Genomic DNA, 46,928 nt, shown 5'->3' with positions numbered 1-46,928 from the left:
CTTCTTTAAGATGGTGCTTACATTTAATTTCGGAGCATATTCAATATGCATGTGGACATGATCAGAACTAACGACTCCTTTTAATATTTCTATTCCCTCTGCTTCACAGATTTGGATTAAAACATCTCGACAACGCACTTGTATATCACCCCGAAGAACTTTGTATCGATATTTGGTCACCCAAACAACATGACAAGTCAAATGACTAACAGTATGAGAGCCTTTTCGCTGATAACTCATAGTCCGAAAATATGGATTTTTTCGCAATACTAAAGTTCTGCAATAAAATTGCAGGGTTTAAATCCCTATTTTGAGACCAATAAAACGTATCTCTAACTGGAATATTTATATTACGGTAATTCTAATGTTCTTCGTCTTTTTTCAGGCAGATATCCCGAATGTTTTGTCCCGTTTTTTTGAATCCCTTTATAGCTACATTATAGATTTTGTTCCGCTTAGTTTAGCACTGGGGAAATACAATCCCGGAAAAGAATTTCTAACAGACTGGACGTATTATTAGTGGGCATTTTGGTTAGCCTGGGCACCATTTACCGGAATTTTTATCGCCAGGATTTCTAAAGGAAGAAGTATCAGAGAAATGATTTTGGGCGTCCTGGTTATTCCTTCACTAGGCAGTTTCTTTTGGTTTAGCGTATTTGGCTCTGCTTCCTTCGATTTAATAGGAAACATGGAGAGCTACAGCGGAGAATTTGATAATGTTTTCACTTCATTATTTCGCTTTTTCGAAGCTTTTCCGTTTGCAAATTTCACCAATATTGTCACTATACTATTACTAATTAGTTTCCTGGTCACTTCGGTAGATTCGGCAATTTATGTGCTGAGTATGTTTAGCGATAAAGGAAAGGAACATCCCAGGAAAAAATTCAGGTTAATTTGGGCAATTTTAATCCTTATTTTTTCAGAAGCAATTATAATTCTTGGAAATATAAAACCAGATAGCAATGTGCTTACCGCTATGCAGAAATTCTTAATTATAAGCTCCCTGCCTTTTGCGATTTTTACGGCAGGAATTATGATCTTGTTTTTAAGAGAGTTGTTTAAGAAACACTAATTTCCCCTATCGTCATCCTGAACTTGTTTCAGAGCCTGCTCCGAAATTTATTCGGAGATCTAAGTTGTTTATACTCTCCATCAAGTTAGAAGCTGAAATAAATTCAGCTTGACGAAAATCTTTAATTATTTTGTCTGAAAAATATGTGAAACTAAGCTTTTGGTAAGAAAACTTCAGCCATCATACAGCGGGCACTACCCCCGCCACAGGTTTCTATTACATGAAGGTCACTGCTTAAAATTTCACAATGCTTTTCTATTTTAGAAATTTGAACCTGATTTAAACTACTGTGAGCGCGAGCACTCATTACAAGAAATTTATTATCTTTTCCCTGTACCTGTAGCATATTTCCGGCAAATTCATGCATTTGTTCCTCAGAGATCGCAATAACTTCTTTCCCATCTTCTTTTAAATGCTTCAATACATTTTTACGCTCTTTAGAATCATCTATGGTATCAAGACAAATTACAGCAAAATTTTCTGCCAGGCACATCATTACATTGGTATGATAAATGGCTTTTCTTTTCCCACCTACACTTTGGTTGGCATTAAAAATTACTGGTGTAAATTCAAAATCTTCACAAAATTCTATCAATAAATCTTCATCTGCGCGAGCTGACAGGGCGCAGTAAGCTTTACGGTTTACCCTATCCAGCAATAAGCTTCCGGTTCCCTCCAGAAAAACATCATGTTCTTCAGCTTCGGTATAATCTACAATGTTTTTTATTTTAAAACCTTCTTCTTCAAGTTTGGCAAAATATTCGAGTCGGCGTTCTTTTCTTCGATTTTCAGCAAACATAGGATAGAGCCCAATATCTCCATTTTCGTGAAAAGAAACCCAGTTATTAGGAAAAATAGAATCTGGCGAATCGTCTTCTAACTTATCATTTACCACAATAACGTTTACCCCAACTTTTTTAAGCTTTGCCGTAAATTCATCAAACTCTGCCTGAGCGCGTTCATTTACATTATCGGCGGTAAGGTCTTTTTGAAAATAGTTATTTACCGCAGTTTGCTCGTTCATTCTAAACGCGACCGGGCGCACCATTAAAATTGTATCTGTAATCTGTCTCATAATTCTACTCTCTTATTAAAGGTAAGGTTGAACAACGCAAAAGCCCTTCTTGCTTGGAAATTTCAGCATAAGGCACTTCCTCAACAGTAATGCCCTGTTCCCTTAACCATGTATTTAATCTCGTGAAATTCTTTTCTGAAATCACTACATCTTCATCAATAGAAAAAATATTAGAATTCATATAATACATCTCATCACGAGAAATTTCAAAAACATTCTCTTTTCCGAAAAGATTTACCAACCAGTTGTATTCTTCTTCTTCTAAAAAACCGTTTCTATGAATAATTGCTTTGCCTTTACCCACGGGTTGAAAGCAACAATCTAAATGCAAAGCATTATCCCGAGGCTCCCTATTTGACTTTCTTAAATTGAAAGAAACCACTTTTTTATTCGGGAATAATTCCTGCAAGGCTTTTACAGCCTCCACGTTGGTACGTGCGGTGATATAATCTTTATAATCGGCACCGCGATAAGTTCCTACAAGAATATAATCTCCAAGTGGCATTACATCGCCACCTTCTATATGAGCTTCTTCGGGTAACTGTAATACTTTTGCAGGATCTATTTGCTCAATAACGTGATTAATGGCCTCAATTTCCTGTTCCCGATCTGGTAGAATATTCGATTTAATAAATTTATCCTCTATCACAAAAGCGATATCGCGAGTAAAAATCTGGTTATAATCTTTTATGACTTTTGGTCTAAAAACCTGTACATTATATTTTTCCAGCACTTTAGCCACAGCTTCCATTTCCTCTACCATATCTCCCTCCTGAGGATAGGACCCCATTCTGATAAATTCGGCTGATTTAGGATCATAAGTCTCCTCTAAAGAAGGTTCCGGACCATTGTTTTTTGCTATACCTAAAACCACCGCTTTAAGACGTGAAGTTTCATTTTTTATATTCAATTCCACAAGTAAATTTTTCACCAAATATAGAAAAAGCTCCATACGATGATGAAGCTTTTTCCAAATTTATTAATAAGTTAATAATATTCTTATCTCTTTTCAACCTCCTTAAACTCACGTAGGTTTTCACCGGTGTAAATTTGTCGTGGACGCCCAATTGGTTCTTTCATCAATCTCATTTCTCTCCACTGTGCAATCCATCCTGGAAGTCTACCAAGAGCAAACATTACGGTAAACATTTCTACCGGAATACCCAATGCTCGGTAAATAATTCCTGAATAGAAATCTACGTTTGGATAAAGCTTTCTATCTACGAAATATTGATCTTCTAAAGCTTCTTTCTCAAGACCTTTTGCGATATCCAGTACAGGATCGTCTACACCAAGTTGCCCAAGAACTTCATCTGCAGATTTCTTGATAATCTTAGCTCGTGGATCAAAGTTTTTATAAACGCGGTGTCCAAAGCCCATTAGACGGAAAGGATCATCTTTATCTTTGGCTTTTGCCATAAACTTCTTGGTATCACCACCATCTTCTTTTATTCTTTCCAGCATTTCTATCACCGCCTGGTTAGCACCACCATGAAGCGGCCCCCAAAGTGCAGAAATTCCAGCTGAAATTGAAGCAAACAGTCCTGCGTGAGAAGAACCTACCATTCTTACCGTTGAGGTAGAACAGTTTTGCTCATGATCTGCGTGAAGAATTAATAATTTATCTAAGGCTTCTATAACTTCTTTATCTACCTTATAGCTTTTACCCGGTTTTTCGAACATCATTTTATGAAGATTCTCTACATAACCAAGTGAATCATCTCCATAGTTTAACGGAAGACTGTTTTTCTTTCTAAGTGTCCAGGCTGCAAGAACCGGAAATTTACCCAGAATTTTAACTATAGCCTTATACATTTCCTCTTCAGATTCTACATTTACTGAAGAAGGATTAAAGGCGATAAGCGCACTGGTTAAAGAAGAAAGCACTCCCATTGGGTGAGCAGATTTCGGAAAACCATCAAGGATTTTTTTCATCTCCTCATCTACCGCAGATTCTTCTTTAATATCTGCATAAAATTTATCTAATTGAGTCTTAGTTGGTAATTCCCCAAAAATAAGCAAATAGGCTACTTCAAGAAAATCAGCTTTTTCTGCAAGAGATTCAATTGAATAACCCCGGTAACGAAGTACACCCTCTTCCCCATTAAGAAAAGTAATAGCACTCTCACAACTGCCTGTATTTTTATACCCACGATCCAGGGTGATAACACCTGCTTCAGCTCGCAGTTTCTTTATATCAATTCCCTGTTCATTTTCGGTTCCTTCTACAATAGGGAATTCGTATTTTTTCCCATTTATTTCAATCGTCGCTTTTGACATATCTTAATTTTATATACTTTAATTCAACTAATTTTCAAGAGTTGCTAATTTAAGAAATATACTGTTAATTTACCGTTAAGCATTAATAAGATTTTTACTGAAACAAAGGATTTTGAGCGGTTTATTGCTGATTTAACTTCAAAAAAAATCCCTTTTGATATTTCTTCAAAAGGGATCTTGTATTTAATGAAAATCAATAATTAGATTTTAAAGGCTTTACGCTTTGGGAAATAAGCAACTTCCCCTAATTCTTCTTCAATTCTAATTAACTGATTGTATTTTGCCATACGGTCACTTCTTGAAGCTGAACCGGTTTTAATTTGCCCGGTATTTAAAGCCACAGCAAGATCAGCAATAGTATTATCTTCTGTCTCTCCAGAACGGTGAGACATTACTGAAGTAAATCCTGCATTATGCGCCATGTTTACAGCTGCAATAGTTTCTGTAAGCGTACCAATTTGGTTCACTTTAATAAGGATAGAGTTAGCGATGCCTTCTTCAATTCCTCTAGAAAGTCTTTCAACATTAGTTACAAAAAGGTCATCCCCAACTAATTGAACTTTATCTCCAATTTTATCGGTTAAGGCTTTCCAACCATCCCAGTCATTCTCATCCATACCATCTTCAATAGAAATAATAGGATATTTAGCAGAAAGTTCGGCTAGATATTCAGCCTGTTCTTCACTAGATCTTATTTTACCGCCTTCACCTTCAAATTTCTTATAATCGTATTTTCCATTTTCATAGAATTCGGCTGCAGCACAGTCTAGAGCGATCATTACTTCGTCTCCACCTTTGTAACCTGCATTTTCAATAGCTTTTAGAATAGTATCTAAAGCATCTTCGGTACCATCTAAAGTTGGCGCAAAACCACCTTCGTCTCCAACTGCAGTACTTAAACCACGGTCGTGCAATACTTTTTTAAGGTGATGGAAAATTTCAGTTCCCATTTTTAATGCGTGAGAAAAGCTCTCAGCCTTCACCGGCATAATCATAAACTCCTGAAATGCAATTGGGGCATCACTGTGTGAACCACCATTAATAATATTCATCATTGGTACGGGAAGCGTATTAGCGCTTACTCCTCCAATATAACGATACAATGGCAAGCCAAGTTCGTTGGCAGCAGCTTTAGCAACAGCAAGAGAAACACCTAAAATAGCGTTTGCTCCAAGCTTAGCTTTATTTGGAGTACCATCTATCTCTATCATTGCTTTGTCTATAAGGTTTTGTTCAAATACAGAGTAACCCAATAATTCTTCAGCAATTACATCATTTACATTTTCTACAGCTTTAGTAACGCCTTTCCCCATATAATTATCTCCACCATCACGAAGTTCTACAGCTTCGTGCTCACCGGTAGAAGCTCCAGAAGGCACTCCTGCTCTTCCTAAAATTCCATTTTCGGTTAAAACATCTACTTCTACGGTTGGATTTCCTCTTGAATCGAAAATCTGACGGGCGTGAATATTTATTATTACACTCATAATCTTCTTTAATTAGTTAATTGATTTAAATGCAAGATACAAATTGAAGCCCAAAATAGCGAGTGAAACAGGTAGTTTTAAAGCATTTATAACATTATGGAAACACGAAATGGTTTTCTAAAAGAAAGTGTTTAAAAGAATCTTAGAAAATGGTTTTATTTGTTACGGATTTATAAAAAACCAAAGCAATAACGCATTTCTAGAATTTAGCAGGTTATTTTATGAATAACTATGTTGGGAAATCTAATTGTTTTAATCGTTTTTGGAAGCAAAAGGGTTATAATAAAAGCGAAAACCCAAACCTATTGTAGGAGTTGAAGCTGACTGCATAAAGGCATCCTCTGTTGAAAACTCCATGGTATCCCAAACCTCGTTAGCATCTACCAATGTATACTGAATGGAAAGAGCAAACCAATACCTAGGAGAAATCTGAATACCTTCAAAGCCAATAGCAAAACTCCAAAAAGAAGTTTTGATTTTAGACTCCTCGCTTTCCTTCACACCTATGTAGCGCTTATTATCACCACTATACACTAAATAAGCAGCTTCGCCTATTAACTTGCCTATATGATATTTTGGAGAAAAGGTAATATAGGCATCTTCTTCACCAAATTTAAGTTTCGGGTTTAAAGTGAATACTGAAAATTTAAACCGTTGCTTCAAAAGCCCTTTTCTTGGATCTTGAATAGTAAAATCTTCACCAAAAACAGTTCTTTCTGGGAGCGTGCCTCCCCCATAATCGAAACCAATTTCGGGAGCAAAAAACTTAATTTGATAGATTTGAGATCCTACTGAAAACTTCCCGAAGCTATTATCTTCAAAATCGGTATGCCTGTAGCCTTCAAAACCCGCATAGAAAACAGGATGTTTTTGTGCATGAACCTTAGAAATACAGAGAAATAAAAAACCGATAAAAATTAGTTTGAAAGGCGCCATCCTGATCTAATCAGCATAATTGGAAATAAAAAAAGACAAAAGCTGAAAAATTAATAGTTTTTTCATTGAGGATTTTTGATGATTGATGGGGAAATTTAGAATAAAATCAGTTTTTTAATAAAAGAAAAGCCCAAAATATTTAAATTTTGGGCTTTATAATCAATTATTATTAAAAATATTTTAAGCTTTAGCTCCTTTTATTCTATCCATAAATTCATCAAATAAATAACTGGCATCGTGTGGACCAGGGCTTGCTTCTGGGTGGTATTGAACTGAAAAACAGTTTTTATTCTTCATCGCAATCCCGCCAACTGTATCATCATTTAAGCAAATATGAGTGATTTCTACTTCACTATTAGCCTCTGTGTCGGCTCTATCTACCGAGAAACCATGGTTTTGAGAGGTAATTTCACCTTTTCCGGTCTTAAGATTCTTAACAGGGTGATTTATGCCGCGGTGACCGTGATGCATTTTATAGGTTTTTATTCCATTGGCAATTGCAATAATCTGGTGCCCTAAACAAATACCAAATAACGGATGATCATTTTCTAATATAGTTTTAGTCAGATTAATCGCGCTTTCCAATGGTTGTGGATCTCCAGGGCCGTTTGAAAGAAAATAACCGTCTGGATTCCATTCCCTCATCTCTTCGTAAGTTGCATTATATGGAAAAACTTTTACATATACATCGCGCTTCTCAAAGTTGCGAAGAATGTTCTTTTTAATCCCTACATCCAGTGCTGCAATTTTATAAGTTGCATTTTCGTTTCCAAAATAATAAGGTTCTTTAGTAGAAACTTTAGAGGCAAGCTCCAAACCATTCATATTCGGTACTTGAGCCAGCTCTTTTTTAAGCTCCTCCACATTATCTACATCTGTAGAGATAATAGCGTTCATGGCTCCATTTTCTCTAATGTATGTTACTAAAGCACGAGTATCTACATCAGAAATCGCAAAAAGTTTGCTGTCTTCAAGAAACTCCATAAGGGAAGAATCTGCAGCAGGACGAGAATGTGTGTAACTAAAGTTTTTACAAATAAGCCCGGCTATCTTAGTTTTATCGGCTTCACTTTCTTCGGCTAAGGTTCCATAGTTACCAATGTGTGCATTAGTGGTCACCATAAGTTGACCATAATAGGATGGATCTGTAAAGATTTCCTGGTAACCGGTCATCCCTGTATTAAAACAAACTTCTCCAACGGCTTTACCGTCTTTGTCTCCTACAGCCTTACCGTGAAAGATAGTACCGTCTTCCAGTAAGATAATCGCTTTTTTTCGAGTTTGATATTTCATAGTTATAATCCTAGATGTATTTGCTTTATATTATTTTCCGTTTTCCCGTAAGTGAGTATTTCGTTAGATTATATAAAAAAAGGATAAACCCAGAGAGTTTATCCTTTTTAAAAATTAGATGATTAAAAGATTCATTTTTATTCCTCTTTTTTGTCTTCTTTATTTTCTGAAGATTTCTCTTCTGTTTTTCCTTCTGCTTTTGGAGCAGTAGTTTCAGTAGCCTTCTTTTTACCAGCTCTACGAGTAGATTTCTTCTTCTCTGGCTTGCTAAGGTTATAAGTTTCGTTGTAATCAACTAATTCGATAAGGGCCATATCGGCATTATCACCAAGACGGTTACCTAATTTAATTACCCTTGTGTATCCACCAGGGCGGTCACCAACCTTAGGAGCTACCTCACGAAACAATTCGGCTACAGCTTCCTTTTGACGAAGTTTACTAAATACCAATCTACGATTGTGAGTAGTATCTTCTTTAGACTTAGTTACCAAAGGCTCTACAAAAACTTTTAATGCTTTTGCTTTAGCTACGGTAGTATTGATTCTCTTGTGCTCTATAAGAGAGCAGGCCATATTGGCTAGCATAGACTTCCTGTGAGCGGTCTTTCTACCTAAATGGTTTGTTTTCTTTCCGTGTCTCATTGTTTTGTTCTTAATTCATTCTCCCAAAGCACGATCTTTTGCCGGCTTTTATGGAAAACTACTTTTCAATTAGTATTCCGTATTTAGTAATGAGTATATAGTAAGGTGAAAAACTGAATTCTCTATACTAATATCTCAAGACTATTTTTAGTCCTTATCTAATTTGTATTTTGAAAGGTCCATACCAAAGTTAAGTCCTTTGTTGCTTACCAATTCTTCAAGCTCTGTTAAAGATTTCTTTCCGAAGTTTCTAAACTTCATCAAATCATTTTTATTGTAAGATACAAGGTCTCCTAAGGTATCAACTTCAGCCGCTTTTAAGCAATTTAAAGCTCTTACTGAAAGATCCATATCCACCAACTTGGTTTTTAACAACTGTCTCATGTGAAGAGATTCTTCATCATAAGTTTCAGTTTGTGCTATTTCATCTGCCTCAAGCGTGATACGCTCGTCAGAGAATAACATAAAGTGATGGATAAGTGTTTTAGCAGCTTCAGTAAGTGCATCTTTTGGATGAATAGAACCATCGCTTACAATTTCAAAAACCAATTTCTCATAATCGGTTTTCTGCTCTACACGATAGTTTTCAATGCTATATTTTACATTCTTTATTGGTGTATAAATAGAATCTGTAAATATAGTTCCAAGAGGTGCGTTGGCTTTTTTGTTTTCTTCGGCCGGAACATAACCTCTACCTTTTTCTATGGTCATTTCCATATTCAGGTTTACTTTCTTGTCTGCAGTACAGATCACCTGATCTGGATTTAGCACTTGAAAGCCTGAAATAAATTTTTGAAAGTGACCGGCAGTAATTTGTTCTTCTCCAGATATAGAAATGGTAACGGCTTCGTTATCTATTTCATCAATTTGCCTTTTGAACCTTACTTGTTTCAGGTTCAGGATAATTTCTGTTACGTCTTCCACAACTCCAGGAATAGCGGAGAATTCATGATCTACGCCTTCTATACGAATGGAAGTGATTGCATAACCTTCTAATGAAGATAAAAGCACTCTTCTTAAAGCGTTACCAACGGTTAATCCATAGCCGGGTTCCAAAGGGCGAAATTCAAATTTCCCTTCGAAATCGGTTGAATCAATCATTATAACTTTATCGGGCTTCTGAAAATTTAGTATTGCCATATTACGACTTCTGTGAATTATTATTTCGAATATAATTCGACGATGAATTGTTCATTTATGTTTTCCGGAATCTGAATACGTCCGGGTACTGAAACAAAAGTTCCTTGTTTTGTTTCGTTATTCCAGGTAATCCATTCATAAACATTACTAGAATTAGCAAGTGAATCCTGGATAGCCTGTAAAGATTTAGATTTTTCACGAACACCAACAACATCTCCAGCTTTCAATTGGTAGGAAGGTATATTAACCAACTCGCCATTTACCGTAATGTGTCTGTGAGATACAAATTGTCTAGCTGCACTTCTAGTTGGGGCAATACCCATTCTAAACACAACATTATCAAGACGTGATTCGCAAAGCTGAAGTAAAACCTCACCAGTAATTCCTTGCGCTCTTGTAGCTTTTTTAAACATATTACTAAACTGACGCTCAAGAATACCGTAAGTATACTTTGCTTTTTGCTTTTCCATTAACTGGATAGCATATTCAGATTTTTTACCGCGACGACGGTTGTTACCGTGTTGTCCCGGAGGATAGTTTCTTTTTTCAAAAGACTTATCGTCTCCAAAAATAGCTTCACCGAATTTTCGGGCTATTTTAGTCTTTGGACCAGTATATCTTGCCATTAACTTTGAATTTAGAAGAAAGGGATTATGAATTAAGGTCTCTGTCCTTCGATAATCTTAACTCCTTTCTTATTGTTTATACTTAATATTAAACTCTACGTCTTTTAGGAGGACGACATCCGTTGTGTGGTAATGGAGTAACATCAACAATTTCAGTTACCTCAATCCCATTGTTATGAAGCGAACGAATAGCAGATTCTCTACCATTCCCCGGCCCTTTAACGTAAACTTTAACTTTGCGCAAACCAGCTTCGTGAGCTACTTTAGACGCGTCTTCTGCAGCTAATTGGGCAGCATAAGGAGTATTCTTCTTAGAACCTCTAAAACCCATTTTTCCTGCAGATGACCAAGCAATAACATCTCCCTTTTTATTAGTAAGGGAAACAATAATGTTATTGAAAGAAGCCGTAACGTGCGCTTGCCCAACGGCTTCAACGGTTACCTTACGCTTTTTTTGAACTGTCTTCTTTGCCATATTAATTACTATTTAGTTGCTTTTTTCTTGTTAGCAACTGTTTTTCTTCTACCTTTTCTGGTTCTTGAGTTATTTTTGGTTCTCTGCCCTCTAAGTGGCAAACCACTTCTGTGACGAATACCTCTATAACATCCAATATCCATTAGACGTTTAATACTCAATTGAACTTCCGTACGTAATTCTCCTTCGATTGTAAATTCTCCAACAGCTTCACGGATACGACCAATTTCTTCATCGTCCCAATCTGAAACTTTTTTGCTTTCATCTACTTTGGCCTGGCTAAGGATCTTTTGAGCCCTGCTTCTACCAATTCCGAAGATATAGGTCAATGCTATAACTCCTCGCTTTTGTTTAGGTATATCTACCCCTGCAATTCTTGCCATAATTAGCCTTGTCTTTGTTTAAATCTAGGATTCTTTTTGTTAATTACGTAAAGGCGCCCTTTTCTGCGAACTATCTTACAGTCGGCACTTCTTTTCTTTACTGATGCTCTAACTTTCATCTGTTTAGTTTTTTACAATTCACTGATTTTAAAATATGCTTAAAACCAGGATTTCAGCATTCATAAATTTTTCAGGTTGCAAAAGTACTGAAAATTTTACAAATAGCTCAAATTACTTTTAGTATCTGTATGTTATACGAGCCTTAGTTAAATCATAAGGACTCATTTCCAGTTTTACTTTATCTCCAGGTAACAATTTAATGTAGTGCATACGCATCTTTCCAGAGATATGAGCTGTCACAACGTGACCATTTTCCAATTCTACACGAAACATTGCATTAGATAATGCTTCTATAATTGTTCCGTCTTGTTCTATTGCCGGTTGTTTTGCCATAATTAAGCTACTGCTTTTCTGTTTTTACCTGTTTTCATTAATCCGTCGTAATGTCTATTTAGCAAGTAAGAATTTACTTGTTGCATAGTATCTATTGCAACTCCAACCATAATTAAAAGCGAGGTTCCTCCAAAAAACAATGCCCATCCTTGTTGCACACCTAAGAGTTGCACCACAATCGCTGGGAACACAGCAATAAGCGCAAGGAAAATAGATCCTGGCAAGGTAATTTGAGACATAATTCTATCTAAGAACTCAGCGGTTTCTGTTCCGGGACGAATGCCTGGAATAAATCCTCCGCTACGTTTTAGATCATCAGCCATTTTATTGGTAGGTACAGTAATCGCGGTATAGAAGTAAGTAAATACAATAATTAATAGTGCAAATACTACATTATACCAAAATCCAAATATATCGCTAAACGCGGCGGTAACCCCTTGCGCAGCATCAGAATCTGACAATCCTGCCACAGCAGCCGGGATAAACATAATAGCTTGAGCAAATATAATTGGCATTACCCCAGAAGCATTAAGCTTAAGCGGAATGTACTGTCTAGACCCAAATACGTTTTTCTCGTACCCCCCAGAGGCGGTTCTTCTGGCATATTGCACCGGGATTTGACGCACAGCCATCACCAACATTACTGAGGCAAGAATAATAGCAAACCAAATTACCAATTCTATAAGAATCATAATAAGACCTCCATTAGATTCAAATACCCTGGAAGCGAATTCCTGGATAAATGCCTGTGGTAAGGTTGCAATAATACCAACCATAATCAATAGCGAAATACCATTACCAATACCTTTATCGGTTATCTTTTCACCAAGCCACATTGCAAAAATGGTTCCTGTTGTAAGTATCACCACTGCTGAAGCTACAAATGTAACAGTGTCACCCAATAAAAAGGCTTGCTGCGGAAGTGTAGCAAAAAGGTTATAAATATAACCTGGCCCTTGCACCAAAGTAATTGCAATAGTTAACCACCGAGTGATTTGATTAATCTTACGTCTACCACTTTCTCCTTCCTTTTGAAGCTTCTGCAGGTAAGGTATCGCAATACCCATAAGCTGCACTACAATAGAGGCCGAGATATATGGCATAATCCCCAAAGCAAAAACAGAAGCATTAGAAAACGCTCCTCCAGTAAATGCATTTAGTAGACCCAAAAGACCACCATCGGTTTGTGTAGCAAGGTTAGTTAATTGCGAGGCATCTATTCCGGGAAGCACTACTTGTGCCCCAAAACGATAAACCAACAATAGACCGAGGGTAACTAAAATTCTATTTTTTAGTTCCTCGATCTTCCAAATATTTTTAATAGTATTGATGAATTTCATTTGGCTATCTATTATAAAGTAACAACTTCACCTCCAGCAGCTTCAATAGCTTCTTTCGCTGAGGCCGTAAATTTATGAACAGATATTTTCAACTTTGCCTTTAATTCACCTCTACCTAATATCTTAACTGGTTCGTTTTTACTTACAAGACCGTTGTCGATCAAAGTATTAACATCTACAGTATCTTTAATTTTACCTTCATCAACCAAACGTTGTAAAGTATCAAGGTTTACGCCTTGATAAGCCACGCGGTTTATGTTAGTAAAACCAAATTTTGGAACACGACGTTGAAGTGGCATCTGCCCACCTTCAAAACCAATCTTCTTGGAGTAACCAGAACGAGACTTAGCCCCTTTGTGACCACGAGTGGCAGTACCACCTTTTCCTGATCCTTCTCCACGGCCAACACGTTTATTGTTACTCTTAACTGAACCTTTTGCAGGTTTTAAGTTATTTAATTCCATGTGAATTTATTATTTTGTTTCCTCTACAGAAACTAAATGTTTAACTTTATTTACCATACCAAGGATGTTTGGTGTATCATTATGCTCTACCGTCTGACCTATTTTCTTAAGCCCAAGAGACTCTAAAACCAATTTCTGATTTCTAGATCGGTTAATAGCACTTTTTACTTTTGTAACTTTTATCTTTCCCATCGTTCTCCTTGATTTATCCTTTAAAAACCTTTTCTAGTGAAATACCACGTTGTTTAGCAACCATATCTGCACTTCTTAATTGAAGCAGCGCATCAAAAGTAGCTTTCACCACGTTGTGTGGGTTTGAAGACCCCTGGTTTTTAGAAAGTACGTCATGCACACCAACAGATTCCAGTACGGCACGAATTGCACCACCCGCGATAACCCCGGTACCAGTTGCTGCCGGAAGCAGTAGAACTCTTGCTCCACCATACTTCCCTTTTTGCTCATGTGGAAGAGTTCCTTTATTCAAAGGAATACGCACTAAATTCTTTTTTGCATCTTCCACAGCTTTAGAGATAGCGTCAGCAACTTCTTTAGATTTACCTAAACCTTGCCCTACAACACCATTCTCATCTCCTACCACTACAATAGCAGAAAATCCAAAAGCTCTACCACCTTTGGTCACTTTGGTCACACGTTGTACTCCTACCAAACGATCCTTTAACTCAAGTCCGCCTGGTTTTACATGTTCTACGTTTTTATAATCTTGATACATAATTTTCTAGAATTTTAGTCCTCCTTCTCGAGCACCTTCTGCTAATGATTTAACTCTTCCGTGATACAGGTAACCACCTCTATCAAAAGAAATGGTTTCTACACCGGCCTTTAAAGCTTTTTCAGCAAGGGCTTTACCAACCAACTCTGCTTGTTTGGATTTATCTCCTTCTGCTGTTACACCTTTATCTCTCGAAGAGGCTGCAGCCAGGGTTTTTCCTTCTACGTCATCTATAATTTGAGCATAAATTTCTTTATTACTTCTAAATACAGATAATCTTGGACGGCTAGCGGTACCGGTAATTGACCTACGTACGCGCTTTCTTATCTTATTTCGTCTATCTTGTTTTGAAACTGCCATATCTAAACTTTATTAAGCTGATTTACCTGCTTTTCTACGTATTTGCTCTCCAACATACTTAATACCTTTTCCTTTGTAAGGCTCTGGAGCTCTGAAGGAACGTATTTTAGCAGCTACTTGACCCACAAGTTGTTTATCATAAGAACTTAATTTCACTATAGGATTTTTTCCTTTTTCTGAAATTGTTTCTACTTGTACTTCTGGCGCCAAATCTATTACAATATTATGGGAAAACCCAACAGCTAAATCTAATTTTTGTCCCTGGTTAGTAGCTCTATATCCTACTCCTACCAATTCCAATGATTTAGTGTATCCGTTAGAAACTCCTTCAATCATATTGTCTATCAAAGCACGATATAAACCGTGTTTTGCTTTTTGATCACTTTTCTCAGAAGAACGCTCAAAAGTAATTACGCCATCTTCAATTTTCACATCAATGTCGCTAACTTCCTGCTTAAGTTCTCCTAATTTTCCTTTTACCGTTACAACACCCTCTTTAAGGTCTACATTTACACCTTCAGGAATTGTAATTGGATTTTTACCTATTCTTGACATTTCTTTAGTCTTTTAAGTATTAGTAAACGTAACACAATACTTCACCACCAACTTTCTCGGCTTTAGCCTGCTTCCCTGTCATCACACCGTGAGAAGTAGAAACTATAGCAATACCAAGACCGTTAAGGATACGTGGCAATTCATTAGCGCCGGCGTACTTACGTAAACCAGGTTTACTTATTCTTTGAATATCTTTAATTACAGGTTCTTTAGTAATTTTATCATACTTAAGGGCAATTTTAATTGTCCCCTGAGCAGTTTCATCATCAAACTTGTAACTTAGAATATATCCCTGATCGAATAATATTTTTGTTATTTCCTTTTTAAGATTAGAAGCTGGTATTTCTACCACCCTGTGGTTTGCAGCCACAGCGTTCCTAACTCTTGTCAAATAATCTGCAATAGGATCTGTATTCATCTATAATAATTTGCGGATGTGGTTTTCTTACCGACTATCGGAAGAACCTACAACCAATTTATAATTTACCAACTAGCTTTTCTAACTCCAGGAATTAAACCTTGATTAGCCATTTCTCTAAACATTACACGAGAAAGACCAAACTGTCTCATATATCCTTTTGGCCTACCAGTTAGCTTACAACGGTTATGCAAACGTACAGGAGAAGAATTTTTTGGTAATTTTTGTAATGCTTCCCAATCGCCAGCTTCTTTCAAAGCCTCACGTTTTTCAGCATACTTTTTCACCATCTTTTGTCTCTTCACCTCACGGGCTTTCATTGATTCTTTAGCCATAATTAATTCTTTTTAAAAGGTAATCCTAGTTCGGTTAACAATGATTTAGCTTCCTTATCGGTTTTGGCAGTGGTCACAAAGGTAATATCCATACCATTAATTCGGTTCACTTTATCAATATCAATCTCCGGAAAGATGATCTGCTCAGTAACACCTAAATTATAGTTCCCTCTACCATCAAAACCATTAGCCTTAATCCCGTTAAAATCACGAACACGTGGAAGTGCTGATGTAATTAAACGATCCAGGAATTCATACATTCTATATCCTCGCAAAGTTACTTTTGCCCCAATTGGCATCCCTTTACGAAGTTTGAATGAAGCAACATCCTTTTTAGAAATGGTTTGCACCGCTTTTTGCCCAGTAATTGTAGATAATTCATCTACCGCATGGTCAATTAGCTTTTTATCTGCTACAGCTGCACCAACGCCACGGCTCAAAACTATTTTTTCAAGTTTTGGGATCTCCATTACGTTAGCGTAGCTAAATTCTTCTCTTAATGCAGGCTTTACTCGCTCTGCATATTCTGCTCTAAGTCTTGGTACGTATGCCATAACTAAATTACTTCATTAGATTTTTTGGAAAATCTTACTTTCTTTCCATCCTCTTCTTTATATCCAACTCTGGTAGTATTACCATCTTTGTCTAACAAAGAAAGGTTAGAAATATGAATAGGAGCTTCTTTCTTTACAATACCACCCTGCGGGTTAGATGCACTTGGCTTCTCATGTTTTGAGATAGTGTTTACACCTTCCACGATGGCTTTATTCTTTTCTATGAGAACTTTTTGAACTTTGCCTTCCTGACCCTTATGGTCACCAGCAACAACTCTTACAGTATCTCCAGTTTTTATCTTAAGCTTTCTCATCTTATTAATGTATTAAAGCACCTCTGGTGCCAATGATACAATTTTCATGAATTGCTTATCACGAAGTTCTCTCGCAACCGGTCCAAATACACGAGTTCCGCGCATTTCTCCGGTAGGGTTTAGCAATACACAAGCATTATCATCAAAACGGATATAAGACCCATCTTGCCTGCGTACTTCTTTCTTGGTACGAACAACAACTGCTGTTGAAACTGCACCTTTTTTGATATTACCGTTAGGTGTAGCTTCTTTTACGCTGACAACGATCTTGTCCCCAACAGAAGCGTATCTTTTCTTTGTACCGCCCAATACACGAATGGTCAAAACTTCTTTTGCCCCGGTATTGTCTGCTACTCTTAGTCTAGACTCTTGTTGTACCATTACTTCGCTCTTTCAATTATTTCTACTAATCTCCAACATTTAGATTTACTTAAAGGTCGTGTTTCCATGATCCTTACAGTATCTCCTTCGTTGCAGTCGTTTGTTTCGTCGTGCGCTACATATTTTTTCGTTTTTAAAACGAATTTTCCATACATAGGGTGTTTTACTTTCTTAACTTCAGAAACCACGATTGATTTCTGCATTTTATTACTGGTAACAACACCTATACGCTCTTTTCTTAAATTTCTTTTTTCCATCTTTCAGCAGAATAACACTTATTGTTGTTCTCTTTTAGTTAACTCTGTAGCAAGTCTCGCTATAGTTCTTCGTACAGCTCTAAGCTGTATTGGGTTCTCTAATGGCGAAACTGCGTGAGCCATTTTCAAATCTGAATATGCTTTTCTAGATTTACCAAGCTCTTCTTGTAATTCTGCCACAGACAGTTCTTTTACTTCTGATTGTTTCATAACTTTATAATATTAAGCTTGATAGTCTCTAGCTACAATAAATTTGGTTCTTACAGGAAGTTTCTGTGCCGCAAGCCTTAAAGCTTCTTTAGCAACATCCATTGGCACTCCACCAATTTCAAACATAATTCTTCCTGGTTTTACAACAGCAGCCCAATATTCAACAGCACCTTTACCTTTACCCATACGAACCTCTAGAGGTTTCTTAGTGATAGGCTTGTCTGGAAATATTTTTATCCAGATAGAACCTTCCCTTTTCATATAACGGGTAGCAGCAATACGTGCAGCTTCTATTTGACGGGCAGTAATGAAACTAGAATCCATAGATTTAATTCCAAAGGTTCCGTTAGAGAGTCTATGCCCTCTTCCGGCATTACCTTTCATACGGCCCTTCTGCTGTTTACGGTATTTTGTTCTTTTAGGTTGTAACATTTTTGTTTACTTTAAAAAATTACTTTCTACGACGTGATTTGTTACCACCTCGCCCGGCTCCAGCTTTCCCTCCTTGCTTCTTGGACATTCCAACAAGCGGAGAAAGATCTCTTTTACCGTACACTTCGCCTTTCATGATCCACACTTTAACACCCAATCTACCATAAGTAGTATGAGCTTCAATTAAAGCGTAATCAATATCAGCCCTAAAAGTAGACAGAGGAATTCTACCATCTTTGTATGCTTCTGAACGTGCCATTTCAGCACCATTTAAACGTCCGGAAATCTGTATTTTGATTCCTTCAGCATTCATTCTCATAGCAGCCGCGATAGCCATTTTTATTGCACGACGGTAAGATATACGATTCTCAATTTGTCTTGCAACACTAGATGCTACTAAATGCGCATCAAGCTCTGGCCTCTTAATCTCAAAGATGTTAATTTGAACTTCCTTGTCGGTAATTTTCTTAAGCTCTTCTTTAAGCTTGTCTACCTCCTGGCCGCCTTTACCAATAATAATACCTGGTCTGGCAGTGGTGATAGTAACGGTTACAAGCTTAAGCGTACGCTCAATAATTACCCTAGATACACTCGCTTTTGAAAGACGAGCATGGATGTACTTTCTAATCTTATCGTCTTCGGCTAATTTATCGCCGTAGTCATTTCCTCCGTACCAGTTGGATTCCCATCCTCTTACGATACCAAGGCGATTCCCGATTGGATTTGTTTTCTGTCCCATACTCTACTTAGCTTTGTGTATTATTGTTTTCTCCAAGCACCAAAGTAACGTGGTTGGATCTCTTTCTAATTCTATGTGCGCGACCCTGTGGTGCAGGACGCAGCCTTTTAAGCATTGCTCCTCCATCTACACGGATTTCTTTTACAAACAATTCAGCATCTTCAATACTTGCTTCTTCGTTTTTAGATTGCCAGTTGGCTATTGCAGAAAGCAATAATTTCTCTATACGACCAGAAGCCTCTTTTGAACTGAATTTCAATATTTGAAGCGCCTTCTCTACTTTCTCACCTCTTACCAAATCCGCAACAAGGCGCATTTTTCTAGGTGAAGTAGGGCAGTTATTCAACTTTGCAAAAGCTACCTGTTTTTTGGCCTCTTTTATTTGCTCTGCTCTTTCTCTTTTACGAACTCCCATAGCTTCAATTATCTTTTACCTTTATTTTTCGCACCAGCGTGTCCTCTAAAGGAACGAGTTGGTGAGAATTCTCCTAACTTATGACCTACCATGTTCTCTGTTACATAGACAGGTACAAATTGCTTCCCGTTGTGAACAGCGATAGTTTGCCCAACGAAATCTGGAGTTATCATTGAAGCTCTAGACCAGGTTTTGATCACGGCTTTTTTTCCAGACTCAACATTCTGAGCAACTTTCTTATCCAACTTATAGTGAACGTAAGGTCCTTTTTTTAATGAACGTGCCATATCTTATTATTTCTTTCTACGTTCTACAATATACTTATTACTCGCTTTTGTTCTTGAACGGGTTTTAAATCCTTTAGCAGGCAAACCTTTTCTAGAACGTGGGTGACCTCCAGAAGCTCTTCCTTCACCACCACCCATTGGGTGATCAACAGGGTTCATCACTACCGGTCTTGTTCTTGGTCTTACACCCAACCAACGTTTTCTACCAGCTTTACCAGAAACAAGAAGTTGATGATCACTATTAGATACAGCTCCAATTGTCGCCATACATGTAGCCAAAATCCTTCTAATTTCTCCTGAAGGTAATTTCACAGTTGCATATTTACCTTCTCTAGCTAATAACTGAGCAAAAGCACCAGCGCTTCTCGCCATTACAGCTCCTTGCCCTGCTCTTAACTCTATACAAGAGATTACAGTACCAAGCGGAATGCTAGACAACGGCATTGCATTTCCAATTTCTGGAGCAGCCGCATCTGTGCTTGATACAATATTTTGACCTACCTGCAACCCATTTTGAGCTACTACATATCGTTTCTCACCATCCTGGTAATTCAACAATGCAATAAAAGCAGTTCGGTTAGGATCATATTCTATACTCGCAACTGTAGCTGGAACACCATGCTTGTCGCGTTTAAAGTCTATAATTCTGTAACGTCTTTTATGACCTCCACCTTTATAGCGAATGGTCATTTTTCCCTGACTGTTTCTACCACCCGACTTTTTTATCGGAGCCAAAAGGCTTTTTTCCGGCTTATCAGTAGTTACGGCGTCATAACCGTTAACTACTCTAAAACGCTGGCCAGGGGTGATTGGTTTTAATTTTCTAACTGACATTTTTTAATCTTAAAGATTACTGTACAAATCAATAGTTTCACCTTCCGTCACCTGTACCAACGCCTTTTTAAAAGCTTTGGTTTTACCAGTGATCATACCAGACTTTGTATATCTGGTTTTGCGATCTGGACGGACATTTATAGTACGAACTTTTTCAACTGAAACTCCGTAAGCAGCCTCAACCGCATTCTTAATTTCAATCTTATTCGCCTTATTGCTTACCACAAAAGAAAAACGGTTATTCAACTCGCTATCTCCGGTGGCTTTTTCTGTAATAATTGGTTTTATCAAGATACTCATAAGGCTTATTTACTTAAATTCGACTCAATTCCTTCTAAAGAACCTTCAAGCAATACGATGTTCTTAGCATTAAGAATTCCGTAAGTACTTAATTCTGAGGAGTTTACAACCTCAAGTCCTTTTAAATTACGTGACGACAAATATACATTTTTATTTGAGTCACCCAACACTATAAGCGATTTTTTGTCCTGAATGCCAAGGGCTTCCAAAACATCTATCATACTTTTTGTCTTTGGCGCTTCAAAAGAAAAGTCTTCAATTACATAAATTGATTTCCCTTTTGCTTTAATTGATAAAGCCGATTTCCTAGCCAATCGTTTTAAATTTTTATTCAATTTAAAACCATAATTTCTTGGTCTTGGTCCAAAAACACGTCCACCACCTTTAAAAATTGGTGATTTTATACTACCTGCACGTGCAGTACCAGTACCTTTTTGCTTTTTAATCTTACGAGTACTTCCCGTAATTTCAGCTCGTTCTTTGGCTTTATGAGTTCCCTGACGTTGATTAGCTAAATATTGCTTAACATCAAGATACACAGCGTGATCATTCGGCTCTATAGCGAAAACAGCATCAGAAAGCTTTGCTTTTCTGCCTGTTTCTTTTCCTTTTATATCTAAAACTGCTACTTCCATTACTTACTAATGATTACGTATGAGTTTTTATGTCCTGGCACACATCCTTTTACTACTAAAAGGTTCTTATCTGCCACTACTTTTAAAACTCTCAGGTTTTCTACTTTTACTCTTTCTCCACCCATTCTACCGGCCATTTTCATTCCTTTGAAAACCCGTGCAGGGTAAGACGCTGCACCAATAGAACCCGGAGCTCTTAATCGGTTATGCTGACCGTGAGTCGCTTGACCCACACCACCAAAGTTGTGTCTTTTAACAACACCCTGAAAGCCTTTACCTTTAGAAGTACCTGCTATATCAACAAATTCTCCCTCGTTAAAGTGCTCTACCGTGATAGCATCACCTAATTTATAATCTGCTTCAAATCCCTTGAATTCAACGACTTTACGTTTTGCAACGCTTCCTGCTTTTTTAGCGTGCCCTTCAGCAGCCTTATTTACAGTCTTTTTGTCATCGAAACCAACTTGAAGTGCCTCATACCCGTCAACCTCTTTGGTTCTGACTTGGGTAACTACGCATGGACCCGCTTCTATAACAGTACAAGGAACATTTTTCCCGTTCTCGTCAAAAATACTGGTCATGCCTATTTTTTTTCCTATTAACCCAGACATAATTAATTATTGATTATTACTTATTTATTTAAAAAAATTCAGGGCAGAAAAATACTTTCGCCCTGAATGTATCTTTCTTCCGTTTTTCCCTCGCCAACTGCTTAGGACATGTAACTTTGAGTTCCCCTCAAAGGATCCTGAAACAAGCTCAGGAAGCATTAACTAAGGTTTTCCAAAAATGGATCACCCAAGTTTATCACACCTTAATCTCTACTTCAACACCGCTTGGCAATTCCAACTTCATCAACGCATCAATGGTTTTAGAAGAAGAACTGTAGATATCCAAAAGCCTTTTATAAGAGCTTAATTGAAATTGCTCTCTAGCTTTTTTATTTACGTGAGGAGAACGCAAAACAGTAAAAAGTTTTTTATGAGTAGGCAAAGGAATTGGTCCTGTTACCACCGCACCTGTAGTTTTTACAGTTTTCACGATCTTCTCTGCTGATTTATCTACCAGGTTATGATCGTAGGATTTTAGTTTAATTCTTATTTTTTGACTCATTTTCCTAATATTATTCGTTTGTACCCTTTGCCGCTTTAATTACTTCTTCTGAAATATTAGAAGGAGTTTCAGCATAGTGAGAAAATTCCATAGTTGAAGTTGCTCTACCAGAAGATAATGTTCTTAATGTAGTTACATATCCAAACATTTCAGCTAAAGGCACTTCAGCCTTAATAATCTTAGCTCCAGATCTGTCTGACATGTTGCTAACCTGACCTCTTCTTCTATTAAGGTCACCAACAATATCACCCATATTTTCCTCTGGAGTAACTACTTCAATTTTCATTATTGGCTCAAGAACTACAGCACCGGCTTTTTTAGCAGCGGCTTTGTAACCCATTTTTGCAGCCAATTCAAAGGAAAGTTGATCAGAATCCACAGGGTGGAAAGATCCATCCTTAAGGGTTACTTTTAAAGTATCCATTTGAAAACCAGCCATTGGACCGCTCTTCATAGCTTCTTTAAATCCTTTTTCTACCGAAGGAACAAATTCTTTAGGAATACGCCCACCTTTAATTTGATCTACAAACTGAAGTCCTTTTCCTTCAAAGTCTTCATCTACAGGTCCCATTTCAAATACAATATCAGCAAATTTACCACGACCACCAGATTGCTTTTTATAAACCTCTCTATGATCAGCAGTTTTAGTAACTGTTTCTTTGTATTCAACTTGTGGTTGACCTTCGTTAACTTCAACTTTAAACTCTCTCTTTAAACGGTCTACAAGAATTTCAATATGAAGCTCTCCCATACCAGAGATAATAGTTTGTCCTGAAATCTCATCAGTCTTAACCTGGAAAGTTGGATCTTCTTCGGCTAATTTAGCCAAAGCCATACCCATTTTATCAACATCAGCTTTTGTCTTAGGCTCTACCGCGATACCAATTACTGGCTCAGGGAAAGTCATAGACTCTAATATAATTGGGTTTTTCTCATCAGTAAGCGTATCTCCAGTTTTAATATCTTTAAAACCAACAGCCGCACCAATATCACCAGCTTCAATCCTATTAATAGGCTCTTGCTTATTAGAGTGCATTTGGTAGATACGAGAAATACGTTCTTTTTTACCCGATCTATTATTCAAAACATAAGACCCTGCATCTAAAGCTCCCGAGTAAACACGGAAGAATGCTAAACGACCAACAAAAGGATCGGTAGCAATTTTAAATGCTAATGCAGAGAAAGGAGAATCCACATGTGGCTTTCTATTCTCATCTTCATTAGTATCAGGATTTGTCCCTACAATAGCTTCAACATCTACTGGAGAAGGCATATATCTCATTACCGCATCAAGCATTGCCTGCACCCCTTTATTCTTAAAGGCAGAACCACACATCATAGGTATGATAGACATATCTATAGTTGCAGCTCTAAGCGCAGCAATAATCTCATCTTCAGTAATCGAATCTTCATCCTCAAAGAACTTTTCCATCAAGGCTTCGTCATACTCAGCTACAGCCTCAACAAGTTCAGTTCGGTATTTATTAACATCAGCAAGAAGTTCTTCCGGAATATCTATGGTCTCATAAGTCATCCCGTGATCTTCATCATTCCAAATAATTGCTTTTTTAGAAATAAGATCTACAACTCCTTTAAAGTCTATTTCATCACCAATAGGAACTTGTAATGGTACTGGATTACCACCAAGCATTTCTCTAACCTGCTTACACACATTAAAGAAATCTGCACCCTGACGGTCCATTTTATTTACAAAACCTAAACGTGGTACTTTATATTTATCAGCCTGTCTCCAAACGGTTTCAGATTGCGGCTCAACACCATCTACAGCACTAAACAATGCCACAACACCATCAAGAACACGCAAAGAACGCTCCACCTCTACGGTAAAATCAACGTGACCAGGAGTATCGATAATATTTACCGTAAATTCCTGATCCCTGTACATCCATTTACAATGCGTAGCAGCAGAAGTAATAGTAATACCTCTTTCCTGCTCCTGCTCCATCCAGTCCATAGTAGCTGCACCATCGTGCACCTCTCCTAATTTGTGGCTTATCCCTGTATAATAAAGAATACGCTCTGTTGTTGTGGTTTTACCCGCATCAATATGAGCTGCAATTCCTATATTTCTGGTAAATTTTAAATCTCTTTGTGCCATTTTTTTTAGAATCTAAAGTGAGAGAATGCTTTGTTAGCTTCAGCCATTTTATGAGTATCAACCCTTTTCTTAACTGCCGCACCTTCTTCTTTGGCAGCAGCAAGAACTTCAGAAGCTAATTTCTGCGCCATAGATTTTTCGTTTCTCTTACGCGCAAATGAAATTAACCACTTCATAGCAGTTGCTACTTTTCTATCTGGTCTTATTTGCATTGGGATTTGAAAGGTTGCACCCCCAACTCGTCTACTTCTTACTTCAACGTGAGGCATAACGTTAGAAAGAGCATCTTTCCAAATTTCCAAACCTGTTTTTTCTTCGTCTTGCTTCTTTTCTTCTATAATAGCAATCGTATCATAGAAAATTTTAAAGGCTACCGATTTTTTTCCATCCCACATCATCATGTTCACGAAACGTGTAACAAGTTGATCGTTAAATTTTGGATCTGGTAAAAGCGGTCTTTTTTTGGCCTGTCTTCTTCTCATTTCTTTACATTAAAAGTTTTTAATTACTTTTTAGGGCGTTTGGCTCCATATTTAGACCTACGCTGGCTTCTACCTTCAACACCCGCAGTATCTAATGCACCGCGAACAATGTGGTATCTCACACCTGGCAAATCTTTTACCCTTCCACCTCTAACCAATACTATCGAGTGCTCTTGTAGATTATGTCCTTCACCTGGAATATAAGCGTTAACTTCTTTTCCGTTAGTCAACCTCACCCTTGCTACTTTACGCATAGCCGAGTTTGGTTTCTTAGGTGTAGTAGTATACACACGTGTGCACACCCCTCTTCTTTGAGGACACGAATCTAAAGCAGCCGATTTACTCTTCTTGGTCATCTGGACTCTTCCTTTTCGTACTAATTGTGAAATTGTTGGCATAATTTCTCTTACCTAATTATTGTTTAAAATTAATCCCCTGTTTTTTAGGGTTTGCAAATGTAGAAATAAAAATATACTTATCAAACAATCAGCAATTTATTTCAGTTAAAATTCTAAGACAACACAAAATTAAACCCCGAAAGATTTTAAAAATTAAAAAATCATAAAAATCATAACACACAATATAGTTTTTTAATAAAAAATTATGATCTTAGCCCCATATAATTCAAACAAACGTTATAATGAAAGTAAAATTACGTAGTATTTTGACATTATTCCTGGTGTTAATTGTGCAAATAAGCTTTGCGCAACAAAAAACTATTACTGGAACAGTATCAGATGAAGATGGTCTTCCTCTGCCTGGAGTAAATGTGCTTAAAAAGGGAACATCAACCGGAACACAAACCGATTTTGATGGAAATTATTCTATAGAAGCAGCACAAGGTGATGTGCTTGTTTTTTCGTTCTTAGGAATGGAGTCTAAAGAATACACAGTTGGCTCTGTAAATATTGTAGATGTAACCATGAGCTCTGATGCCGCCTCACTGGACGAAGTGGTTGTTGTTGCTTACGGAACATCCAGCCTTGAGGCCTTTACAGGATCAGCAAGCGTTGTTGGCGCTGAAGACCTTGCCACAAGAAATGTAACTTCACCTATCTCAGCAATAGAAGGTAGAGCAACAGGAGTCCAGTTCACATCGGCATCTGGGCAACCCGGATCTTCACCAGGTATCGTTATACGAGGTGTAGGAACACTTAATGGATCTACAGATCCATTATATATTGTAGATGGGGTACAATATGAAGGAGCATTAAACACTATAAACCAGGAAGACATCCAGTCTTTCACAATACTTAAAGATGCAGCCTCTACCTCTCTTTACGGTTCTAGAGCTGCAAATGGAGTAGTTATTATCACTACTAAAAGCGGTAACCGAGGAGAGATTAAAGTAAACGCAAGCGTACAAAGCGGCTTAGTTTCCAGGGCAATCCCTCCATACGACGAAGTTTCTCCGGGAGAATACTACGAAGTAATGTGGGAAGCATTAAAAAATTCAAGTGCCGGTGAGGGCGATCCAGCTTTTGCTACCGCAAACATATACAACAGCTTGGGTTACAATCCATTTGATGTTCCAAACGATCAAATTGTTGGCGTAGATGGCACACTTAATCCTGATGCGAATGTGGTTTACAAGAGCCTGGATTGGTTTGAAGCCCTTGAACAAACTGGGGTAAGACAAAATTACAATGTAAACGTTTCAGGGGGTGGAGACAGCCATACAGTCTTTTTCTCTGCTTCCTATTTAGAAGAAGAAGGCTATGTTGTTACATCAAAATTCGACAGACTAACGTCTCGTTTAAATGCAGACTTTGATGTAAACGATCGCATAAAGATAGGTGGAAGCGCCAACATTACAATTTCTGAAACAGTAGGCCCAAGCTCTGCAGGTACAGGTAGTATTGTAAACCCTTTTGGTTTTGCACAAAATATTGGGTCTATCTACCCTGTATATGTAAACGACCAGCAAGGTAATTTGGTACTTGATCCTGCAGGAAATCCACTTTTTGATAATGGTGAAGGATACTCTGAATACAATATAGGCTCAAGACCTGTAAGCCAGGGACGTCACGCTATACAAGAGTTATTTTTAAATGATGAGCGGGATCGCGATAACACCTATGGTTTTAGATTTTATGGAGAAGCTGAAATATTAAATGGTCTTAGCCTTCGATTAAATTACGCAAGGGATATTAATGAAGGGCTGGAAAAAGAATATGAAAACAATATTATTGGTGACGCTCAACCAACCGGAAGGTATAGCGAAGAAAGATTTAGAAGGCAGGTTCAAAATTTCAACCAGCTCTTAACTTACAGCAACAGCCTAAATGATATTCACAACATAGATGTCACCGCAGGTCACGAAAGCTTTGACAGAACCTACTCAAGTAACGATGGTTTAGCTATTAATCAAACCGCTGAAGGTATTTATGAATTTGCAAATTTTGCAACTCCCGTTAGCTTAGGTGGGTCTACCACAAATAAAACCCTGGAAGGTTATTTCCTTAGAACAAATTATAATTTTGATGATAAATACTATATAAGCGGTTCAGTAAGAAGAGACGGTTCTTCGGTTTTTAGTGAAGACTCTAGATGGGGTACTTTCTATTCTGTTGGAGCTTCCTGGAGAATAGATCAGGAAAATTTCCTTAAAAATTCATCTGTAATTAATCAATTAAAAATTAGAGGTTCTTATGGAGAGGTAGGTAATGATGATTTATTAGATTTCTTCTTATCACAAGCAAGATACGACATAACATCTAACGCAGGAAATCCAGCAATAATAGTAGCAGATTTAGGTAACGATGAATTACAATGGGAAACTATTGAAAGTTTTGATGTAGCTTTAGAATTTTCACTATTCAATAATTTTCTCGATGGAACAGTTGAATACTATAAAAGAAACTCGTCTGATTTGCTATACGATTTACCTATAGCACTTAGTAACGGGTTAAATGTTGTTCCTACGAATATTGGAGATATGTACAACTCTGGTTTTGAAATTGGATTAACAGGACATTTAATAGACAGAAGTGATTTTAATTGGGATCTTAGCTTACAAGCTTCAACTTTTAAAAATGAAATCACAAGTCTACCAGACCCCTTTATAAACGGATCTAAGAGATGGGCTGAAGGGCGTTCCAGGTTTGATTTCTTTTTACTTAGAACAGCTGGAGTAGATCCTGAAACCGGGAATCAATTATTCTTACAATATGAAATAGATGAAGACGGCGAAAGCATACCGGTGCTAGATGCTAACGGCGAAATAGCAACCACAGACGATTGGCAGGAAACCGAAAGAGCATACACGGGAGACAACAGTATACCAGATCTACTGGGTTCTATAGCAAATAGGTTTAGCTACAAAGGCTTTACCTTAGACTTTCTAATAACTTATGGAATTGGAGGAAAGATTTTAGACAACGGATATTCCGGAATGATGCATAGCGGGAACTTTGGAAGTTCTTACCACCCAGACATCCTAAATGCATGGCGTGAGCCGGGCGATATTACTGATGTCCCAAGGTTAGAAAGCGGAAATCCAGATCTAGTAAGAAGCCAGTCTGAAAGATTTTTAACAGATGCTTCATTTTGGTCTCTTAAAAATGTAAACGTTGGATACAACTTTAATAATGATCTTACAGATCAAATAGGATTGGATAATCTAAGAATAAGCTTAACTGGTGAAAACTTATTTTTAAGCACCGAAAGAACCGGCCTGGATCCACAATATAATTTGGCAGGAACTCCAGAAGGTAATGATTATAATCCTGCGAGAATTATATCGGTAGGATTAAATATGGCGTTTTAAATAAAAAACTATAATTATGTTAAAAAAAATAAAACTATTATTGATTGGAGTATTTTTTATTTCAATCGTTTCATGTGATGACGACTTCTTAGATACCGCACCTACCGACGCTATTTCAGCAACTGATGCGCTAGCTACAGCAGAAAACATGTCGCTTATTTTAAACGGCTTACACCGAGGACTCTATTCGCAACTACAAACGATCCTGCCAGGTGGTAGCTCAATACGAGCAGGAAATCACTACTGGGTGCCACTTGGTGACAATATAGCCGGAGGGGTAATACATACCGCCCGAGCTAACAATTTAAGTTGGCAAAATGAGACGCAGTGGATATCACATACTCAAGAAACCTCAACAACTGTTGAGCTATTATGGTATCATCGCTACAACATTATAGCGAGTTCAAATTCCATAATAAATAAAGCTACAGACGGAAGCCTAACCGAAGATGACAGACTTCGTGAAATTATTGCCCAGGCATATACCTATAGAGCTTACGCATACCTTTCATTGATTCAACACTATGCTAAAGGTTATTTAATTGGGAATCCTTCTACAGACCCTGGAGTTCCACTATTGTTTTCATCGGACGCACCATTTACTAGTGCGCCCAGATCTACTGTGCAGGAAATTTATGATCAAATAGAGTTAGATCTAAACGATGCTATAGATTACTTTGAAAATGCTACTCCAAGGCCTAGCGGTAATGCGGCAGACAAGTCTCAACTAAACATAAACGTAGCTTATGGGCTGTTAGCACGTATGGCATTATCTACGGGAGATTGGGAAACAGCTGCAGATGCGGCAGTAAAAGCTCGAGAAGGCTTCCCTTTAATGAATGAAGATGATTGGAAATCTGGATTTAATACGGTTCTACTTCCAGAAGTAATTTGGGGTAGCAATGTAATTACAACAGAAACTACTTTTTTCCGATCTTATTTTTATTTGATTGGCAATACCTTTAACGGAAGTCAAGTTAGAAATAATCCAAAAATTATAGATAAAAGACTATACAACCAGATTCCCGAAACTGATTACAGAAGAGATCTCTTTTTGGCTAATGCTCCAAATTCAAATAACTCGGCAGCAAACGGCGAAGGTGGTTTTGGCAATGATCCAAATTATACCAATGAAGAAGAATTCGACAATAAAATCGAAGAAATTCAAAACACTTATGGATCAACCAGCGCCCACAACACGCATCCTTATATGCACTTTAAATTAAGACAACAAAACTCCGGAACTATTGATCCAGATGATATTATCTATATGCGTACCGCCGAAATGTACTTGATCGAGGCAGAAGCAAAAGCCATGATGGACGATATTGAAGGAGCTCAAGCAGCGCTTGATGCTTTAGGAATCACGCGAGACAGCGCCTATGATGCGAGTATATATAATTCTAAAGAATCCTTAATGGACCATATTAAATTTCAAAGAGGTGTAGAATTATTTGGCGAAGGCTTTTTGTATACAGATAAGATTCGTTGGGACGAAGGAATTGATCATGCTGCAAATGGTGGCTCCGGAGCTTCAGCAGTACTGTATCAAGACGGGTTTAAACAGGACAAACCCTCAATTAATGATGATTGGATATTCAAAATTCCGCAAGCAGAAATTGATGCAAATCCAAATTTAACTCCATCTGATCAAAATTAATTTTTAATCTTTTTAATTTCTTAAAAGTCTCCGGCTTCAAAACCCGGAGACTTTTTTATTTCTAATGATTTTCTAATTTTTTAATAAGATAATTTTTTTAGCTAAAATTTTATTCTATCCTTCACAACATATAAAAAATAAATATCTCAATTAAATATCATTTTAACATTTTAAATCGCAAAGCTGAAGCCCTGAAATCAAACTTCCTATGCATTAATATTAACAATTCCTTAAAATAAATGCAGATATTTAAAAATAAAAGTTTGTTTTATTAACCATTTATTAGCACATTTGGCGTGGCTAATTCAAACAAATTTTAAAATGAGAACAAAGTTTAGTAGTATTCTAACACTTTTACTAGTGTTAGTTGTGCAAATTACTTTTGCACAAGAACGAACGATTACCGGTACGGTAGTCGATGAAGACGGGTTGCCCCTTCCGGGTGTAACCGTTTTAGTTAAGGGAACCAACACAGGTACCCAAACAGATTTTGACGGAAATTATTCCATTGCCGCCAATCAAGGTGATGTTTTAGTTTATTCTTTCGTTGGAATGCAAACATCAGAGTATACTGTAGCTAACAATGACACCATAGATGTGACATTAGCCACAGATTCTGCTCAATTAGACGAAGTAGTAGTAACTGCCCTGGGTATTGATGGTCAAGATGCCGGTAGAGGTGGTTACGATTATGGTAACGCTGCTTCAGACATTAACCCAAATGACATTGCTTCTATTAACATCCTTAAAGGTGCGGCAGCAACTGCATTATATGGTGCAAGAGCGGCAAACGGAGCGGTAATTATTGAAACCAAAAAAGGTAGAAAAGGAAAAGGAATTGGAGTTTCTGTTAGTTCTACACTTATGACTACTAATGTAAACAACAATACACTTCCAGATTATCAAGACCAATATGGTGCTGGATACGGAGCTTACTACCAATCTGAAGACGGGTACTTTAATCTTTCTGATATTGACGGAGATGGCAATCTTGACAAAACAACGCCATTTACAGAAGATGCCTCTTTTGGGGGAAGATTTGACGGGCAACCAATATACCAATGGAATTCTATTTACCCACAATTAGAAGGAACAGACTATGATTTCTATCAACAATCTACTCCTTGGGAAGCCGCTAAACATACTCCAAACGATATTTGGGAAACTGGTTATACAGCGATCAACTCTGTTGCATTAGATGGCGGAACGGATAAAAGCTCTTTTAGACTTAGTGCTACCAATTTTAATCAGCAAGGTAACTTACCTAACAGCCAGATTAAAAGGAACACCTTAAAGTTTAGTGGTCAACATGAATTCACTGACAAATTTTCTGCTCAAGCCAACATTACCTATACTAAAACAGACGGTAAAGGTAGATATGGTACTGGATACAGTTCATTAAACATTATGCAGCAGTTTAGACAATGGTGGCAAACAAACGTAGATCTTTACGACCAAAGAGCTGCTTATTTCGCTACAGGAGAAAACATTACCTGGAACCCGAATGGACCAGACGATCTTTCTCCAATATATTCTGATAACCCATACTGGACACTTTACGAAAACTACCAAACAGATACTCGTAACAGATATTTTGGTAACATCAACCTTAATTACGAGATAAATGATGTTTTTAGTGTTTTAGGTAGATTCTCTTTTGATACTTTTGATGAGTTACAGGAAGAAAGAATAAATGTTGGAAGTGCTGATATCGCATCTTACTCAAGATTTAACAACAGAGCAGCTGAGTACAACTACGACCTTATCCTTAACTTTAATAAGGATGTTACAGAAGACCTGAACCTGGATGGTAACTTAGGGTTTAATTTACGTAGAAACGAAAGCAACTATATTCTAGCTGAAACCAATGGAGGGTTAAATGCTCCAGGATTTTATGCTTTAAGTAATTCTGCTTCTCCTATGAATCCGCCAGATGAATACGAAAGTGACAGAATGTTAGATGGTATTTATGCAAGAGCAGGTTTGGGATATTTAGACACCTACTTCTTAGAAGGTACTATTAGAAGAGACCGTTCTTCTACCCTTCCAAAAGAAAACAACTCTTTTTACTATCCATCAATTTCTACCAGTGTAATTCTTTCTAATGTAATTGAGGCCAACTGGTTGAGTTTTGCAAAGTTAAGAGCTAATTACGCAGAGGTTGGTAATGATACTGATCCTTATAGAGTTTTTAATACTTACGAAATCTCAGCTCCTTTTGGATCTGCCGGATGGGCGAGTAACAACTCTCAATTGGCTAACCCGGCTCTTGACCCTGAGCGTATGAAATCTTACGAAGTAGGTATTGAAGCGAACTTCTTTGACAGAAGAGTAGGTTTTGATGTATCTTACTACAACTCTCAGACTGAGAACCAAATTACACCGGTACCGGTATCTACCGCAACTGGTTTCGCAACTAAGCTGCTTAATGCTGGTACAATTGAAAACAAAGGTATTGAAGCTTCTGTAACTCTTAATCCTATTAGAACAGAAGACTTTAACTGGACTATGAACATTAACTGGGCTAAAAACGAAAGTGAAGTTTTAGAGCTTGAGGATGGTATAGACAACTTACAGTTAGCGAGTTTCCAGGGTGGAGTTTCAATAAACGCAGCTCCTGGACAACCTTATGGTGCTATTAGAGGTACGGCTTACGTATATGATGACAATGGCAACAAAGTTATAAACAGTGGTGGTTATTACGAAAGAACACCAAATGCCAACTATATTATTGGTAATATCCAACCAGATTGGACGGGTGGGGTTTCTAACTCTATCTCCTACAAAAACCTTACGTTAAACTTCCTTGTAGATGTTCAAAAAGGTGGAGATGTTTTCTCATTAGACACCTGGTATGGACGTGCAACTGGAGTATATGAAAGCAGTGTAGGAACCAACGATCTTGGTAATCCTATGAGAAACACGATCGCAAATGGTGGGGGTGTAATTCTTGACGGTGTTCAGGGAGATGTCGAGTATGACTCTAATGGTGATTACACAGTGACCAACACTTCTGAAAACACTACCAGAGCAAGAACCGATTACTTCGGTAACCCTTATGGATACGGTAGAGATGCTAACGAAGGTCACGTTTATGACGCTTCTTTCGTAAAGCTAAGAGAGGCTAGTTTAACCTATAACTTTGGATCTCAAATTATAGATTCAACTCCATTCACAAATGCTTCTTTATCTTTAATAGGTAGAAACCTATGGATAATTCATAAGAATATTCCATATGCTGATCCAGAAGCTGGACTTAGCTCTGGAAATGCACAAGGTTACCAATCTGGTGCTTACCCAGCAGTAAGAGAAATTGGTGCTAGCCTTAAATTTAACTTTTAATAAAAATAATTATGAAGAAATATATTGTAGCTCTAACGGCACTCGTAACACTATGGTCTTGCCAGAGTGACGAGCAATATGAGGATCTTAACAGAGATCCCAAAAATCCTACGGAGGTTGCTTCTGACTTTTTGTTTACCGCTGCAACGGTAAGTTTATCAGATAATATGGCATCTCCTAACGTAAATGATGGACTGTACAGGTTTCTGGCACAGTATTTCACTACAACTACATATTTAGATGAACCAAACTATAACTTTACATCGAGGCAAAACCCCGATAATGTTTGGTCTGAAATCTATAGAGATGTAATTTTAGATATTCAGGATGCAAAAAGTATTGTAGCAGAAAATGCTGAACTTGAGCAAGCTGAAAAAGATGCCCGTATGGGACAATTAGAAGTTATTGAAGTTTACGCCTGGCATGTACTAGTAGATAGTTTTGGAGACATTCCTTACTCTCAAGCAGGACAAGCTGACGAATTCCCATTACCGGCTTACGACGATGATATGGCAATTTACGAAGATTTGATCTCTAGAATAAGTAGCGTAAGTACTATGTTATCTGCAGGACAGGGATACACTTCTGCTGATGTAGTTTATGGTGGAGATATGAATAAATGGATGATGTTCGCTAATTCTCTTAAATTGAGATTAGGGATGAGGATTTCTGATGCTAATCCAGGCCTTTCTCAATCAACCGTAGAATCTGCTGTTGCAGATGGAGTATTTACATCTAATGCAGATAATGCAACCGTAGAATACCAGGGTAACGATCCTTACGGTAACCCATTATGGGAAGATCTTGTACTTAGTGGTCGATCTGACTTTTTAGCTTCTAACACCATCGTAGATTATATGAATGATCTTGATGATCCAAGAAGAATGGTTTATTTTGACGAAAACGTAAATGGATATATAGGTGGTATATATGGCGCCAGTAATAACTATGGAGATTACACTCATATTGGTGATCCATTCCTTCAACCAACCCGTGAAGGTATCTTATTAGATTATGCTGAAGTTCGCTTCAACCAATCTAGAGCTACTTCTAGTGATCTTAATTACGGAATAGCAGGTGATGCTGAAACTCATTATAATGCTGCGATTACTGCTTCTATGCAGTATTGGGGATTAACTGATGAAACTGCAATCTCAACATATCTTTCTCAGGCAGATGTAGCTTATGATGGTTCTGTAGAGCAATTCGCTACGCAGTATTGGATTGCTATGTTCGATAATCCTTTCCAGGGATGGTCTTTATGGAGAAAATATGATGCACCACAACTTAACATTCCTGTTGAATTTGAAACACCAGTACCGTTAAGATATACTTATCCAGTAGATGAGACTAACCTTAATGAAACCAATTACGAGGCCGCTGCCGAAGCAATTGGAGGTGATACTGCTCAAACCCCAATTTTCTGGGATGTAGACTAGGTGTTATAAACAATAAATAAAATTATAAAATATTAATATGAAAAAATATTTAAAACCTATAGGCCTTAGTTTAATTATTGCTTTTGGCTTTGCTTCTTGCGATACAGATGACGGGGAAATCGATAATGATCTAATAGATTTGGGAGGATATGCGACTTTAAGTGATAACTCTATTACACGTTTGGATAGAAATGCAGATCTTAACATAAAGTTATTTACTGCCGAAGGCGTAAGCGTAGAAAGTGTAGAAATTCTTCAAGACGGATCAGTTATTGGGGAAGCGACAGTTTCAGGAGAAACAGCAACCTTCAATTCATCTATTCTAGGAGATTTTACTTTTACCGATGAAGATGGGGCTAATCAGGAAACTGGTGACTACCCTATTACAATACGAAGCATGTATTCCAACGGTAATATGACAAACGACCCTTTTTCTATTGGGGTAGGCAAAGCCATATCTCTAGGAGACAATCCTTCTACAACAACTATGGACTCACTTTCTTCAGTAGAATTGTCATATGAGGTTTCTACATTTTCAGCAGGCGTTGATGAGGTTACATTAGAACTTAAAAAGAATAGTGACGGTACCTATGCAGATAGTGATGCGGATCTTTCAACAGAAGAAGGAACTGTAGAATTAAGCGAAACCAATTATACCGATTTAAATCTTGGTGTTAATGATACGCTTTATTACAGATTTACAGCTATGAGTGGCAGCCTTACAGATGTAGTTTCTTCGGAAGTTGCTATCACTCCAAAAGCATTCCAGAATTCTAATGCTGTAACGCTTTCAAAAGACCTTGGAATGAATCAACTAAACCTTCAAACGGGTGCTATTTCTGCCGATGGTGTAGAAGGTGCTGATATTCGATTTTTGGCACCAACTGGCTTTGAAGTAATTAATGATTCAGGAGCTAGTTTTGTGAAAGCTGATAACAGTTTCAACCTGGAGGACGCTGATGTACTTTCAGCTAGGGCAGCTTTTGAAAATGGTAACGAAATTACCTCAGCAACAAATCTTGTAGATGGTGATTTATTTATATATAAGGACACCAGAGACATCGAAGATGAAGATGGCAACGTAGAAACTCAAGACTTCTACGGAGTATTTGAAATTGGAAATGTTACTTCAGTAAATGGTAATGTTGCAAGTTTTGACATTGAATATTCTGATGGATTCTAAATAGGTATTCTTATCTTATTATAAAACCACCCCTAACCGGGTGGTTTTTTTATTTCCGGTAATTCCATAATTTTAAAAACAAAACCTACCTTTGCGCTATGGAAGAAACTACACGCATTTTTGGAATTAGAGCTGTTATAGAAGCTATTCAGGGAGGAAAAAGTATTGATAAAGTTTATATTCAAAAAGGCCTCTCAGGACCTTTATTTCAGGAATTAAATCACCTTATTCAAAAAGGCAGTTATAATATTTCATTCGTTCCTGAAGAAAAACTTTATAAGCTTTCCAAAGGAAACCACCAGGGTGTGGTAGCCACCATCTCCCCAATTAAATTTGGAAACCTTGAAGAAACAATTGAAAAAATTCTTGAAGAAAAAACCACTCCCCTCTTTCTTTTGCTGGACCAAATCACCGATGTGCGTAATTTTGGGGCAATTATTAGAACCGCAGAATGCACAGGAGTTGATGCCATAATTATTCCTGAAAAAGGTGGAGCTCCTTTAAATGCCGATACCGTTAAAACTTCTGCTGGCGGAGTTTTTAATCTTCCTATTGTAAAAGTGAATCATATAAAAGATGCAGTTTTCTACTTACAATCTTCAGGAGTACAACTGGTAGCTGCAACGGAGAAAACAGAAGACACTGTTTACGATGTAGATTTCAATAAGCCTTCAGCAATAGTTATGGGAAATGAAGCTAAAGGAGTTTCAAATTCAATTTTAAAAAGCGTTGATAAAAAAGCGAAGCTTCCAATGTTTGGTAAAATCGAATCATTGAATGTATCAGTAGCTTGTGGGGTGTTCTTATATGAAGCCATAAGGCAGCGAAGCAAAAGCCCATCCCCCCACCCTTCCCAAGGGGAAGGGAGCTAAAATTGGAATGCTGATAAGACTGATCTCGTATGATTAGCTATAATTTTCTTTCGGAATTTTAGCGAAAAACCTGTATAATTTGTAGTATCTCCGTGTGCTCTGGATTTTTTGGGTTTTATTAAAACCAATTTTTTTTGTGAATTCGTGGCAAAACTCGCAGCGAATCCCAAACTAATAATTTCCGAAAATACTATGCTCATAAAAATAGCTCTTTGGTGTGCATAAAAGCTATTCCTTATCTTTAGATTTCTTATAATAATACCGATAAGTAACTTCTGAATTATCATCTTCTTTCTCACTAAACTGAGTGTCATACCCCCCCTTAGGAGCCTGTCCCGAATTTACTTCGGGAGGTTGGGGGGCTTCTTCAATGAAATTCCCATGTTCATCAAAATGCTGCATAAATAAATCCTCATCCTCGCTATATTCAGGTTTTTCCCATTCGTATTTAGGACTTTTAATAGTACTCTTCCGATAAAAAAACGCCAACACAAAACCCGAAATTAATCCGGAAAGATGCCCTTCCCAGGAAATTTCAGGATCTATAGGAGTAACATACCATAGCATCCCTCCATAAAGAAAAACTACAATTAGAGAAAGTGCCACCAACCTATAATATTTGGAAAAAATACCTTTAAAAAATAAGAAAGCTGCAAGCATATATATTATTCCACTTGCTCCAATATGGTTGGCAGGTCTCCCAATACTCCAGGTTAGAATACCGGTAAGGAGTAAACCAATAATTAGCACCGGCCAGCTTATCTTTCTATAGAAATAAAAAAGCGACATGGAAAGTACAAAAAGCGGGATGGTATTATTAAAAAGGTGCTTTATATCTCCGTGAATAAATGGCGAAAATAAAATTCCTCTTAAACCTTTAATCTCTCCAGGACGCACTCCAAAGTTGTTAAAACTAATTCCGAAGCGAATTTCAAACCAGAAAACTATCCAAATAAGCAGCACAAACAAGATGGGATAGCCCAAAACGCCGGTAGTAAAAACAAAAGGATTAGATTCTTTCACAGAAATTAATTTCTTTTAATATTACAAAAAAGAATCCAAATTTGTCGAAAGGGATAAATTGTCATATAGGGTACAGCCCATATCTTTTTAAAGTCTATTATCTAAAATAAGAAGGGCAGTCAAGACGTTTTACTTTAACGAACAAATACAAAGGATAAATCCAAGCATTACGATGCAAGCTATGGAATTATGAAATTGAAAATAATCTTTTAAAATTATATGATAAATTTTAGAGAATTAAACCACTATAACATTAAAAATTGCAGGACTTCAAAGAAAATTTCCCCTTTGGGGATTAAGGGGCTTTTTTTACTAATTTTGTCAGATGAGTAAACCATTAGCAGAACGATTACGCCCACAAACTTTAGACGATTACTTAAGTCAGCAGCACCTTATTGGTCCAAAGGGAGCTTTGCGACAACAGCTTAAGCAAGGCATTATTCCGTCTATTATATTCTGGGGACCACCGGGCGTTGGAAAAACAACTTTAGCCAATATTATCGCCACTACTTCAAACAGGCCTTTCTTTACCCTTAGCGCCATTAGCAGCGGAGTAAAAGATGTTCGTGAAGTGATAGAAAAGGCCAAAAAAAGCGATGGCTTATTTACCACAAAAAATCCTATTCTATTTATAGATGAAATTCATCGTTTTAGCAAATCTCAACAGGATTCTCTGTTAGGCGCAGTAGAAAAAGGTTGGGTTACTTTAATTGGTGCAACTACCGAGAATCCGAGTTTTGAGGTAATTTCAGCACTACTTTCCCGGTGTCAGGTTTATATTTTAAAACCTTTTAGCAAAGAAGATCTGGTAGCACTTTTGGAAAGGGCGATGCGGGAAGATAAAGTTATTGCCGCTAAAAATATAAAATTAAAAGAAACTGAAGCTTTACTTAGGTTAAGTGGCGGTGATGCCCGGAAGCTTTTAAATATTTTTGAACTTTTGGTGACTTCTTCAGAAGGAAATCTTGAAATCACTAATGAGCTCGTATTTAACCGCGTTCAACAGAATACAGTGCTTTATGATAAAACCGGCGAGCAGCATTACGATATCATTTCAGCATTTATTAAATCTATTCGCGGAAGCGATCCTAACGCGGCAGTTTACTGGTTAGCCAGGATGATTGAAGGCGGAGAAGATGTAAAATTTATTGCCAGAAGATTGCTTATTTTGGCTAGTGAAGATATAGGAAATGCGAATCCTACGGCTCTGGTGATCGCTAATAACACATTTCAGGCGGTAACTACCATCGGTTTTCCCGAAGCCAGAATAGTGTTAAGCCAATGCGTTACCTACCTGGCAACTTCACCAAAAAGCAACGCTGCCTATATGGCGATTAACCAGGCGCAAAGTGCGGTAAAGAAAACCGGAAATTTATCGGTTCCGCTATCCATTAGGAATGCTCCAACCAAACTAATGAAAGATATTGGATACGGAAAAGATTATAAATATGCCCACAATCACGAAAACAATTTTGTGGAAGCTGAATTTTTACCCGACGAAATAAAAAACACAAAGTTTTATGACCCGGGAAATAATCAACGGGAAAATGCGCAAAGAGAATTTCTTAAGAAACGCTGGAAAACCAAGTACAATTATTGATTTGCCGAAGTTTTATAAACAAGTTTCACCGACTTATTTTCGGCGTTCAAATACTCCACTACCAAATTACCTCCCTTATCAAAATAGGCTACGCCTTGCCGGGTAAGGGATTTGTATATAAAACTATTTTCTCCTCCAGATTTTGCCAAAACTGCAAAAGGTTCTTCTGAATTTTCCTGATAAAATGAATAACCGGAATCAGATTTCCTTAGAGTATAAGAAGTACCATCTTTTTCGAAATTCAATTCTTTGATTGAGGCATTTTCTATCATAGGATTTTTAACCACTACTTCAGCAGGCGCTGTGGTGGGAGTTTTAATTTCTTCAGAAATTTTATCGGGCTGAGGGTTTGGTTCGGTTTTCGCAACTTCAGCTTCTTCAACTACCTTTGGTTGCTCTTCATTTGCAGAGGAAGTAGAAACTGAAACTCCAGCAGGGTTAAATTCGTAATTCAATTCTTTAATATCAGTAAAAGCATCGCGTAATGCTTCCTGGTGTGCGTCTTTAAAATCTTTTATCCTGCTTCTTCCCTCCTTGGTTTCAAAAACAATACTTCCCCGACAATCCTCTAACTGAACAACCAGCTTGGTTACAAACAAGCCAGAATGATCCTTTACATTAGCGGTAAGACCTAAACAGTAATTTTCCTGAAGATCTAAGGGTTTTTCTTCACCCTTCATCAATGTCTCAAAACCATATTTATCAAATAAAAATTTGGTAAGTGCATTTACCTGATATTCATTTTCTTCTTTTGAAAATTCAAACTTTTCAGGTACAATAATGTATTTATATTGATCCAGATTTTGTGCAAAAGCGGACATAGTTCCTATAAAGAAAGCGAGTACAAAAATTATATTTTTCATTTTCGTGTTGTTATTTATTGAAAATCAACTGCATTCCCAATTGAATGGAAGCGCTATGGGCTTTTGCCAAATTAGGAAAACCCAGCAAATTATTGGCAGCTAGATATACATTAAATTTATTAAAAGTTCTGGTATACATCAAGCCAATATTGGTTAAAGAATAATCGTCTAAAGAATAGGCTATTTTGAAACGCTGATTTTCATTGATTTTCCTATCCCAATAAGCTGTAAGCGCATAGACAAATCCTTTTGGTCTTTTTACCCCGCTTAGCTGCATTCCCAATAAATTCATATACCTCACTTTTTTTACGCTTAAATAGTGACAGGGTAAAAATGCCGGACCAAAACCATATTCCATCGCAAAATTAGCTTTTATTGGGCGCCAGGTAGTGTAAGATTGGTTGGTAGTCTCGTCTCTTAAGTTTCTATCTATTTCGTCTTCAAAAATATCCCAATAAGGTATGGCTTCATCGTTCTCATCTAAATCTGGAAACAGCGGTTCTAAACCACTGGTTTCATAAGCTCCAAAATATCGGTAATTTTCAACCTCCTTACGTTGAAAAACAGCTCCAAGATCCTGGACAGAACCCGAAAGTATAAATTGTTCGTCAAGGATATAGGAAAGTCCCAGGTCTAACCCGAACCCAACATTCCCACCAAAAAAAGACCTACTTAGTAGTTCGGCAGTGGCCTGTTCTACGGTCATTCCTTCTTCATCTTTTAAAGGCGCAAAACCCGAGGTATTGATTAATACATCTAAATCTACCACTTCATGCCTGTAAACATTCCTTCCTCCCGGAGTTGTATAAGTAGTAAACCTTCCTGTGTTCCCGGTACTTTCAGCATTAAAGATCCCGGAATATAATTTTGCCCTGGCTCCCACTGTAAGTCGTTTATCAAATTTATGGTTTATTCCCAGGTGATAAACCGTTAATATCTCACCTGTAAAAGAAACATCATCAAAATAAAAAGGTTCATTCAGGTAATTACTATTGCCTTCATTAGTTAATACAGCAGGGTCTTTTGGAAAGTAAGCAAATACATCCACTTCCTGATATATCCCGGTAGAGAGGTAATTTTTTCTATCTAATTTCCATCCTAAAGAAAGAATTTCCCATTGCTGATTGACAGCAAAATAATCTCTGGAATTCATATTTCTCATGGTTTCCTGGATTCGGGTATTTATATTGGTACCGTCATCGGCAAAAATATCGTAAAGATCTGCCCCGGTGGAACCTGCCGATAAATGAATTTGAGAGAAAAGTGGAATTCCAATATGGCCGGTAAAGTTTATTTGGGCACCGGGATTACTCATTAAAGTTTGTGGAAGATCGTCTACATTAAACAATAGCGGTTTGTTTTGGGAAACAACCGCGCTTGAAAAAAGTAAAAAAAAGCAAATAAGTCTCCACATCATTAAAATTCAAACGAAAAGAAGCCTTTTGAAGCAAAATCCAATTCTCCTTCAAAAGCCGTTGTACCCGGCTGCACTTCTAATTCTACCACCATTTTTATACTTCTACGTACTAAATCTACACGACCTTCTTCTATTAATTCATTTTCCTCTGTTGTTATGGGATTACCTGTAGCTCCCGGTTGGATGGTATAGTTTACTGTAAATTGCTCTACATTAGATTCTGATAGAAACCTGATTTTACTTACAATCTCGCGGGGAAAAGTATTAATATGTCTAAAATAAAAATCTACACTAGAGAGATCATTTTGTATATAATCATCGTCTAAAAATTCCAAACGCACGGTATCGCTAATTCGAGTTTTTAAATTTCCTGTAGTAGGATCATTAAATTGAGATTGATCTATATCGTAAATAAGTAGATCTATCTGCAAGTCCGGAGTAAGGGAGATATTTTCCCGCTGGCTCAAATCAATATCTTTGGCACAACTTAAGAATAAGCAACTTACAACAATAAGCGCTCTAAACTTGATAAGAAAGAATGAATGGAATTTCATTAGCCTTCAGAATGTGTTGTACTAACGAAATTAACAAAACTTTATTATTACAAATAAGCCTTTAGCTCTTTTAACGTTTTTATGTGTATTACGTCGATATTCTCTTTATTCCTATAGTAGTCAAAAAAAATGGGTTTTATCCCACAGTTTTTAGCCCCGGTACAGTCGGCTTCAAAATTATCGCCTATCATAATACTATTTTGAGGAGTCGCTGAAGATTTCTTAAGGGCAAATTCAAATATTTGTTTATTGGGTTTTTTTACACCGGCTTCTTCAGATGTAGTAACCGTAGTAAAGTATTCGTGAATTCCTGAATTGATAAGTTTTTTGTGCTGTACTTCTTCAAAACCGTTAGTGATAATGTGCAATTCATAGTTACTTTTAAGATAATCCAAGACCTCTTTACCTCCATCCAATAGGTAATTATGATCTGGCAAATATTGTATATAATCTATAGCAATGTTATCTATTAGCATCCTATCTGCTTCAAATTTTAAAACATCAAAGCTATCCTTTAACCTTCCATAGCGCAAATCTTCCTTAGAGACGTCATCGTTTCTATACCGCTCCCAATATTTAAAATTTATTGGCATATATACTTCTAGGAAATTATTAATTTCCAAAGGAATATTTCGAGACTTAAAAACTCGTTCAAAGGCCAGGGCCGAATTTTTATCGAAATCCCAAAGCGTATGGTCCAGGTCAAAAAATATATGATTAATATTATTTAATTTCATAAATCTGTTTTAATAGTGCGTAGTAATCCTCATAATTGGAATATTCAGAAAAGTCCTGATTTTTAAAAACCGCTTTAAAACTTCCTTCTACCTTTTTAACCTGCTCCAGCATTTTCGCAACTTCAGCAGTTAATTTTCCAAAATCAGTATGTTCAACAATATTTGAATTAAAAACATAAGGATGTATTTTTAAAGGAAGCGTAGACTCGGTATTGATATCATAAAACAAAAAAGGACTACAGGTACCAGCCCTAAAACCTGAAGTTTCAGGATATCCCATAGAGTAATCTTGTGGAATTTCTAATTCAGTCAAAAAAGTGTAAAACTCAGGAATATTCAAATTATTTTTCACGTTAATAACCCTTTCCAACGGCGTATGTACTGTGTTTTCCAAACGAAGTTTTTCCTTCCGCAGGGTCTTAAAATCCTCGTAAGCAAAATATCCCGGGATTAGACCAACCTTAGCATAATCACCTACATATTTAATAATAGAACGATATGGATTTCTATTGTAGTTAATATTGCGATCGTAAATAGAAAAGTCGCTTAACTGAAACATAAACAGCAAAGACACTTTATAATCTTTTATAAAAGCAATGAGATCTTCAAAAACATTGAGTGGATCTTTTTTAACCCTCAATAGTACCTGAATCCTGTCTATAACCTTATTGAACTGGAATTTTATTATATCCAGGTGCATCCCAGCTAAACTCCTTAAAAACCCTTTGTTCTGAAAGTTAAAAACATGTTCTACTGCTATAATTGCCTGGGTATGAAACTGTCTTCTTTCAAGAGAAATTTCTGGAAACCTTTCCTGAAGGACTTCCTTAAATTTATAAGCCCAGATATCTACGAGGGGAGATTGCAAAAACCCCTCCTGATATCCCACACTTTCTGTAGCAGGAAATCTCCCCAAATGATCTTTAACATGAGGCAAATATTCTTCATACCTACTCAGTAAAAAAAAGGAAGCTGCAAAAATATCAAATGGTAAAGCACTATGTTCTGAAACAGGAAAGAAGCATGAATCGTCACCCCAGGGCTGTACTTTTATTTCCACTTCACTTAAACCCTGCTCCATTAAAAGAGCTACCTTTTGCAAAAAAAGTTCGTTACCAAGAGCTTGCTTACCATAAGTAAGCTTCATTCCTTCGTGTGCGATAAACTCTTCTATCTTGGTAGTAAATTTTATAGAAATCCCCAGAATATTTGTGCAAATATGTTTAAAAGTATAAACTATTCGCGGGGTTATTTTCTGGGTATAAATTAATAGCATCTAAACAATTTAAAGTACGCCTTCGTCTGCAAAGCTAAAGTATGATTTTTCGGTTACAATAAGATGGTCTAGCACCTTAATATCTAAACTTTGCGCGGCGGTTTTAAGCTTTTGCGTAAGTTGCTTATCGGCCTCGCTGGGCTTTAAAGTTCCTGAAGGGTGATTATGCGCCAAAATTATTGAAGTAGCTCCAACCTCAAGCGCTTTTCTTAAAGTAATACGCACATCTACAAGGGTGCCCGTTATTCCGCCTTTACTAAGCTGTAATTGCTCAATGACTTTATTAGAATTATTAAGGTAAATAATCCAAAACTCCTCGTGATAAAGCTCCCCAATTATAGGTTGCATCAACTCAAAAACCGAAGCGCTTGAAGTGATTTTTTTCTTTTCTAAAGCTTCTTCTGTTCTTCGTCTCCGGCCAAGCTCCATAGCAGCCACAATACTCACTGCCTTTGCCGGACCAATCCCTTTAAACTCGCAGAGTTTTTTTACTGAAAGCTTTCCAAGTTCACTTAGTTGATTTCCTGTGGAAGCTAAAATGCGTTTGCTTAATTGTACCGCAGATTCGTCTCTACTTCCAGAACCTATTAGAATAGCAATAAGTTCGGCATCGCTAAGACTAACTTTGCCTTTTTGAAGTAGTTTTTCCCTGGGCCGGTCATCTTCTGCCCAGGATTTAATACCAAAACCATTTTGATTTTTCTGCTCCATAGTTTTATAAAGATAAAAAATGATTCTTTATCCTTGCTAAAACTATTTAAAATGAAGGGTTTAACCTAAAACAAGGCTATTACATTTTCCAGTTTTAGGTTCCCGAAGGTCCCACTACTCATTAAAAGCAACACTGCATCGTTTAGATCTTTAGATTCTAATAAATCCTGTAAAACAGCAGTTTCAGAGACAACCTCAAGATTTGGTTCATTAAAGGCTGTTCTTATCTCTTCCGCCGAAATAGGGTTCATTTGTTTTTGCGCAATTGCTTCCGGAGAATAGAAAACTATCGTTTCATCAGCTTCATTAAGCGCATTTTCATACTGCTGAATAAAAGCCGAACTAAGACTGCTAAAAGTGTGTAATTCCAAGCAGGCTATTAATTTTTTATCGGGGTATTGCTCTTTTACCGCGTTAGTACTAGCCTTTACTTTAGACGGGCTATGTGCAAAATCTTTAAAGACAACCCCAGCATCACTTTCATAAATCTTTTCCAACCTTCGGCTCGCTCCTTCAAACTCCATTATAGCTTCATAGAAATCATCTTCATCAATTCCCATATGTTGGCAAATCCATTTGGCACCGGCAAGATTATTCATATTATGCTTTCCAAAAATTTCTAAAGGCATATCGCCTTCTGAAGTTTCTAAAATAGTATCCCCTTCTTCTACGTGATATTCCGGAGTAAAATATGGATGCTTTCTTATTTGATTTTCGGTATTTTCTACAAGCTGTTTTAAGGTTTTATCTTCTTCGTTATATACTAAAATTCCACCCTTCACTATAGAATTGATAAATACCTCAAACTGCTCCACATAATTCTCCAAAGTTGGAAACACATTAATATGATCCCAGGCAATCCCGCTAAGCAAAGCAATATTAGGTTGATATAAGTGAAATTTAGGCCGAAGATCTATAGCCGAAGCCGGATATTCGTCGCCTTCAATAAGCATAAAATCTGTGTCATCGCTTAAATGAATAGTATTTTCAATTCCCCTTACCGGTGCTCCCAGCATATAATCAATTTCTTTTCCGTGATAATGCATCACGTGAATAATCATAGCAGTAATGGTAGTTTTCCCGTGGGAGCCACCAATCACAACACGAGTCTTCTCTTTAGATATTTCAAAAAGATATTCCGGATAAGAATAGATTTTCAAACCTAATTCTTTGGCTTTCTTTATCTCAGGATTATCATTTTTTGCGTGCATACCTAATACAACAGCATCCAGTTCTTTAGTTATTTTTTCTGGAAACCAACCAAAACTATCAGGCAAAAGGCCTTCTATTTCTAAAGCCGATTTGGAAGGCTCGTATATCGCATCATCGCTTCCGGTGATAGTATTT

At 37.2% G+C, this 46,928-nt stretch carries 54 protein-coding genes and 1 pseudogene (1 of these 55 only partly in view); 8 read left to right on the top strand and 47 right to left on the bottom strand.

All coding sequences use genetic code 11. From position 1 onward, the window contains the following. A partial coding sequence (gene tnpA / locus B5X51_RS14195) for an IS200/IS605 family transposase (RefSeq protein WP_139374901.1) occupies positions 1-240 on the bottom strand: 240 nt, incomplete at its 3' end. A 70-nt stretch (positions 241-310) separates the two neighbouring features. On the opposite strand from tnpA, the pseudogene B5X51_RS14190 reads away from it, so the two are divergent. After that, positions 311-1,072: pseudogene (locus tag B5X51_RS14190) on the top strand (BCCT family transporter). Between the two features lie 151 nt (positions 1,073-1,223). Here the strand turns inward: B5X51_RS14190 and ctlX are convergent. The 38 genes from ctlX to rpsL all read right to left on the bottom strand — a co-directional run bounded on the left by ctlX (position 1,224) and on the right by rpsL (position 25,533). Further along, positions 1,224-2,147, bottom strand: a complete 924-nt coding sequence (gene ctlX, locus B5X51_RS14185) for a citrulline utilization hydrolase CtlX (RefSeq protein WP_079721845.1) — start codon at positions 2,145-2,147, stop codon at positions 1,224-1,226. A gap of 4 nt (positions 2,148-2,151) precedes the next feature. Next, a complete protein-coding gene (locus B5X51_RS14180; protein WP_079721844.1) occupies positions 2,152-3,099 on the bottom strand; it encodes a dimethylarginine dimethylaminohydrolase family protein in 948 nt (315 codons plus the stop codon). Between the two features lie 47 nt (positions 3,100-3,146). After that, positions 3,147-4,427, bottom strand: coding sequence for a citrate synthase (locus B5X51_RS14175; RefSeq protein WP_079721843.1), 1,281 nt, complete (start codon positions 4,425-4,427; stop codon positions 3,147-3,149). A gap of 200 nt (positions 4,428-4,627) precedes the next feature. Then, entirely contained in the window at positions 4,628-5,914 is a 1,287-nt protein-coding gene (gene eno, locus B5X51_RS14170) for a phosphopyruvate hydratase (protein WP_079721842.1), read from the bottom strand. Positions 5,915-6,166: 252 nt separating this feature from the next. Continuing rightward, entirely contained in the window at positions 6,167-6,850 is a 684-nt protein-coding gene (locus B5X51_RS14165; RefSeq protein WP_079721841.1) for a hypothetical protein, read from the bottom strand. A gap of 180 nt (positions 6,851-7,030) precedes the next feature. Next, positions 7,031-8,143 (bottom strand): glutamine-hydrolyzing carbamoyl-phosphate synthase small subunit, encoded by a 1,113-nt coding sequence (carA, locus tag B5X51_RS14160; protein ID WP_079721840.1) that lies wholly within the window; start codon positions 8,141-8,143, stop codon positions 7,031-7,033. Between the two features lie 137 nt (positions 8,144-8,280). Further along, entirely contained in the window at positions 8,281-8,784 is a 504-nt protein-coding gene (rplQ, locus tag B5X51_RS14155; protein ID WP_079721839.1) for a 50S ribosomal protein L17, read from the bottom strand. A 147-nt stretch (positions 8,785-8,931) separates the two neighbouring features. Then, positions 8,932-9,924, bottom strand: a complete 993-nt coding sequence (locus B5X51_RS14150; RefSeq protein WP_057482218.1) for a DNA-directed RNA polymerase subunit alpha — start codon at positions 9,922-9,924, stop codon at positions 8,932-8,934. Positions 9,925-9,944: 20 nt separating this feature from the next. Continuing rightward, positions 9,945-10,550 (bottom strand): 30S ribosomal protein S4, encoded by a 606-nt coding sequence (gene rpsD / locus B5X51_RS14145; protein ID WP_079721838.1) that lies wholly within the window; start codon positions 10,548-10,550, stop codon positions 9,945-9,947. Between the two features lie 88 nt (positions 10,551-10,638). Continuing rightward, positions 10,639-11,025: a 30S ribosomal protein S11 gene (rpsK, locus tag B5X51_RS14140; protein ID WP_079721837.1), complete on the bottom strand. Its 387-nt coding sequence runs from the start codon at positions 11,023-11,025 to the stop codon at positions 10,639-10,641. An 8-nt stretch (positions 11,026-11,033) separates the two neighbouring features. Further along, positions 11,034-11,408 carry a 30S ribosomal protein S13 gene (rpsM, locus tag B5X51_RS14135; RefSeq protein WP_079721836.1) on the bottom strand — a complete coding sequence of 125 codons (375 nt, stop codon included), beginning with the start codon at positions 11,406-11,408 and terminating at the stop codon, positions 11,034-11,036. A 2-nt stretch (positions 11,409-11,410) separates the two neighbouring features. Next, entirely contained in the window at positions 11,411-11,527 is a 117-nt protein-coding gene (gene ykgO / locus B5X51_RS14130) for a type B 50S ribosomal protein L36 (RefSeq protein ID WP_013305171.1), read from the bottom strand. A 118-nt stretch (positions 11,528-11,645) separates the two neighbouring features. Next, positions 11,646-11,861, bottom strand: a complete 216-nt coding sequence (gene infA / locus B5X51_RS14125; protein ID WP_014031991.1) for a translation initiation factor IF-1 — start codon at positions 11,859-11,861, stop codon at positions 11,646-11,648. 2 nt (positions 11,862-11,863) lie between these two features. Continuing rightward, complete coding sequence (secY, locus tag B5X51_RS14120; protein WP_079721835.1) at positions 11,864-13,201, bottom strand: preprotein translocase subunit SecY; 1,338 nt, start codon at positions 13,199-13,201, stop codon at positions 11,864-11,866. Between the two features lie 11 nt (positions 13,202-13,212). Further along, positions 13,213-13,665, bottom strand: coding sequence for a 50S ribosomal protein L15 (gene rplO / locus B5X51_RS14115; RefSeq protein WP_079721834.1), 453 nt, complete (start codon positions 13,663-13,665; stop codon positions 13,213-13,215). A 9-nt stretch (positions 13,666-13,674) separates the two neighbouring features. Continuing rightward, positions 13,675-13,857 (bottom strand): 50S ribosomal protein L30, encoded by a 183-nt coding sequence (gene rpmD, locus B5X51_RS14110; RefSeq protein WP_079721833.1) that lies wholly within the window; start codon positions 13,855-13,857, stop codon positions 13,675-13,677. A gap of 13 nt (positions 13,858-13,870) precedes the next feature. After that, entirely contained in the window at positions 13,871-14,395 is a 525-nt protein-coding gene (gene rpsE, locus B5X51_RS14105) for a 30S ribosomal protein S5 (RefSeq protein ID WP_079721832.1), read from the bottom strand. Positions 14,396-14,401: 6 nt separating this feature from the next. Continuing rightward, the gene (rplR, locus tag B5X51_RS14100) at positions 14,402-14,755 is read right to left on the bottom strand and encodes a 50S ribosomal protein L18 (RefSeq protein WP_079721831.1); all 354 of its coding nucleotides are present in this window, start codon (positions 14,753-14,755) and stop codon (positions 14,402-14,404) included. Positions 14,756-14,767: 12 nt separating this feature from the next. Then, positions 14,768-15,310 (bottom strand): 50S ribosomal protein L6, encoded by a 543-nt coding sequence (gene rplF / locus B5X51_RS14095; protein WP_079721830.1) that lies wholly within the window; start codon positions 15,308-15,310, stop codon positions 14,768-14,770. A gap of 19 nt (positions 15,311-15,329) precedes the next feature. Then, positions 15,330-15,728 (bottom strand): 30S ribosomal protein S8, encoded by a 399-nt coding sequence (rpsH, locus tag B5X51_RS14090; RefSeq protein WP_079721829.1) that lies wholly within the window; start codon positions 15,726-15,728, stop codon positions 15,330-15,332. A gap of 65 nt (positions 15,729-15,793) precedes the next feature. Continuing rightward, on the bottom strand, positions 15,794-16,063 hold the full coding sequence (rpsN, locus tag B5X51_RS14085; RefSeq protein ID WP_037319248.1) for a 30S ribosomal protein S14: 270 nt from the start codon (positions 16,061-16,063) through the stop codon (positions 15,794-15,796). 2 nt (positions 16,064-16,065) lie between these two features. Further along, complete coding sequence (gene rplE, locus B5X51_RS14080) at positions 16,066-16,617, bottom strand: 50S ribosomal protein L5 (RefSeq protein ID WP_079721828.1); 552 nt, start codon at positions 16,615-16,617, stop codon at positions 16,066-16,068. Positions 16,618-16,619: 2 nt separating this feature from the next. Continuing rightward, positions 16,620-16,931 (bottom strand): 50S ribosomal protein L24, encoded by a 312-nt coding sequence (rplX, locus tag B5X51_RS14075; RefSeq protein ID WP_079721827.1) that lies wholly within the window; start codon positions 16,929-16,931, stop codon positions 16,620-16,622. 12 nt (positions 16,932-16,943) lie between these two features. Continuing rightward, positions 16,944-17,312, bottom strand: coding sequence for a 50S ribosomal protein L14 (gene rplN / locus B5X51_RS14070; RefSeq protein ID WP_037319239.1), 369 nt, complete (start codon positions 17,310-17,312; stop codon positions 16,944-16,946). After that, positions 17,312-17,569 carry a 30S ribosomal protein S17 gene (rpsQ, locus tag B5X51_RS14065; protein ID WP_037319236.1) on the bottom strand — a complete coding sequence of 86 codons (258 nt, stop codon included), beginning with the start codon at positions 17,567-17,569 and terminating at the stop codon, positions 17,312-17,314. The genes rplN and rpsQ overlap by 1 nt, the downstream gene beginning before the upstream one ends. A gap of 18 nt (positions 17,570-17,587) precedes the next feature. Next, on the bottom strand, positions 17,588-17,779 hold the full coding sequence (rpmC, locus tag B5X51_RS14060) for a 50S ribosomal protein L29 (RefSeq protein WP_037319233.1): 192 nt from the start codon (positions 17,777-17,779) through the stop codon (positions 17,588-17,590). Between the two features lie 12 nt (positions 17,780-17,791). Continuing rightward, the gene (rplP, locus tag B5X51_RS14055) at positions 17,792-18,211 is read right to left on the bottom strand and encodes a 50S ribosomal protein L16 (protein WP_057482229.1); all 420 of its coding nucleotides are present in this window, start codon (positions 18,209-18,211) and stop codon (positions 17,792-17,794) included. 19 nt (positions 18,212-18,230) lie between these two features. Beyond that, positions 18,231-18,950: a 30S ribosomal protein S3 gene (gene rpsC / locus B5X51_RS14050; RefSeq protein WP_057482230.1), complete on the bottom strand. Its 720-nt coding sequence runs from the start codon at positions 18,948-18,950 to the stop codon at positions 18,231-18,233. 7 nt (positions 18,951-18,957) lie between these two features. Next, the gene (rplV, locus tag B5X51_RS14045) at positions 18,958-19,365 is read right to left on the bottom strand and encodes a 50S ribosomal protein L22 (RefSeq protein WP_079721826.1); all 408 of its coding nucleotides are present in this window, start codon (positions 19,363-19,365) and stop codon (positions 18,958-18,960) included. Between the two features lie 8 nt (positions 19,366-19,373). After that, complete coding sequence (rpsS, locus tag B5X51_RS14040; RefSeq protein ID WP_079721825.1) at positions 19,374-19,652, bottom strand: 30S ribosomal protein S19; 279 nt, start codon at positions 19,650-19,652, stop codon at positions 19,374-19,376. A gap of 6 nt (positions 19,653-19,658) precedes the next feature. After that, positions 19,659-20,486, bottom strand: coding sequence for a 50S ribosomal protein L2 (gene rplB / locus B5X51_RS14035; RefSeq protein ID WP_079721824.1), 828 nt, complete (start codon positions 20,484-20,486; stop codon positions 19,659-19,661). Positions 20,487-20,495: 9 nt separating this feature from the next. After that, positions 20,496-20,786, bottom strand: a complete 291-nt coding sequence (rplW, locus tag B5X51_RS14030) for a 50S ribosomal protein L23 (RefSeq protein ID WP_079721823.1) — start codon at positions 20,784-20,786, stop codon at positions 20,496-20,498. 5 nt (positions 20,787-20,791) lie between these two features. Next, positions 20,792-21,421 carry a 50S ribosomal protein L4 gene (rplD, locus tag B5X51_RS14025; RefSeq protein WP_079721822.1) on the bottom strand — a complete coding sequence of 210 codons (630 nt, stop codon included), beginning with the start codon at positions 21,419-21,421 and terminating at the stop codon, positions 20,792-20,794. Then, positions 21,421-22,032: a 50S ribosomal protein L3 gene (gene rplC / locus B5X51_RS14020; RefSeq protein ID WP_079721821.1), complete on the bottom strand. Its 612-nt coding sequence runs from the start codon at positions 22,030-22,032 to the stop codon at positions 21,421-21,423. The genes rplD and rplC overlap by 1 nt, the downstream gene beginning before the upstream one ends. Before the next feature lie 196 nt (positions 22,033-22,228). Next, positions 22,229-22,534 carry a 30S ribosomal protein S10 gene (gene rpsJ, locus B5X51_RS14015; RefSeq protein WP_037319211.1) on the bottom strand — a complete coding sequence of 102 codons (306 nt, stop codon included), beginning with the start codon at positions 22,532-22,534 and terminating at the stop codon, positions 22,229-22,231. A gap of 10 nt (positions 22,535-22,544) precedes the next feature. Next, entirely contained in the window at positions 22,545-24,653 is a 2,109-nt protein-coding gene (gene fusA, locus B5X51_RS14010) for an elongation factor G (protein ID WP_079721820.1), read from the bottom strand. A gap of 5 nt (positions 24,654-24,658) precedes the next feature. Continuing rightward, positions 24,659-25,135 carry a 30S ribosomal protein S7 gene (gene rpsG, locus B5X51_RS14005; RefSeq protein ID WP_037319205.1) on the bottom strand — a complete coding sequence of 159 codons (477 nt, stop codon included), beginning with the start codon at positions 25,133-25,135 and terminating at the stop codon, positions 24,659-24,661. A gap of 23 nt (positions 25,136-25,158) precedes the next feature. After that, positions 25,159-25,533, bottom strand: coding sequence for a 30S ribosomal protein S12 (rpsL, locus tag B5X51_RS14000; protein WP_079721819.1), 375 nt, complete (start codon positions 25,531-25,533; stop codon positions 25,159-25,161). Positions 25,534-25,775: 242 nt separating this feature from the next. Between rpsL and B5X51_RS13995 the strand changes: the two genes are divergently transcribed. From B5X51_RS13995 to rlmB, 6 genes are all read left to right on the top strand, one after another. After that, a complete protein-coding gene (locus tag B5X51_RS13995; RefSeq protein WP_079721818.1) occupies positions 25,776-28,904 on the top strand; it encodes a SusC/RagA family TonB-linked outer membrane protein in 3,129 nt (1,042 codons plus the stop codon). Positions 28,905-28,920: 16 nt separating this feature from the next. Beyond that, positions 28,921-30,564: a RagB/SusD family nutrient uptake outer membrane protein gene (locus tag B5X51_RS13990; RefSeq protein ID WP_079721817.1), complete on the top strand. Its 1,644-nt coding sequence runs from the start codon at positions 28,921-28,923 to the stop codon at positions 30,562-30,564. Positions 30,565-30,885: 321 nt separating this feature from the next. Next, positions 30,886-33,906, top strand: coding sequence for a SusC/RagA family TonB-linked outer membrane protein (locus tag B5X51_RS13985; protein ID WP_079721816.1), 3,021 nt, complete (start codon positions 30,886-30,888; stop codon positions 33,904-33,906). A gap of 11 nt (positions 33,907-33,917) precedes the next feature. Continuing rightward, complete coding sequence (locus B5X51_RS13980) at positions 33,918-35,345, top strand: SusD/RagB family nutrient-binding outer membrane lipoprotein (RefSeq protein ID WP_079721815.1); 1,428 nt, start codon at positions 33,918-33,920, stop codon at positions 35,343-35,345. A gap of 37 nt (positions 35,346-35,382) precedes the next feature. After that, positions 35,383-36,528 carry a hypothetical protein gene (locus B5X51_RS13975; RefSeq protein ID WP_079721814.1) on the top strand — a complete coding sequence of 382 codons (1,146 nt, stop codon included), beginning with the start codon at positions 35,383-35,385 and terminating at the stop codon, positions 36,526-36,528. Between the two features lie 98 nt (positions 36,529-36,626). Further along, positions 36,627-37,400 carry a 23S rRNA (guanosine(2251)-2'-O)-methyltransferase RlmB gene (gene rlmB, locus B5X51_RS13970; protein ID WP_079721813.1) on the top strand — a complete coding sequence of 258 codons (774 nt, stop codon included), beginning with the start codon at positions 36,627-36,629 and terminating at the stop codon, positions 37,398-37,400. 228 nt (positions 37,401-37,628) lie between these two features. Here rlmB and B5X51_RS13960 read toward each other — a convergent pair whose 3' ends face one another. After that, the gene (locus tag B5X51_RS13960) at positions 37,629-38,423 is read right to left on the bottom strand and encodes a rhomboid family intramembrane serine protease (RefSeq protein WP_079721811.1); all 795 of its coding nucleotides are present in this window, start codon (positions 38,421-38,423) and stop codon (positions 37,629-37,631) included. A 325-nt stretch (positions 38,424-38,748) separates the two neighbouring features. On the opposite strand from B5X51_RS13960, the gene B5X51_RS13955 reads away from it, so the two are divergent. Next, positions 38,749-40,023, top strand: a complete 1,275-nt coding sequence (locus B5X51_RS13955; protein WP_079721810.1) for a replication-associated recombination protein A — start codon at positions 38,749-38,751, stop codon at positions 40,021-40,023. On the opposite strand, the gene B5X51_RS13950 is transcribed toward B5X51_RS13955, so the two are convergent. The 7 genes from B5X51_RS13950 to B5X51_RS13920 form a co-directional block, all read right to left on the bottom strand. Continuing rightward, the gene (locus B5X51_RS13950; protein WP_079721809.1) at positions 40,017-40,886 is read right to left on the bottom strand and encodes a hypothetical protein; all 870 of its coding nucleotides are present in this window, start codon (positions 40,884-40,886) and stop codon (positions 40,017-40,019) included. The genes B5X51_RS13955 and B5X51_RS13950 overlap by 7 nt on opposite strands. A 10-nt stretch (positions 40,887-40,896) precedes the next feature. After that, a complete protein-coding gene (locus tag B5X51_RS13945) occupies positions 40,897-42,234 on the bottom strand; it encodes a DUF5723 family protein (protein WP_245828759.1) in 1,338 nt (445 codons plus the stop codon). A 68-nt stretch (positions 42,235-42,302) separates the two neighbouring features. Further along, positions 42,303-42,857 (bottom strand): hypothetical protein, encoded by a 555-nt coding sequence (locus tag B5X51_RS13940; protein WP_079721807.1) that lies wholly within the window; start codon positions 42,855-42,857, stop codon positions 42,303-42,305. 47 nt (positions 42,858-42,904) lie between these two features. Next, a complete protein-coding gene (locus B5X51_RS13935) occupies positions 42,905-43,594 on the bottom strand; it encodes a YjjG family noncanonical pyrimidine nucleotidase (protein WP_079721806.1) in 690 nt (229 codons plus the stop codon). Beyond that, positions 43,581-44,870 (bottom strand): polysaccharide deacetylase family protein, encoded by a 1,290-nt coding sequence (locus tag B5X51_RS13930; protein ID WP_079721805.1) that lies wholly within the window; start codon positions 44,868-44,870, stop codon positions 43,581-43,583. Before B5X51_RS13930 ends, B5X51_RS13935 begins: the two co-directional genes overlap by 14 nt. 9 nt (positions 44,871-44,879) lie before the next feature. Further along, positions 44,880-45,581: a RadC family protein gene (gene radC / locus B5X51_RS13925; RefSeq protein ID WP_079721804.1), complete on the bottom strand. Its 702-nt coding sequence runs from the start codon at positions 45,579-45,581 to the stop codon at positions 44,880-44,882. Positions 45,582-45,646: 65 nt separating this feature from the next. Continuing rightward, on the bottom strand, positions 45,647-46,928 hold the 3' portion of the coding sequence (locus B5X51_RS13920) for a UDP-N-acetylmuramate--L-alanine ligase (protein ID WP_079721803.1). Its footprint extends 71 nt past the window's final position; only the last 1,282 of its 1,353 coding nucleotides appear in the window; the start codon falls outside the window, past its right edge — the gene reads right to left on this strand; the stop codon is at positions 45,647-45,649.

It is taken from the genome of Salegentibacter holothuriorum, assembly GCF_900168045.1.
GTDB lineage: Bacteria > Bacteroidota > Bacteroidia > Flavobacteriales > Flavobacteriaceae > Salegentibacter > Salegentibacter holothuriorum.
This window is presented reverse-complemented; position numbering and strand designations above follow the sequence as displayed.

Bases quoted from the DNA above. Each gene is read 5' to 3' on its own strand.
- ctlX (WP_079721845.1), bottom strand. From the start codon at position 2,147: ATGAGACAGATTACAGATACAATTTTAATGGTGCGCCCGGTCGCGTTT.
- B5X51_RS14180 (WP_079721844.1), bottom strand. From the start codon at position 3,099: ATGGAGCTTTTTCTATATTTGGTGAAAAATTTACTTGTGGAATTGAAT.
- B5X51_RS14175 (WP_079721843.1), bottom strand. From the start codon at position 4,427: ATGTCAAAAGCGACGATTGAAATAAATGGGAAAAAATACGAATTCCCT.
- eno (WP_079721842.1), bottom strand. From the start codon at position 5,914: ATGAGTGTAATAATAAATATTCACGCCCGTCAGATTTTCGATTCAAGA.
- B5X51_RS14165 (WP_079721841.1), bottom strand. From the start codon at position 6,850: ATGGCGCCTTTCAAACTAATTTTTATCGGTTTTTTATTTCTCTGTATT.
- carA (WP_079721840.1), bottom strand. From the start codon at position 8,143: ATGAAATATCAAACTCGAAAAAAAGCGATTATCTTACTGGAAGACGGT.
- rplQ (WP_079721839.1), bottom strand. From the start codon at position 8,784: ATGAGACACGGAAAGAAAACAAACCATTTAGGTAGAAAGACCGCTCAC.
- B5X51_RS14150 (WP_057482218.1), bottom strand. From the start codon at position 9,924: ATGGCAATACTAAATTTTCAGAAGCCCGATAAAGTTATAATGATTGAT.
- rpsD (WP_079721838.1), bottom strand. From the start codon at position 10,550: ATGGCAAGATATACTGGTCCAAAGACTAAAATAGCCCGAAAATTCGGT.
- rpsK (WP_079721837.1), bottom strand. From the start codon at position 11,025: ATGGCAAAGAAGACAGTTCAAAAAAAGCGTAAGGTAACCGTTGAAGCC.
- rpsM (WP_079721836.1), bottom strand. From the start codon at position 11,408: ATGGCAAGAATTGCAGGGGTAGATATACCTAAACAAAAGCGAGGAGTT.
- ykgO (WP_013305171.1), bottom strand. From the start codon at position 11,527: ATGAAAGTTAGAGCATCAGTAAAGAAAAGAAGTGCCGACTGTAAGATA.
- infA (WP_014031991.1), bottom strand. From the start codon at position 11,861: ATGGCAAAACAACCGGCAATAGAACAAGACGGAACAATTATAGAAGCA.
- secY (WP_079721835.1), bottom strand. From the start codon at position 13,201: ATGAAATTCATCAATACTATTAAAAATATTTGGAAGATCGAGGAACTA.
- rplO (WP_079721834.1), bottom strand. From the start codon at position 13,665: ATGGAATTAAATAACTTAAAACCTGCAAAAGGTTCAGTTAAGAGTAAC.
- rpmD (WP_079721833.1), bottom strand. From the start codon at position 13,857: ATGGGAAAGATAAAAGTTACAAAAGTAAAAAGTGCTATTAACCGATCT.
- rpsE (WP_079721832.1), bottom strand. From the start codon at position 14,395: ATGTATCAAGATTATAAAAACGTAGAACATGTAAAACCAGGCGGACTT.
- rplR (WP_079721831.1), bottom strand. From the start codon at position 14,755: ATGGCAGTTTCAAAACAAGATAGACGAAATAAGATAAGAAAGCGCGTA.
- rplF (WP_079721830.1), bottom strand. From the start codon at position 15,310: ATGTCAAGAATAGGTAAAAATCCAATTACAATTCCTGAAGGTGTAAAT.
- rpsH (WP_079721829.1), bottom strand. From the start codon at position 15,728: ATGAATACAGATCCTATTGCAGATTATTTGACAAGAGTTAGGAACGCT.
- rpsN (WP_037319248.1), bottom strand. From the start codon at position 16,063: ATGGCTAAAGAATCAATGAAAGCCCGTGAGGTGAAGAGACAAAAGATG.
- rplE (WP_079721828.1), bottom strand. From the start codon at position 16,617: ATGGCATACGTACCAAGACTTAGAGCAGAATATGCAGAGCGAGTAAAG.
- rplX (WP_079721827.1), bottom strand. From the start codon at position 16,931: ATGAGAAAGCTTAAGATAAAAACTGGAGATACTGTAAGAGTTGTTGCT.
- rplN (WP_037319239.1), bottom strand. From the start codon at position 17,312: ATGGTACAACAAGAGTCTAGACTAAGAGTAGCAGACAATACCGGGGCA.
- rpsQ (WP_037319236.1), bottom strand. From the start codon at position 17,569: ATGGAAAAAAGAAATTTAAGAAAAGAGCGTATAGGTGTTGTTACCAGT.
- rpmC (WP_037319233.1), bottom strand. From the start codon at position 17,779: ATGAAACAATCAGAAGTAAAAGAACTGTCTGTGGCAGAATTACAAGAA.
- rplP (WP_057482229.1), bottom strand. From the start codon at position 18,211: ATGTTACAACCTAAAAGAACAAAATACCGTAAACAGCAGAAGGGCCGT.
- rpsC (WP_057482230.1), bottom strand. From the start codon at position 18,950: ATGGGACAGAAAACAAATCCAATCGGGAATCGCCTTGGTATCGTAAGA.
- rplV (WP_079721826.1), bottom strand. From the start codon at position 19,365: ATGGGAGTTCGTAAAAGAGAAAGAGCAGAGCAAATAAAAGAGGCCAAA.
- rpsS (WP_079721825.1), bottom strand. From the start codon at position 19,652: ATGGCACGTTCATTAAAAAAAGGACCTTACGTTCACTATAAGTTGGAT.
- rplB (WP_079721824.1), bottom strand. From the start codon at position 20,486: ATGTCAGTTAGAAAATTAAAACCAATCACCCCTGGCCAGCGTTTTAGA.
- rplW (WP_079721823.1), bottom strand. From the start codon at position 20,786: ATGAGTATCTTGATAAAACCAATTATTACAGAAAAAGCCACCGGAGAT.
- rplD (WP_079721822.1), bottom strand. From the start codon at position 21,421: ATGGAAGTAGCAGTTTTAGATATAAAAGGAAAAGAAACAGGCAGAAAA.
- rplC (WP_079721821.1), bottom strand. From the start codon at position 22,032: ATGTCTGGGTTAATAGGAAAAAAAATAGGCATGACCAGTATTTTTGAC.
- rpsJ (WP_037319211.1), bottom strand. From the start codon at position 22,534: ATGAGTCAAAAAATAAGAATTAAACTAAAATCCTACGATCATAACCTG.
- fusA (WP_079721820.1), bottom strand. From the start codon at position 24,653: ATGGCACAAAGAGATTTAAAATTTACCAGAAATATAGGAATTGCAGCT.
- rpsG (WP_037319205.1), bottom strand. From the start codon at position 25,135: ATGAGAAGAAGACAGGCCAAAAAAAGACCGCTTTTACCAGATCCAAAA.
- rpsL (WP_079721819.1), bottom strand. From the start codon at position 25,533: ATGCCAACAATTTCACAATTAGTACGAAAAGGAAGAGTCCAGATGACC.
- B5X51_RS13995 (WP_079721818.1), top strand. From the start codon at position 25,776: ATGAAAGTAAAATTACGTAGTATTTTGACATTATTCCTGGTGTTAATT.
- B5X51_RS13990 (WP_079721817.1), top strand. From the start codon at position 28,921: ATGTTAAAAAAAATAAAACTATTATTGATTGGAGTATTTTTTATTTCA.
- B5X51_RS13985 (WP_079721816.1), top strand. From the start codon at position 30,886: ATGAGAACAAAGTTTAGTAGTATTCTAACACTTTTACTAGTGTTAGTT.
- B5X51_RS13980 (WP_079721815.1), top strand. From the start codon at position 33,918: ATGAAGAAATATATTGTAGCTCTAACGGCACTCGTAACACTATGGTCT.
- B5X51_RS13975 (WP_079721814.1), top strand. From the start codon at position 35,383: ATGAAAAAATATTTAAAACCTATAGGCCTTAGTTTAATTATTGCTTTT.
- rlmB (WP_079721813.1), top strand. From the start codon at position 36,627: ATGGAAGAAACTACACGCATTTTTGGAATTAGAGCTGTTATAGAAGCT.
- B5X51_RS13955 (WP_079721810.1), top strand. From the start codon at position 38,749: ATGAGTAAACCATTAGCAGAACGATTACGCCCACAAACTTTAGACGAT.
- B5X51_RS13950 (WP_079721809.1), bottom strand. From the start codon at position 40,886: ATGAAAAATATAATTTTTGTACTCGCTTTCTTTATAGGAACTATGTCC.
- B5X51_RS13940 (WP_079721807.1), bottom strand. From the start codon at position 42,857: ATGAAATTCCATTCATTCTTTCTTATCAAGTTTAGAGCGCTTATTGTT.
- B5X51_RS13935 (WP_079721806.1), bottom strand. From the start codon at position 43,594: ATGAAATTAAATAATATTAATCATATATTTTTTGACCTGGACCATACG.
- B5X51_RS13930 (WP_079721805.1), bottom strand. From the start codon at position 44,870: ATGCTATTAATTTATACCCAGAAAATAACCCCGCGAATAGTTTATACT.
- radC (WP_079721804.1), bottom strand. From the start codon at position 45,581: ATGGAGCAGAAAAATCAAAATGGTTTTGGTATTAAATCCTGGGCAGAA.